The sequence below is a fragment of the Nocardia transvalensis genome (assembly GCF_015477765.1).
GTDB classification, from domain to species: Bacteria; Actinomycetota; Actinomycetes; order Mycobacteriales; family Mycobacteriaceae; genus Nocardia; species Nocardia transvalensis_A.
Window position 1 is genome coordinate 57,214 of sequence record NZ_JADLQQ010000019.1, and the last position, 49,904, is coordinate 107,117.

The 49,904-nt window shown below is 68.6% G+C and carries 48 protein-coding genes (1 of these 48 running past the window's edge); 26 read left to right on the forward strand and 22 right to left on the reverse strand.

Annotation, left to right across the window (positions count from 1 at the left end; translation table 11 throughout):
- The 6 genes from IU452_RS37280 to IU452_RS37305 form a co-directional block, all read left to right on the forward strand.
- Positions 1–129 carry the end of a phosphoribosyltransferase gene (locus IU452_RS37280; RefSeq protein ID WP_195113977.1) on the forward strand. It extends 588 nt beyond the left edge of the window, so 129 of the gene's 717 nt are visible here — the last part of the coding sequence; its start codon lies off the left edge, out of view; its stop codon occupies positions 127–129.
- Positions 130–185: 56 nt separating this feature from the next.
- Positions 186–1,406 carry a cytochrome P450 gene (locus IU452_RS37285; protein ID WP_195113978.1) on the forward strand — a complete coding sequence of 407 codons (1,221 nt, stop codon included), beginning with the start codon at positions 186–188 and terminating at the stop codon, positions 1,404–1,406.
- Positions 1,403–1,963 carry a TetR/AcrR family transcriptional regulator gene (locus IU452_RS37290; RefSeq protein ID WP_195113979.1) on the forward strand — a complete coding sequence of 187 codons (561 nt, stop codon included), beginning with the start codon at positions 1,403–1,405 and terminating at the stop codon, positions 1,961–1,963. The genes IU452_RS37285 and IU452_RS37290 overlap by 4 nt, the downstream gene beginning before the upstream one ends.
- 49 nt (positions 1,964–2,012) lie before the next feature.
- Entirely contained in the window at positions 2,013–3,812 is a 1,800-nt protein-coding gene (locus IU452_RS37295) for an acyl-CoA dehydrogenase (RefSeq protein ID WP_195113980.1), read from the forward strand.
- Positions 3,813–4,295: 483 nt separating this feature from the next.
- Positions 4,296–5,648: a WS/DGAT/MGAT family O-acyltransferase gene (locus IU452_RS37300; RefSeq protein ID WP_195113981.1), complete on the forward strand. Its 1,353-nt coding sequence runs from the start codon at positions 4,296–4,298 to the stop codon at positions 5,646–5,648.
- Between the two features lie 34 nt (positions 5,649–5,682).
- The gene (locus IU452_RS37305) at positions 5,683–6,486 is read left to right on the forward strand and encodes an RluA family pseudouridine synthase (protein ID WP_195113982.1); all 804 of its coding nucleotides are present in this window, start codon (positions 5,683–5,685) and stop codon (positions 6,484–6,486) included.
- Here IU452_RS37305 and IU452_RS37310 read toward each other — a convergent pair.
- Complete coding sequence (locus tag IU452_RS37310; RefSeq protein ID WP_195113983.1) at positions 6,465–6,914, reverse strand: hypothetical protein; 450 nt, start codon at positions 6,912–6,914, stop codon at positions 6,465–6,467. The genes IU452_RS37305 and IU452_RS37310 overlap by 22 nt on opposite strands.
- 49 nt (positions 6,915–6,963) lie before the next feature.
- On the opposite strand from IU452_RS37310, the gene IU452_RS37315 reads away from it, so the two are divergent.
- Entirely contained in the window at positions 6,964–7,683 is a 720-nt protein-coding gene (locus tag IU452_RS37315; RefSeq protein WP_195113984.1) for a LysR substrate-binding domain-containing protein, read from the forward strand.
- 82 nt (positions 7,684–7,765) lie between these two features.
- On the forward strand, positions 7,766–8,545 hold the full coding sequence (locus IU452_RS37320) for a metallophosphoesterase (protein ID WP_195113985.1): 780 nt from the start codon (positions 7,766–7,768) through the stop codon (positions 8,543–8,545).
- A gap of 1 nt (position 8,546) precedes the next feature.
- Here the strand turns inward: IU452_RS37320 and IU452_RS37325 are convergent, their stop codons facing one another.
- Positions 8,547–9,623 carry an AraC family transcriptional regulator gene (locus tag IU452_RS37325; protein ID WP_195113986.1) on the reverse strand — a complete coding sequence of 359 codons (1,077 nt, stop codon included), beginning with the start codon at positions 9,621–9,623 and terminating at the stop codon, positions 8,547–8,549.
- 84 nt (positions 9,624–9,707) lie between these two features.
- Here IU452_RS37325 and IU452_RS37330 point away from each other — a divergent pair, with 84 nt between their 5' ends.
- Positions 9,708–11,171, forward strand: a complete 1,464-nt coding sequence (locus tag IU452_RS37330) for a flavin-containing monooxygenase (protein ID WP_195113987.1) — start codon at positions 9,708–9,710, stop codon at positions 11,169–11,171.
- Positions 11,172–11,181: 10 nt separating this feature from the next.
- Here the strand turns inward: IU452_RS37330 and IU452_RS37335 are convergent, their stop codons facing one another.
- A complete protein-coding gene (locus tag IU452_RS37335) occupies positions 11,182–12,096 on the reverse strand; it encodes a cation diffusion facilitator family transporter (RefSeq protein ID WP_195113988.1) in 915 nt (304 codons plus the stop codon).
- A gap of 99 nt (positions 12,097–12,195) precedes the next feature.
- On the opposite strand from IU452_RS37335, the gene IU452_RS37340 reads away from it, so the two are divergent.
- From IU452_RS37340 to IU452_RS37350, 3 genes are all read left to right on the forward strand, one after another.
- A complete protein-coding gene (locus IU452_RS37340) occupies positions 12,196–14,274 on the forward strand; it encodes an ATP-binding cassette domain-containing protein (protein ID WP_195113989.1) in 2,079 nt (692 codons plus the stop codon).
- Positions 14,271–15,008: an energy-coupling factor transporter transmembrane component T family protein gene (locus tag IU452_RS37345; protein ID WP_195113990.1), complete on the forward strand. Its 738-nt coding sequence runs from the start codon at positions 14,271–14,273 to the stop codon at positions 15,006–15,008. Before IU452_RS37340 ends, IU452_RS37345 begins: the two co-directional genes overlap by 4 nt.
- A 220-nt stretch (positions 15,009–15,228) precedes the next feature.
- On the forward strand, positions 15,229–15,876 hold the full coding sequence (locus tag IU452_RS37350; RefSeq protein WP_195113991.1) for an ammonium transporter: 648 nt from the start codon (positions 15,229–15,231) through the stop codon (positions 15,874–15,876).
- A 276-nt stretch (positions 15,877–16,152) separates the two neighbouring features.
- On the opposite strand, the gene IU452_RS38770 is transcribed toward IU452_RS37350, so the two are convergent.
- A complete protein-coding gene (locus IU452_RS38770) occupies positions 16,153–17,373 on the reverse strand; it encodes a lipase family protein (protein ID WP_195113992.1) in 1,221 nt (406 codons plus the stop codon).
- Positions 17,374–17,752: 379 nt separating this feature from the next.
- Here IU452_RS38770 and IU452_RS37360 point away from each other — a divergent pair, with 379 nt between their 5' ends.
- Complete coding sequence (locus IU452_RS37360) at positions 17,753–18,547, forward strand: SAM-dependent methyltransferase (RefSeq protein ID WP_195113993.1); 795 nt, start codon at positions 17,753–17,755, stop codon at positions 18,545–18,547.
- Positions 18,548–18,557: 10 nt separating this feature from the next.
- Here the strand turns inward: IU452_RS37360 and IU452_RS37365 are convergent, their stop codons facing one another.
- The 4 genes from IU452_RS37365 to IU452_RS37380 form a co-directional block, all read right to left on the reverse strand.
- A complete protein-coding gene (locus IU452_RS37365) occupies positions 18,558–20,819 on the reverse strand; it encodes an ATP-dependent DNA ligase (RefSeq protein WP_195113994.1) in 2,262 nt (753 codons plus the stop codon).
- A 94-nt stretch (positions 20,820–20,913) separates the two neighbouring features.
- Complete coding sequence (locus IU452_RS37370) at positions 20,914–21,198, reverse strand: antitoxin (protein WP_195113995.1); 285 nt, start codon at positions 21,196–21,198, stop codon at positions 20,914–20,916.
- 15 nt (positions 21,199–21,213) lie between these two features.
- Positions 21,214–22,401, reverse strand: coding sequence for an MBL fold metallo-hydrolase (locus IU452_RS37375; protein WP_228819399.1), 1,188 nt, complete (start codon positions 22,399–22,401; stop codon positions 21,214–21,216).
- Entirely contained in the window at positions 22,398–23,123 is a 726-nt protein-coding gene (locus tag IU452_RS37380) for an enoyl-CoA hydratase (protein WP_195113996.1), read from the reverse strand. Before IU452_RS37380 ends, IU452_RS37375 begins: the two co-directional genes overlap by 4 nt.
- A gap of 86 nt (positions 23,124–23,209) precedes the next feature.
- Here IU452_RS37380 and IU452_RS37385 point away from each other — a divergent pair, with 86 nt between their 5' ends.
- Entirely contained in the window at positions 23,210–24,391 is a 1,182-nt protein-coding gene (locus IU452_RS37385) for an NAD(P)-binding domain-containing protein (protein ID WP_195113997.1), read from the forward strand.
- On the opposite strand, the gene IU452_RS37390 is transcribed toward IU452_RS37385, so the two are convergent.
- The gene (locus IU452_RS37390) at positions 24,372–25,226 is read right to left on the reverse strand and encodes an aldo/keto reductase (protein ID WP_324193039.1); all 855 of its coding nucleotides are present in this window, start codon (positions 25,224–25,226) and stop codon (positions 24,372–24,374) included. The two genes, IU452_RS37385 and IU452_RS37390, sit on opposite strands and share 20 nt — an antisense overlap.
- 99 nt (positions 25,227–25,325) lie before the next feature.
- On the opposite strand from IU452_RS37390, the gene IU452_RS37395 reads away from it, so the two are divergent.
- On the forward strand, positions 25,326–25,631 hold the full coding sequence (locus IU452_RS37395) for a helix-turn-helix transcriptional regulator (protein WP_195113999.1): 306 nt from the start codon (positions 25,326–25,328) through the stop codon (positions 25,629–25,631).
- Positions 25,628–26,170, forward strand: a complete 543-nt coding sequence (locus IU452_RS37400; RefSeq protein ID WP_195114000.1) for a hypothetical protein — start codon at positions 25,628–25,630, stop codon at positions 26,168–26,170. Before IU452_RS37395 ends, IU452_RS37400 begins: the two co-directional genes overlap by 4 nt.
- A 35-nt stretch (positions 26,171–26,205) precedes the next feature.
- Here IU452_RS37400 and IU452_RS37405 read toward each other — a convergent pair whose 3' ends face one another.
- The 7 genes from IU452_RS37405 to IU452_RS37435 all read right to left on the reverse strand — a co-directional run bounded on the left by IU452_RS37405 (position 26,206) and on the right by IU452_RS37435 (position 34,054).
- A complete protein-coding gene (locus tag IU452_RS37405; RefSeq protein ID WP_195114001.1) occupies positions 26,206–27,714 on the reverse strand; it encodes a carboxyl transferase domain-containing protein in 1,509 nt (502 codons plus the stop codon).
- 28 nt (positions 27,715–27,742) lie between these two features.
- The gene (locus tag IU452_RS37410; RefSeq protein ID WP_195114002.1) at positions 27,743–28,093 is read right to left on the reverse strand and encodes a DoxX family protein; all 351 of its coding nucleotides are present in this window, start codon (positions 28,091–28,093) and stop codon (positions 27,743–27,745) included.
- The gene (locus tag IU452_RS37415; RefSeq protein WP_195114003.1) at positions 28,093–28,443 is read right to left on the reverse strand and encodes a DoxX family protein; all 351 of its coding nucleotides are present in this window, start codon (positions 28,441–28,443) and stop codon (positions 28,093–28,095) included. The genes IU452_RS37410 and IU452_RS37415 overlap by 1 nt, the downstream gene beginning before the upstream one ends.
- 225 nt (positions 28,444–28,668) lie before the next feature.
- Positions 28,669–29,271: a GTP-binding protein gene (locus tag IU452_RS37420; RefSeq protein WP_171982855.1), complete on the reverse strand. Its 603-nt coding sequence runs from the start codon at positions 29,269–29,271 to the stop codon at positions 28,669–28,671.
- On the reverse strand, positions 29,252–29,623 hold the full coding sequence (locus IU452_RS37425) for a DUF742 domain-containing protein (protein ID WP_195114004.1): 372 nt from the start codon (positions 29,621–29,623) through the stop codon (positions 29,252–29,254). Before IU452_RS37425 ends, IU452_RS37420 begins: the two co-directional genes overlap by 20 nt.
- 7 nt (positions 29,624–29,630) lie before the next feature.
- Positions 29,631–30,044: a roadblock/LC7 domain-containing protein gene (locus IU452_RS37430; RefSeq protein ID WP_011207200.1), complete on the reverse strand. Its 414-nt coding sequence runs from the start codon at positions 30,042–30,044 to the stop codon at positions 29,631–29,633.
- Entirely contained in the window at positions 30,041–34,054 is a 4,014-nt protein-coding gene (locus IU452_RS37435) for an ATP-binding protein (RefSeq protein ID WP_195114005.1), read from the reverse strand. The genes IU452_RS37430 and IU452_RS37435 overlap by 4 nt, the downstream gene beginning before the upstream one ends.
- Before the next feature lie 318 nt (positions 34,055–34,372).
- Between IU452_RS37435 and IU452_RS37440 the strand changes: the two genes are divergently transcribed.
- From IU452_RS37440 to IU452_RS37465, 6 genes are all read left to right on the forward strand, one after another.
- Positions 34,373–36,394, forward strand: a complete 2,022-nt coding sequence (locus tag IU452_RS37440; RefSeq protein ID WP_195114006.1) for an AMP-binding protein — start codon at positions 34,373–34,375, stop codon at positions 36,392–36,394.
- 138 nt (positions 36,395–36,532) lie between these two features.
- Complete coding sequence (locus IU452_RS37445; protein WP_195114007.1) at positions 36,533–36,934, forward strand: hemophore-related protein; 402 nt, start codon at positions 36,533–36,535, stop codon at positions 36,932–36,934.
- 161 nt (positions 36,935–37,095) lie between these two features.
- Positions 37,096–37,470, forward strand: a complete 375-nt coding sequence (locus IU452_RS37450) for a hemophore-related protein (RefSeq protein ID WP_195114008.1) — start codon at positions 37,096–37,098, stop codon at positions 37,468–37,470.
- A gap of 77 nt (positions 37,471–37,547) precedes the next feature.
- Positions 37,548–38,255: a response regulator transcription factor gene (locus IU452_RS37455; RefSeq protein WP_416382410.1), complete on the forward strand. Its 708-nt coding sequence runs from the start codon at positions 37,548–37,550 to the stop codon at positions 38,253–38,255.
- Positions 38,252–39,643, forward strand: coding sequence for a sensor histidine kinase (locus IU452_RS37460; RefSeq protein ID WP_195114010.1), 1,392 nt, complete (start codon positions 38,252–38,254; stop codon positions 39,641–39,643). The genes IU452_RS37455 and IU452_RS37460 overlap by 4 nt, the downstream gene beginning before the upstream one ends.
- 28 nt (positions 39,644–39,671) lie before the next feature.
- Entirely contained in the window at positions 39,672–40,841 is a 1,170-nt protein-coding gene (locus tag IU452_RS37465) for a YhgE/Pip domain-containing protein (RefSeq protein WP_195114011.1), read from the forward strand.
- 15 nt (positions 40,842–40,856) lie between these two features.
- Here the strand turns inward: IU452_RS37465 and IU452_RS37470 are convergent, their stop codons facing one another.
- Entirely contained in the window at positions 40,857–41,219 is a 363-nt protein-coding gene (locus tag IU452_RS37470; RefSeq protein WP_195114012.1) for an FKBP-type peptidyl-prolyl cis-trans isomerase, read from the reverse strand.
- 118 nt (positions 41,220–41,337) lie between these two features.
- Between IU452_RS37470 and IU452_RS37475 the strand changes: the two genes are divergently transcribed.
- Both IU452_RS37475 and IU452_RS37480 read left to right on the forward strand, forming a co-directional pair.
- Positions 41,338–42,141 carry a TrmH family RNA methyltransferase gene (locus tag IU452_RS37475; RefSeq protein WP_195114013.1) on the forward strand — a complete coding sequence of 268 codons (804 nt, stop codon included), beginning with the start codon at positions 41,338–41,340 and terminating at the stop codon, positions 42,139–42,141.
- A complete protein-coding gene (locus tag IU452_RS37480; protein ID WP_195114014.1) occupies positions 42,141–42,428 on the forward strand; it encodes a DUF2537 domain-containing protein in 288 nt (95 codons plus the stop codon). The genes IU452_RS37475 and IU452_RS37480 overlap by 1 nt, the downstream gene beginning before the upstream one ends.
- A gap of 35 nt (positions 42,429–42,463) precedes the next feature.
- Here IU452_RS37480 and IU452_RS37485 read toward each other — a convergent pair whose 3' ends face one another.
- The 3 genes from IU452_RS37485 to serC all read right to left on the reverse strand — a co-directional run bounded on the left by IU452_RS37485 (position 42,464) and on the right by serC (position 45,720).
- Positions 42,464–43,198, reverse strand: a complete 735-nt coding sequence (locus IU452_RS37485) for a DUF6928 family protein (RefSeq protein ID WP_195114015.1) — start codon at positions 43,196–43,198, stop codon at positions 42,464–42,466.
- Between the two features lie 172 nt (positions 43,199–43,370).
- A complete protein-coding gene (gene sepH, locus IU452_RS37490) occupies positions 43,371–44,441 on the reverse strand; it encodes a septation protein SepH (protein WP_195114016.1) in 1,071 nt (356 codons plus the stop codon).
- A 154-nt stretch (positions 44,442–44,595) separates the two neighbouring features.
- A complete protein-coding gene (gene serC / locus IU452_RS37495; RefSeq protein WP_195114017.1) occupies positions 44,596–45,720 on the reverse strand; it encodes a phosphoserine transaminase in 1,125 nt (374 codons plus the stop codon).
- 196 nt (positions 45,721–45,916) lie between these two features.
- Here serC and IU452_RS37500 point away from each other — a divergent pair, with 196 nt between their 5' ends.
- A complete protein-coding gene (locus IU452_RS37500) occupies positions 45,917–46,624 on the forward strand; it encodes a hypothetical protein (RefSeq protein ID WP_228819426.1) in 708 nt (235 codons plus the stop codon).
- On the opposite strand, the gene IU452_RS37505 is transcribed toward IU452_RS37500, so the two are convergent.
- A complete protein-coding gene (locus IU452_RS37505; RefSeq protein ID WP_324193040.1) occupies positions 46,621–47,496 on the reverse strand; it encodes a polysaccharide deacetylase family protein in 876 nt (291 codons plus the stop codon). The genes IU452_RS37500 and IU452_RS37505 overlap by 4 nt on opposite strands.
- 141 nt (positions 47,497–47,637) lie before the next feature.
- Positions 47,638–48,783: a citrate synthase 2 gene (locus IU452_RS37510; protein ID WP_195114018.1), complete on the reverse strand. Its 1,146-nt coding sequence runs from the start codon at positions 48,781–48,783 to the stop codon at positions 47,638–47,640.
- 160 nt (positions 48,784–48,943) lie between these two features.
- On the opposite strand from IU452_RS37510, the gene pdxH reads away from it, so the two are divergent.
- Complete coding sequence (gene pdxH / locus IU452_RS37515) at positions 48,944–49,696, forward strand: pyridoxamine 5'-phosphate oxidase (protein WP_195114019.1); 753 nt, start codon at positions 48,944–48,946, stop codon at positions 49,694–49,696.
- Positions 49,697–49,904: the final 208 nt, after the last annotated feature.

Below are 49,904 nucleotides of genomic sequence, written 5' to 3' on the forward strand. Positions count from 1 at the left end.
GTCACCGAGGCGACCGTCTCCCAACTGCTGGAACGCGCGGCCGAACAGCTGCACACGCCCCCGACCCAGCCGATGCGAGTGCATCGCGAACCACCGGGCACCGAACCGACGACGCTGTCCACGCGCTGACCGCATCGGCGGAACATGTTCTAGACACCCGACCGACCGTGTCTTATCGTCGAGACATGGTGGGCGATGTGTCTCACGCGGTTCGGTTCGAACTGCGGTCCGGTGCGAGCTGGCGCGATCCCTGGACCATGTATTCGCAACTGCGCGACCATGATCCGGTACATCGCGTGGTTCCCGAGGGGCGCGAGCACGAGGACTACTACGTGCTGTCCCGATACGCCGATGTGTACGCTGCCGTGCGTGACCCCGAAACCTTCTCCTCGGCACAGGGTTTGACCGTCGACTACACCGACCTCGGCGCGATCGGGCTCGGCGAGAATCGGCCCTTCGTCCTGACCGACCCGCCCGACCACACCGCCTTCCGCCGCCGCGTCGCGAAGGGCTTCACGCCGCGGCAGGTGCAGGAGATCCGGCCCGCCGTCACCGCTTTCATCGCGGACCGTCTCGAGCGGATGCGCGCCGAGGGCGGCGGTGACATCTCCGTCGAGCTGTTCAAACCGCTGCCCACGATGGTCGTCGCGCATTACCTCGGAGTGCCCGAGGCGGATCGGCCGAAGTTCGACGAATGGAGCGAGGCCATCGTCGCCGCCTCCGCCACCGGGGGCATCCAGCACGCCCAGGATGCCGTCGGTGAACTGTCGCAGTACTTCACCACCATGATCGAGCGCCGCCGGCTCGAGCCCACCGACGACACCATCTCGCATCTGGTGGCCTCGGGCCTCGGCGCGGACGGCGACGTCGGCGGCCTCCTGCGGATCCTCGGCTTCGCCTTCACCATGATCACCGGCGGGAACGACACCACCACCGGAAACCTCGGCGGCGCAGTGCAATTGCTGACGCTGTATCCGGGCCAGCGGCGGCGGCTGCTCGACGATCCGAGCCTGATCCCCGGCGCGGTCGACGAATTCCTGCGACTCACCTCCCCGGTGCAGGGCCTGGCCCGGACCACCACCCGCGATGTGGAGATCGAGGGCGTCACCGTTCCCGCCGGGCGACGGGTGCTGCTGCTGTACGCATCGGCCAACCGGGACGAACGCGAATACGGCCCGGACGCGGCCGAACTCGATGTCACGCGCACTCCGCGCAACATCCTCACCTTCGGCAACGGCAACCACCACTGCCTCGGCGCCGCCGCGGCGCGCATGCAGGCCACCATCGCCCTGCAGGAGCTGCTGTCCCGCTGCCCCGATTTCACCGTCGACATCGACGGGGTCCGCTACGCCGAGGGCAATTATGTGCGGTGGCCGGTGAATGTGCCGTTCCGGGTGGCAGCGTGAGCTGGGCCGAATCTCGTTCGCTGCGGGCGGGGGAACGCATTCTCGATGCGGCGGCCGCGCTGTTCGCCGAACGCGGGGTCGCCGCCACCCAGATGGCCGATATCGCCAAGGCCGCGGGCTGCTCGCGGGCGACGCTGTACCGCTACTTCGACAGCAGGCAGGCGGTGCAGGCGGCCTTCGTCCATCGCGAGGCCCGCCGGGTCGCCGCCGCCGTGGCGGGCGAGATCGCCGCCCTCACCGATCCGGGCGAGCGGGTCGTCGCCGGTGTGCTGGCGAGCCTGCGGGCGGTGCGCGCGGACCCGCTGCTCATCGCGTGGTTCCGGCCCGGCGATGCCGGTATCGCCCTCGGAATCGCGCAGACCTCCGAGGTGATCGAGGCCATCGCGGGGTCGGTGTTCGGGCCGGGCACCGCAGGATCCGACGATGCGAGACAGCTGGCGCGGTGGCTGACCCGCATCATCGTGTCCCTGCTGACGGTTCCGGGGGTGGACGGCGACGAGGAGCGGGCCATGCTCGAACGGTTCGTCGCACCACTGATCAGCCCGGCCCGCGCCTGAGTTCGCGATCGGGCTTGCGCCGCCGCCGATCGGCCTGGAGGGTGAGAGCATGGATTCGCTCATCATGTCCGCCCGTGATATCGAGTTCCTGCTCTACGAGTGGCTGGACGTGACCCGCTTCACCGAACGCGACCGCTATCGGGAGCACTCCCGCGAAACCTTCGACCAGGTGCTCGAGCTCAGCCGCGACCTGGCCGAGAAGTATTTCGCGCCGCACAACCGCGACGGCGATCTGCACGAGCCCACCTTCGACGGCGAGAAGGTGCACATCCTGCCCGCGGTGAAGCAGGCCCTCGACGCCTTCGGTGGCGCGGGGCTGGTGGGCGCGGCCATGGACGAGCGGGTGGGCGGCATGCAGCTGCCGCATACCGTCTTCACCGCCTGTATGGCGTGGTTCTATGCGGCCAATGTAGCCACCACGAGCTATCCGATGCTGACGATGGGCAATGCGAATCTGCTTGCCTCCCATGCCACTCCGGAGCAGATCGAGCTGTTCGTGCGGCCGATGGTGGAGGGCCGGTGGTTCGGCACCATGGCACTGTCGGAACCGCAGGCGGGCTCGAGTTTGGCCGATATCACGACGAAGGCGGTGCCGCAGGACGACGGCACCTACCGGGTGTTCGGGCGCAAGATGTGGATCTCCGGTGCCGATCACGAGATGTCGGACAATATCGTCCATCTCGTGCTTGCCCGCATACCGGGCGCGCCGCTGGGCACCCGCGGGATTTCGCTGTTCATCGTGCCGAAGTACCTGCCCGGCGCGGACGGCTCGGTGGGGGAGCGCAACGACATCGTGCTCGCCGGGATCAATCACAAGATGGGCTGGCGTGGAACCGTCAATACCGCACCGGTTTTCGGCGACGGTGCCTTCACACCGGGCGGGGCGCCGGGTGCGGTCGGCTATCTCGTCGGCGAGCCCCACCGCGGGCTGAGCTACATGTTCCACATGATGAACGAGGCCCGGCTGGGGGTGGGCCTGGCGGCGACCGCGCTCGGGTACACCGGGTATCTGAAGTCGCTCGACTATGCGCGCAGCCGTCCGCAGGGGCGGCCGGTCACGGCGAAAGGTCAAGACACACCCCAGGTTCCGATCGTGCGCCATCCGGATGTGCGGCGGATGCTGCTCGCGCAGAAGTCGTACGTCGAGGGTGCTCTCGCGCTGCAGCTGTACTGCGGCACCTTGATCGACGAACAGCGCAGTGCGGCAAGCGAATCCGAATACGCCAGGGCAGGTCTGCTGCTGCGGATACTCACGCCGATCGCCAAGAGCTGGCCGAGCCAGTGGTGCCTGGCCGCCAACGACCTCGCGATCCAGGTGCACGGCGGCGCCGGTTACACCCGCGACTACGACGTGGAACAGCACTACCGCGACAACCGGCTCAATCCGATCCACGAAGGCACGCACGGCATTCAGAGCCTGGATCTGCTCGGCCGCGCGGTAGTCGCCGACGACGGCGCGGCCCCGGCCCTGTTGATGGAGACGATCGGCGCCACGGTCGGCGCGGCCCGCGCCACCGCCGACGCCGAGCTGGGCGACTTCGCCGACGCCCTCGCGAGAGCGACCGGCCGCATCGCAACCACCACCGCCACCCTCTGGAAGGGTGGCGACCCGAATCTGGCGCTGGCGAACTCCGCCGCCTATCTGGAAGCCTTCGGCCACGTAGTACTCGCCTGGATCTGGCTGTCCCAAGCGGTCGCCGCCCACGGCCACACGGGCTCGTTCTATGAGGGTAAACGAGCCGCAGCCCGCTACTTCTACAACTGGGAACTCCCCCGAACCACGGCCCAGTTCGACCTCCTGGACTCCCTCGACCGCACCACCCTCGACCTCGACGACACCTCTCTGTAACCCTGCTGCCCGGCCTGGCGGCCGGACAGCAGGGAAGCGTGAGGCCCTCTAGCCGGGCCAAGAGCTACCGGGCCTCGCTCTCCCGCCACCGGGCCTCGCTCTCCCGCCGCCGGGCCTCACTCTCCCATTGGCGGGCCCCGCTCTCTCACCGCCGGGCCGCACTCTCCCATTGCGGAGGTCTTTTGGTTCCCTGTCGTCCGGCCGCCAGGCCGGACGACAGGGTCGGCGTTTCCGGTGAAAGTATTTGGGAAATCACAGGGTTAGAGAGTCGCAGGGGTACCGGTCTACTCCCGCTGACGCCTCGTCCCGAAGCCGAATCCCGCGAAGGTGCTGGAACCCCAGGGGTCGGGGGTGGGAGGGGTCGCGGGGCGGGACAAATCGAAATACATTAAGTGTTAAGGTGATTCGACGTTCACCGACGCGGGGGCAACGACGCCAAACCGTACGCACAGTTGGCTTGAAGTTCACCCGTAGGCGGAACCCATGGATCTTCTCAATCCGATAGACGCTATCTTCCTTGCGGCCGAATCCCGCGAACATCCTATGCATGTCGGCGGTTTGCAGCTGTTCGAACCGCCCGCGGATGCGGACCCCGACTTCCTTCGGTCGATGTATGCCGAGGTGATGGCGACGACCGAGGTGCGTCCGCGTTTCCGCAGGCAGCAGCGCCGGATTCTCGGCAACTTCTCCAGTGTCGTCTGGTCTCATGCCGACCGGATGGATCTCGGCTATCACGTGCGCCGCTGCGCATTGCCCGCACCCGGCGGGGATGCCGAACTGCTGGATCTGGTGGGGCGCCTGCATTCGGCGCTGCTCGACCGGCACCGCCCGCTGTGGGAGGGACGGCTCATCGAGGGGCTGGCCGGGGGTCGGTTCGCGATCTACATCAAGGTCCATCACGCCCTCATGGACGGCGTGTCCGCGCTGCGGCTGCTGCAACGCACTCTCACCGAGGATCCGCTCGACACCCGACTCCGCGTGCCGTGGACGCTCGGCCCGGCGGAGCGCGAGCCCGAGGAGGGTGAAAGCGTGTGGGAGCAGCTGCGCAAGGCGGCGCCGCGCCTGCTCACCGGGGTCGGGGCGACCGCGACGGCGTTGCGAGCGGTGACCGAGGGGCGGCTGGAGCTGCCGCTGTCGGCACCGTCGACGATGTTCAACGTGCCCATCGGCGGGGCGCGCAGCGTGGCGGTCGGGTCGTGGCCGCTGGATCGCATCCATGCCGTGCGCAGTGCGACCGGCACGACCGTCAACGATGTCGTGCTCGCCCTGTCCGCGGCCGCGTTGCGCGCCTATCTCCTGGAGCGAAATGCGTTGCCGGACAAGCCGTTGACCGCGATGGTGCCGGTGAATCTGCGCAGCAACGCCGAACCCGATTCCGACGGCAATCAGGTCGCCGCGCTGCTGTGCAACCTGGGTACCGATATCGCCGATCCGCTGCAGCGGCTGCAGACCATCAGCGCATCCATGCGCCGGTCCAAGGAGGTGTTCACGCAGCTGCCTCGACTGGAGGCGATAGCGCTGTCGGCCCTGCTGATGTCGCCGCTGCCGCTGGTGTTCGTGCCGGGTTTCCAAGCGCTGCCGCGAGTTCCGTTCAATCTGGTGATCTCCAATGTGCCGGGCCCGCGCAAGCCGGTGTACGTGCAGGGGGCACGGCTGGAACGCAACTACCCGCTGTCCATCCCGTTCGACGGCCAGGCCATGAACATCACCGTGACCAGCACCGCCGACAACCTCGACTTCGGCATCGTCGGGTGCCGCCGCTCGGTGCCGCAGCTGTCGAATTTCATCGGCCATATCGATACGGCACTGCGGGACCTCGAACGCGCCACGGCCTGACGGAGAGGCGTGAGCTGCCCTTTAGGGTGGTTCGGTGGATATTCAGTGGCCGCAGCTGCGGGAACGGTGCCGGATCGAGGAGGACGAGGCGATCCTCGCGCTGAACAAGCCCGCCGGAATCTCGGTGACCGGCGAGCGGCACGACACCGATCTGGTGGAGCTGGCCGCCGCACACGGGGAGACGCTGTACCCGGTGCATCGCATCGACAAGGTGACCTCCGGTCTGGTGCTGCTGGCCAAGGACCTCGCCGCTCACGGGCAGCTCACCCGGCAATTCAACAAACGCACCGCGGACAAGACCTACGTGGCGATCACCGCCTCCACAGGTCTGCCCGACCACGGCGTCATCGACCTGCCGCTGAGCGTCGGCCGTAAGAACCGGGTCCGCATCGCGGCACCCCGCGACAAGATCACCCGCACCGGCGACACCTGGACGGTCGCCGCCGACGACCTGCTGGCCGGAAAGAACTACCCGTCCCGCAGCGAATTCACCACGCTGCTGCGCACCGACACCCATACGGTCCTGGCCGTCCGCCCGATCACCGGCCGCCGCCACCAGATCCGCGTCCACCTGGCCTGGATCGGCCACCCCATCACCGGCGACCCCTTGTTCGACAAATCCACCACCCACCCCCGCACCTACCTGCACTCCTGGCAACTACACCTGCAGGCTCCCTGGCGAAGCGGCGAGCCCGACCTCCGACTCGAGGCCCCACCCGGCCCCGACTTCTGGACCCTCGCAGGCACCCCCCTCACCCCCGACCCCACCGCCCTCCTCGCCACCTTCCACGACCGACACACACTGCCGGAACAGCATCAGTCACCTGCGGACACGTAACCGATAGCCGCCGCACAGGCGAGAATCACCGCGCCGCACACCGCAAGCGCGATCCACGACGGCGAGACGATCCGATGAGCGGCATCGGATACGGCACCGGCGTAGGCGACGCCGATGCTCATGCCGAGCTGGCGACTGGTCGAGACCACACCACTCGCGGCGCCGGCATCCTTACCCATTCCGACGACCGCCGTGGCGGTGATCGGCGCGTTGACCAACCCGAATCCGGCTCCGAACAGTGATGCGACCACCACGACCGACGCAAGGCCGCCGGCCCCGAAGATCAGCAACGTCGCTGCCGACAGGCCGACCGCCACACCACCCGAGGCCAAGGGGGCAACAACCCCGAACCGCGCGACGGCTCGACCACTGAGCGAGGAGAAAACGAACGTGCCGACCGCGATCGGAACCAGGTGCAGCCCAGCCACACTGGGACTTCGGTCCAAGCCCAGCTGCAGATAGATCCTGGGCTGGCTGGTGACGATCGTCCAGCAAATCGAGCGAATTCCCGCGGTACTGCAGGCGGCCGCCGAGGCCGAACAATTGATTCGCCTCGGTATTCCGCCCGGCCTGCCGCACCGCTGGTTCAAGGCCTTCCGTGCGGCGCTGGACCAATCCGCCCCGCACCTCGAGCTCTCACTCCACGAAGCGACGAGCGAGCAACAGCGCCGACGGCTACAGCAAGGAACAATCGATATCGGCCTGATCCATCTACAGCCGCCGGAATTGCACTCGCAACTGGTGCTCACCCAACAGTTCGGTTGTGCCGCACCCCCGACGTCGCCGCTGGCAAACCGGCAGCGGATCACCTGGCACGACCTGGACGGACTGCGCGTGATGGCCCACTCCCGACAGGAAAACCCCAGAGAGGAAGTGCAACTACAGGCGGCGGCCGACGCCGCAGGAGTACAGATAACCTGGATTCTCCGCAGTTTCTCCGAACACAGCGCCCTCATCGCCGACAGCGTCGACGCACAGGCGGTCATGATGAGCGAGGCGTCCGCCCGACGGCACTTCCCCACCTGGCGGTGGCTACCGATGGACCGAGCTCACGACATCGATGCCGCGGTGAACACCTGGGCCGTCTGGCTGGATCCGGACCTGCACGGCCTGCCCGAGGTACGAGGCGCCATGGCGGCCGCCACGACCCATACCCGCCGGTTCTACCCGGTGGCGGGTGTCATGCAGACGTGGTAGCCGGTGGGGATCTAACCTGGATTGTGCCGCTTATGGGCAGGTATGGGCGCAATGGCGCGGTTCCCACGAGAAAGCGAAGGCCATGATTCTGTTGGCACAGCTCAGCGACACCCACTTCGACCTGCGTGCGCACAACACGGAGCGGGTGGAGCGGGTCATGGGCTATCTGGCCGAGCTGCCTCGCAAGCCGGACGCGATCCTGGTCACCGGGGATATCACCGATTCCGGCAAGGTCGAGGAATACGAGGAGGCCAGGGCCGCGCTGGTGGCCGACGTGCCGCTCTGGGTGCTGCCCGGAAATCACGATGACCGGGGCAATCTGCGCGAGGTGCTGTTGGGCGAATCGCCCTCCTATGCGCCCATCAACCGGGCATTGCGGCTGGACGGGCTGACCGTCGCGCTGCTGGATTCGACGATTCCGGGCGAGGGCGGCGGCGAACTGTCCGACGACACCTACGCCTGGCTGACGGACCTGCTGCGGGACACGCCCGCCGACACCGTGGTCCTGGTCGCCATGCATCATCCGCCGTTGCCGATGTACAGCACCGTCGTCGATCCGATCCGGCTGGCCAACCCCCAGCGGCTGGAGCAGATCGTCGCCGACGACGACCGCATCATCGGCGTGCTCACCGGGCATATGCATGCCATGGGTGCCACCCAGTTCGGCGGGCGACAGCTGGTGGTCGCGCCCAGCGTGGCCTCGCTGATCGGCGGCGAATGGGAGGTCGGCGCCCCCGGCCAGGTGCCGATCGACTACGCCCCCGACCCGTCGCTGATCCTGCACACCATCGACGGGCGTCGGCTCACCTCGATCCTCCGCTCGGTGCCGATGGGCGGCTGGATCGGCGTGCAGCCCAAGTGATTCACGCGCGCACCGCCGGGCCGGGTGCACGTTCGCGTCGGTAGGCCGACGGTGTGGTCCCGGTCCAGCGCTTGAACGCGTAGATGAATGTCGACGCCTCGGCATATCCGAGCCGGATCGCCACATCGCTCACCGAAAGCGGTGTGGCGGTGAGCATTTCCTCCGCCAGCGCCCGGCGCACCTCGTCGAGCAAGGCGCGGTAGCTGGTACCCGCGGCGTCCAGATGGCGGCGCAGCGTCCGGGTGCTCATATTGAGATCGCGTGCGACGGCGTCGATTCCGGGCGGTGCCGCGAATCCGTCGACTCCCCCGCGCGGCACCAGTCGCTCACGGACCTCGGCCGCGATGCCGGTGCGGGCGCGGCGCCGGTGCACCAGATCCTGGCACTGTGCCAGGCACATGGCCCAGGTATGCCCATTGGCCTGCGGGAGCGGCTGTTCCAACACGGCCGGATCGAGTACGAACAGGTTCTGCGGCCGCCCGTAGCGTGGTCGCACCCCGATGATGTTCGCTATGTCCTCGGCGTATTCCGGTTCCGGGTAATCGAATTCGGCTCGCACCAGCTCCGGTCGATGCCCGAGCAGATCGGTCAGTACCTGATGCATGGCCAGCACATCGCGTTCGACCAGGAACCGCCGCACATCCGGCGGCACCAGCTCGTCGTGGATGTGAGCGACGAATTCCCCTGGCTCCGAACGGATCACCGGAATACAGAAGGTGAAACTCAACTCCAAGTAGCGCAGCGCGAACGAGATCGCCTCGCCGAGCGTGGGGCTCGAGACGCAGGCGAAGCCGAAGATGCCGAAGGTGGTGATGCGGTAGCGGCGGCCCACCTCCACACCCAGCGCAGGACGTTCGGCCCCCAGCGCACGCACCAGATTGCGGATCACCGCCAGCTCGGTGTGCGCATCGATCTGGGCGTCCGGGTCGGCCAGGGCGCGCTCGGTCAGACCGGTGCCGCGCAGCATGCGGGTCGTCGGCACGCCGCGGTCACCGGCATAACCCACCATCAGGGCCACGCTCGCCACCCCACGCGGGAAATCCCAGTTCCGGACCCCCGGCTGCTGCACCGTTGCCATCCCCCGATTATGGCCGAAAATGTCGATCACGTCCGGCGGCTCTCCGTACAGTGGAGTACAGGGGACGAATGTGAGGAGCACCACATGTCCACGACAACGCCGTCGGTCATCATCATCGGCGCCGGATTCGGCGGCCTCGGCATGGCGATGGAGCTGCAGCGCCACGGCGTCGACGATTTCACGATCCTCGAGCGGGCCGCCGACCTGGGCGGGGTGTGGCGGGAGAACACCTACCCCGGTGCCGCCTGCGATGTGCCCTCACCGCTGTATTCGTTCTCCTACGAGCCCAAGCCGGACTGGCCGCACCGGTACTCCGGGCAGTCCGATATCCACCGCTACCTGCGCGAGCTCGCCGTCAAGCACCGGTTGCTCGATCGCATCCGGTTCGAGTGCGAGGTCACCGAGGCCGCCTTCGACGAGACCACGGGCCGCTGGACCGTCCGCACCACCGGCGGCACGGAGTTCACCGCGGACGTGCTGGTGCCCGCGGTGGGCCAGCTGTCGCGCCCACGGCTGCCGGATATCCCGGGGCGCGAACGATTTCGCGGCCCGTCGTTCCATTCGGCGCAGTGGGATCATTCCGTCGAGCTGTCCGGCAAACGGGTGGCGGTGATCGGAACCGGGGCCAGCACAATACAAATAGTCCCGGCCATTCAACCGCGGGTCGCCCACCTGACCGTGTTCCAACGCACGGCCGCCTGGGTGGTGCGCCGCACGGACCGGGAGTACCGGCCCATCCATCACGCCCTGTTGCGGCACGTGCCGGTGCTGCGCCTGGCCCAGCGGCTGTGGGTGTGGCTGTTCGCGGAGTTCTTCTCGCTCGGACTGGCCTCGGTGCCGCCCATTCGGCGAATCGTGACCTGGCTGGGCCACCGCAGCCTGCGCCGCGATGTGCCCGATCCCGTGTTGCGGGCCAAGCTGACTCCCGACTATCCGGTGCTGTGCAAACGGGTGCTGTTCTCCAATGAGTACTATCCGGCGCTCACCCAGCCGAATGTGGAGGTCGAGACCGCGCGCATCGCCGAGATCGTGCCCGAGGGTGTGCGCACCGCCGACGGCGTGGTGCACCCGGCGGATGTCCTCATCTTCGCCACCGGCTTCCAAACCACCGAATTCCTCTGGCCTATCCGGGTATTCGGGCGAGACGGGCTAGAGCTGGCGAAGGTGTGGGCCCAGGGCGCCCACGCCTATCTGGGCATCACGGTTCCCGGCTTTCCCAATATGTTTCTGCTCTACGGCCCCAACACCAACCTGGGCGTCGGCTCCATCATCTACATGATCGAATGCCAGGCCCGCTACACCCGCAAGGCCCTGACCTACCTGTCCACCCACCCCGGCCACGCGATTGATGTAAAACCCACTACCGCAAACGATTTCGATAAGCACATCCAGCGCCGGCTGCGCCGCACCCCTTGGACGGCCTGCTCGAGCTGGTACCGCACCGCGTCCGGCCGCATCACCAACAACTGGCCGGGCACCGTGACCGCCTACCGCCTGCGCACCCGCAAGCTCGACCCGAACGACTACGACCTCCTCCCCGTAGCCTGAACGGCCCTGCCTACCAGGACAATTCGCCGCAATGGCGGGCCGAGTCGGGGGACTCTATCTGGAGGGTGGCGTGTTCGATGCGGAAGCCGTCGCGCAGGATCCGCTGGGCCGAACGGAGTACGTCGTCGCCGTCGCCGCCGGCTTCGGTGGCCAGATGGGCCGAGGCGACCTCCATTCCGGAGGTGAGCGTCCACACGTGCAGATCGTGGACATCGGACACGCCCGGCACGGCCTGCAGGGCGGCGGCGATCTGTTCGACGTCGAGGTCTTCGGGGCTGTGCTGAAACAGGATTCGCAGCGAGCGCCGCGCCAGCACCCAGGTGCGCGGCAGCACCCACAGCCCGATCGCCACACCCACGATCGGATCGGCGTAGGGCCAGTGCGCGAGCAGCGTGATCACCGCCGAGACCAGCACGCCCAGCGAGCCGACCAGATCCGACAGCACCTCCAGGTACGCACCGCGCAGATTCAGGCTCTCCCGCGCTCCCGACCGCAGCAGCAGGAAGGCGGTGGTGTTGGCGACCAACCCGATCGCGCCGACGATCAACACGGGCAGCCCGGGCACGACGGGCGGCTCGCCCAGCCGCCGAATCGCTTCGTAGAGGACATAAGCCGCCACGGCGAACAGCAGCAGCGCATTCGCCAGCGCCGCCAGCACCTCGGCCCGGTAGTAGCCGAAGGTGCGCGCATAGGTGGGCCGGGTCCGCTTGGCCAGCAGGACCGCCGACAGCGCCATCGACAGCCCGACCACATCGGTGAGCATGTGGGCGGCATCCGACAGCAGCGCCAGCGATCCGGTCGCCGCCGCGACACCCACCTCGGTCAGCAGATACGCCACACCGATGCACAGCGCGAGCACCAGCCGGTTCAGATACCGGCCCGAGGCGCTCTCCGGCGCGGCGGCATGTCCGTGATCATGACCCACACCGTCAAGTTATGCACAAGATCTATGAACTGCCGCGCAGACACGGCCGATGCGCCCGGGTCGGGACCGCGACCGGTTGCGGCCTGGCAGACTTGATCCGTGACCGCTCCACCCGACGCCGGCGCCGCGCCGTCGATCGTCCACGGCCCGCTGCGTCCCGTCGAACTCGCCACCGGAGCGGTCCTCGGCGGCGTGACCGTCGGACTGGTCACCCTCGGTCACGTGATTCCGCTGGCCGCCGCACTGAATCTCGTCGCGGCCGTACCGCTCGGCCTGCTCGCGCAGCGCTACCGGCTGCGCGCCACCCTCACCGCCACCGTTGCCACGTCCCTGGTCACCTTCGTCGCGGCCGGGCTGCTGCCCGCGGTGGCCGTGGCCGGTGCGGCGACGATCGGCGGCATCATCGGCACGGTGAAACGCCGCGGCGGCGGCCTGCCCGTGGTCCTGGGGCTGTCGACCGTCGCGGGCGTGGTGTGGGCGGCGCTGCCGCTCGGCTTCCTGCTGCTGTTCGCCGCGACGCGGGAGTTGGTCTTCGACAACGTGCGCAACACCGCGCACGGCATCCAGGAGCTGGCCGCCCGGCAACAGCAGCTCGAACCGCTCGGGCGGGCGGTGAACGACGCCGCCGACCTGATCCTGCGCTGGTGGTGGGCGTTCATCGGCGGTGGCGCATTCCTCGGAGTCGTTGTCACCGCGCTGTTTTCGTGGTTCGTGCTCGGCTCGGTCCTGGACCGGCTCACCTGGCTGCCCGGGCGCGACCTGCTGGCCGCGCCGCCCGATGACAGGCCCGTCGGCCCGCTGCCGGTGACCTTGCGCGAGGTGTCGTTCCGCTATCCCGGGGCGCGCACGGCCGCACTGGCCGGAATCGATCTCACCGTGCGGGTGGGGGAATTCGTGGCCGTGGTGGGTCACAACGGTTCCGGCAAGTCGACGCTGACCCGGGTGCTGGCCGGACGCCCGCCGACCGATGGCACCGTGGAACGGCCGGGTTCGGCCGGACTCGGTCTGCTCGGCGGCACGGCGTTGGTGCTGCAGCGGCCGGAGAGCCAGACCCTCGGTGTGCTCGTCGCCGACGATGTGGTCTGGGGCCTGCCCCCGGAGCTGGCCGCGCAGGTCGATATCGAGGCCCTGCTGCGCGAGGTGGGCCTGGACGGGCTGGGTGGCGCCGAGACCGCGTCCCTGTCCGGCGGCCAGCAGCAACGCTTGGCCGTGGCCGCCGCTCTCGCGCGCCGGCCCGCGCTGCTCATCGCCGACGAGGCCACCTCGATGATCGATCCGCAGGGCCGCCGCGAACTGGTGGCGCTGCTGGCCGAGTTGCCCCGGCGCCACCCGATGGCCGTGCTCCTGGTCACCCATCACGAGGCCGATGCCGAGGCCGCCGATCGCGTGGTACACCTGGCCGGTGGGCGACAGGTGGATCGGCTGCCGGCCTGGCCGCGGCCGGTGCGCGATCCGCGGCGGCGCCCGATGGGCGAGCCGCTGCTGGAGCTGCGCGACGTGCGCCACACCTACAACCGTGGGACACCGTGGGCGGCACCGGCCCTGCACGGTGTCGATCTGGCGGTGCGGCGCGGCGAGGCGCTGCTGATCGTGGGCGGCAACGGTTCGGGTAAGTCGACGCTGGCCTGGATCATGGCAGGGTTGATCACACCCACCGCAGGCCGGTGCGAGCTGCGCGACTTCGCGGGCGCGCGCCCGGTGCACAAGCGAATCGGCGCGGTGGAATTGGCTTTTCAGCATTCCCGCCTGCAATTGCAGCGCCAGACGGTCGGTGCCGAGATCGAGGATTGGGGCGGGCACGGCACCGGGTCGGGTGCGGTCGGCCGGGCCTTGGACGCGGTCGGCCTGGATCGGGCCATGGCGTCGCGGTCCATCGAGGAACTGTCCGGCGGCGAGGCCAAGCGCGTGGTGCTGGCGGCGATCGTCGCCAGTCGGCCGCAGGTGGTGGTGCTCGACGAGCCACTGGCCGGACTCGATCCCCAGGGCCGGGCCGAGGTGGTGGAACTGCTTGCGCGGCTGCGGGATTCGGGCCTCACCCTGATCGTCATCTCCCACGATGTGGAGGATATGGCGGGCGTGTGCGACCGCGCGGTCCACCTGCGCTCGGGGCGGATCGTGGAGAGCCTGCCCGAATCCGCACCGGCGCAGACCGAGGACGCGACGGGAGGCGGACGATGAGCGTGGTGTTGCTGCGCGAGGTTCCGGTCGACAGTCCGGTGCATCGGCTGTGGGCCGGGACGAAGATGATTGCGGCGTTTGCGATCAGCGTGCTGATGATGATTCAGCCCACGTGGCCGGTGCTGGCCGTGTCGGTGGCGTTTCTGGTGGTGATCGGGCTGGCGGCGCGGCTACCGCTCGGGACGCTGCCGCGGCTGCCGTGGTGGTTCTGGGCGCTGATCGGCGTGGGGGCCCTGCTCAATATCCCGGGCGGCAGTGCGGCCGTGATCCGATACGCACAGATGACCCTGCTCGGCCTGATCCTGCTGACCACCTCGTTCCTCATCGCCTGGACCACGCCGCTCGGCGAGATCGCTCCGGCCCTGGCGAAACTCGGTGCGCCGCTGCGCAAGCTGCGGGTGCCGGTGGACGAGTGGGCGGTCGTGGTGGCGCTGACCCTGCGTGGGCTGCCGCTGTTGATGGAGGAGATGCGGGTGCTGCGCGCGGCACGCCGATTGCGACCCAGGGACTCCGCGCTGCAGTTGGCCACCGACAATCCGCTCGTCGACATTCTCACCGCGGCCATGGCGGTGTCCACCCGTCGCGCCGGGGAGTTGGGCGAGGCGATCACCGCGCGCGGCGGCACCGGACAGCTCACCGCACACCCCAGTGCGCCCGGGCGGCGGGATGCGATCGCGTTGGCGATGGTGTTCGCCGTCTACGCTGGCGCTGTCGCGATCGACATCCTGCTGTAGAGCAAACCCACCGGTCGGCCGAAATATCTTGTGATACCCGCGATTTCGGGGTCTCGGCGGCGCCGGTGAAGGTACGGTTACGTTCGAGAGTTGGCCGGATTGCCACTCGAGCGCGCGACCTGGGGTGAGGACAGGAGGGGGTGAGTAGCGTTCTTCGCGCGCACCTGGGCGTACGATTTGCCCGATTTGGGTGACCTGATGAAGATGGGAATACCGGAAAATGAATCTGCACAAGTTCACTGCCGCCGTGGTTCCGGCGGTTGTGGCCGTGGCCCTCGGGGCGGGCACGGTCCATGCAGATCCCGGCGCGCCTGAGGTGCGCTATGAGACCAAGCTGATCGGCAAGGTCGTCGAAACCACATTGGACGGCGGCTTCTTCGAGGTGGCCGACGACCGGCAGACCGTGGCGATCAAGGCCGCCGACGGCGCCACGCTGGTCACCCTCCCGCTGTCGTTCCGTCAGGACGGGCTGGAGTATCCCCTCCCGTATCAGGTGCGTGACGAGGGCCGGGTGCTGGACCTGACCGCGGTCAAGAATGTCGCGGCCGCCCGTCCCGCACCGGCCGTACCGGTGGCCTCCCTGGCCGAAAACCAGCGCGCCATGGACGCTTTCGCGAGCCAGTTCGGCATCGCCACCGCCATCGGCGGCTTCATCGGCACCGCGATCGGCGCGGTGGTCGGCGGCATCATCGGCCTGGCGGGCGGCCCGCTGGACCTGGCCGCCATCGTGGTCGGCGCCGCGATCGGCGGCATCATCGGCACCCTGGTAGTCGGCGGCCCCACCCTCATCATCGCCGGCATCGATCTCATCAACACCCTGGCCGCCCCACCCGGCACCACCAAGTGGATGGACCCCACCGGCCGCTGACCCCACGTCCCAACACGCCGCTGATCCACATGCCCGGGCACGCTCGCCAACCCACGTGCCCGGGCACGGCCGCCGTCTTCATGCCCGGTGCAGCCGCTGACTTCATGCCCGGCGCTGCCGCCAACCCACATGTCCCGGCTGCCGCTCATCCCCATGTCCCGGCTGCCGCCAACCCACATGTCCCGGCTGCCGCCAACCCACATGTCCCGGCTGCCGCCAACCCACATGTCCCGGCTGCCGCTAATCCACATGTCCCGGCGTGCTTTTGGCCGGGACTCAGCGGATGATGCAGCCCGGGGCGGGTGAGATGCCTGCGAAGCGGTCGGAGAGGAAGTTCATGCCGCCCAGGGCTTCTCCGATGGCGGCGCCGTTGTGGGAGGGGAAGGGGGAATGTATTGCCGTCAAAGCGGCGCCCTGGGCGCAGTAGCGGTTGATCAGGGTGGTGAAACCTCCGACGGGGATCACGTCGTCGGTGGTGCTGTGGTACAGGTACAGCGGGGTATCCGGGGCGGTGCCGCCGAGTTCGTTCACGCCTGCCGCGGTTCGAAAAGCGGGGCTGCCCAGGATATTCGGCACCGTCGCGAAGTCGTCGGTGCGGGCGCCCACGTATTTCGGGACCAGGTCCGAACCGCAGGCGGTGGCGTTCTCGGCCAAGGCCGCACGGCCGCGGTCGTTCAACAGATCGATCAGCCCGGACTCGGGTTCGTTGCGGGCCAAGGCCAGCAGGATCAGCATCGCCAGACCCGCCTGCGGCCCACCGTCGACGCGCTGGGCGATGGCGGGGATATCCGCCGGTATGCCACCCGAACTGATGCCCGCGAACACCACATCCGGCGCATACTCCGGACGCAGCTGCGCGGCCCACAGCGTCGCGAAGGCACCACCCGAATATCCCCATCCCCCAACGGGACTCGCCGCGGTGACACCCGCGGGCGGGAAACCGCGCACGGCACGGATTCCGTCGAGCATCGCGTGTGCGGCGGTCGTACCATCGAAGAATCGCGACTGCGGCCCTTCGTAATCGCTGACCACGATCGCCCAGCCGCGCCGCAGCCCCTCCACCATGAACGGAACGTCCAGAACCGTATTCACCACGCTGAGATCGCGTCCACCGCGCAGCGCATACGACGGCGCACAGCGGGTGCCCAGACTGTCGTAGGCCACCTGGTACGACAGCAGCGGCCGCGGCCCCGCCCACGGCACCGGCGACACCATCACCGTCGTCACCGCCAATATCGGCTGCTTCCTGGAATCGGTTGTGCGGTAACGCAACTGCCACGCGGCCACCGGAATCGGCAGATCGAACAGCGCGATCGGGCGCGATCCCAGCACCGCCCCGTTCGGCGCCGCGGCGAGATCGGCGGGCGCCCGGTAGAACGGATCGTTATCGGGGAACGGGATATCGGCCCGCGCAAGGGGAGTCGCCGCGGCCATCACCGCGACGACCACGCCGACCAGCAGCACCCACCACGCCCGCATCACACCCGCAACCCACACACCACGGCCCCGTCCATCCCATCGGTAATCGAGAACTACTGCCCGGCAACGGCTTTGCTGATACGTCAACCAAGGATGCTCGGATCCCATCGCGTGCCTCCCGCGTCCAACCACACCGACGCGCAGGCACTCCATGCGTGGGTCCGCACCGACCGCACCCCACCATCGGGCACCCACCGTAACCCTGCGAAACTCGCAGGTCAACGACCTGGGACTGATTTTGCATCGATGCGAAGATTCGCGCCCCTTCCGTAACTTCCCGTTCCATTCCCGTCATGACGGCGTGTCCACCCCGTCATGCCGAAGTGTCCGATCCCGGCCGCGCGAGGGGAGTAATCTTCCCCGTGCGATTCCTCGGTGGAAGGGGGGTGCAGACGACATGTCTGCCGTTGACAGGACCGTGCCGAGTTCGGCGCGCATGTACGACTACTTTCTCGGCGGTAGGGACAACTACGAGTGCGATCGCCTGGCGGCGAAGCAGGTCGAAAAGGTGGTCCCCTCGCGCATCCAGGCTCGGACGAACCGGGCCTTCATGCACCGCGTCGTCGGATACCTGGCCGGGGAAATCGGCGTGCGGCAGTTCCTCGACATCGGCACCGGTATCCCTACCGAGCCCAACCTTCACCAGATCGCCCAGCGGAGTATCCCCGACGCTCGCGTCGTCTACGTCGACAACGACCCGCTGGTGCTGACACACGCGCGAGCATTGATGACCGGAACGGCCGAGGGCCGTACGGTGTTCGTCCAAGCCGATGTCCGCGAACCCGAGTCGATCCTGGAGGCTCCCAAGCTCCGGGACGTGCTCGACCTGTCCCGGCCGGTCGCCCTGACAATGCTCGCCGTGATGCACTTCGTACCCGACAGCGAGGGTGCGCACCGGATCGTGTCCACTCTCGTCGATGCGCTCGCGCCGGGCTCCTGGCTCGTCATGTCGCACTCGACTGCCGACTTCGACCGGGAGCGGATGACGCGGGCCCTGCAGCTCTACCAACTCAGCGGCACAAAAGCGCAGCTTCGAGGCAGAGAGGAGTTCACCTCCTTCTTCCGAGGCCTGGATCTGATCGAGCCCGGGGTGGTCGGGCCACATCGCTGGCGTCCGGACTCCCTGCCGTCGGAGCCCGACGTGACAGATGCGACGGTTTCCGGCTATGTCGGGGTTGCCCGGAAACCCTGAGGGCGAATGCTCAGTCGGAGGCGGGGATCCAGGCCGGATGCCACATGCGGCCGGATTCGGTCCAGTTCATGTAGCGCACGGTGCCGGTGAGCTTCGGGGTTACCCAGACCGCGTCCTTGCGCTCGTCGGGTTGTAGCTCGTTGTCGAAGGGGCTGGTCTTGCGTTCCAGTCGGTGCAAGTGGGTGGCCAGCTCGGTCATCTCCTGGTCGCTGAATCCGGTGCCGACTCGGCCCACGTAATACAGCCTGCCCTCGTGCGGGACGCCGACCAACAACGAGGCGAACTGCCGGGCGCCGCTGCGCCGGTAGCCACCGACCACCACCTGCTGGGTGCGCCAATTGCGGGTCTTGATCCAGGACTGGCCGCGCTTGCCCGGCAAATACACCGAATCCTTACGCTTGGCGACCACACCCTCCATGCCGTGCTCCTGGCTGTAGCGCAGGGCGTCCACACCGGACCCGTCCAACCGCGGCGGCACCACCAGCGACGGCGCCCGCCCGGCCAGCGCCTCGAGCACCCGTCGGCGGTCGGAATAGCGTTTGCGCAGCAGCGATGTCCCGTCCAGATACAGCACGTCGAAGGCGACGAATACCGCGCTGGCGGCGCCCGCCTGCAGCAGGCCCAGATTCGCCACACCATGGTCGTCGAAGACCACCGCCTCGCCGTCGAGAACCGCACTGTGCCCGGCCAATTCGCGCCCCAGCGCGGCCAGCCGGGGGTAGCGGCCGGTGACGACGAGTCCCTTGCGGCTGCGCAAAGTGACCGCACCGTCCTCGATCTCGGCGATCAGCCGGAATCCGTCCCATTTCGTCTCGAAGGCCCATTCGTCGGCATCGAGAATGGAGACGTCTCCGGGTGTCGCGAGCATCGGTGTCAGTCCACGGGGCAGCTCGGTCGGCTCGGCCCGTTTGCCGTTGGCGGCGGGCTGTTTCTGCTCGTCGCCGTCCGGCTTCATCAGGTGCATCAGCCACTGATTGCCGTTGGTCTGGATCAGCGCGTACCGGCCGTCGATCCGGTCGCCGTGCAGGCGCACGATCACCTCGTCGTCGCGCCACTTCTCGGTCTCGTAGGTGCCCGAATCCCAGATCGTCATCTCCCCGGCGCCGTACTGGCCCTTGGGAATCTTGCCGTGGAAGGTGAGATATTCCAGCGGATGGTCCTCGGTGTGCACCGCCAGGCGGTTCTCATCGCTGGAGGTCGGCGGGCCCTTGGGCACGGCCCACGACACCAGCACCCCGCCGCGTTCCAACCGCAGATCCCAATGCAGGCGCCGCGCATGATGTTCCTGAATGACGAAACGATTTCCGGCAGTGTCCGACGGCGGCTCCGACGGCACCGGCTCCGGTGTCCGCGCGGGGTCTCGCATGGACCTGTAGGTGCGCAAGGGATCGGAAATCTGTTCCGGCAGTGGCGGATCCAGCGCCGCTATCACGTCTCCCCGGTCGCGCCAGCGCTGCAGAACCTCGTCGAAGGTCAAGTGCCGCAGCCGTTTTCCGTCCTCTATTTCCTCCCAGGTGCGCGGCGCGGCCACGGTGGGATAGGTGCGCCCGCGCAGCGAATACGGGGCGATGGTGGTCTTGGCCGGGTTGTTCTGGCTCCAATCGAGGAAGATCTTGCCCGGGCGCGCCGCCTTGGCCATCGTGGCCGTCACCAGATTCGGATGCAGTTTCTCGAGACCTGTCGCCACCTGTTTGGCCACCGTGGAGGCGCCGCCGGGGCTGAGCTCCCGGTCCAGCGGGACATAGACGTGAATGCCCTTGCTGCCGCTGGTCACCGGATAGGCATCCAGACCCACATCGCGCACGGTGTCGCGGATCCACAGCGCCACCTGGGCACATTCGGCCAGCCCGATGCCGGGTCCCGGATCCAGGTCGAAGACGAGCCGGGTGGCCGGTCCCCGCTCCCCGTCCACGAATCGCCATTGCGGCACATGGATTTCCAGCGACGCCTGCTGCCCGAGCCAGGCCAGACCGGCCAGGGAGTCGATGACAGGGTAGGTCACATGCCGGTCGGAGTGTGCGACGGTATGTCGTCCGATCCACTTCGGCGCGTGCGAGGCGAGATTCTTCTCGAAGAACGACGGCTCGTCGACGCCGTTGGGCCAGCGCTTGCGGGTGACCGGGCGGCCGGCGATATGCGGCAGCAGCGCCGGGGCGATGGCGGTGAAATAGTCGATGACCTCGCCCTTTGTGGTGCCGGTCGCCGGATACAGCACCTTGTCGAGGTTGTTCAGCTCAACCTCGACACCCCCGAAATCCCGGCGGGACACCATATTCGAAGTCTAGAGGGCGATACCGACAAAGATGGTTCCGGCCGAGAGCATGCCGTCCCACTCGGTGGTTCCGGCTTGCTCTCGGCCGCAATCCCTACGGCTGGCCCGGGGTGGCCGGAGGTTCCTTGGGCGGCGCGGGTGCGGGCGGAGGCGGAGGCGGCGGGGCAGGCTGGCCCTGGGCGCCGGGGCTCTGCTGCTCCGGGACCGCCTTCTTGATCGCGCCGGTGCCCTTCTCGATCTTGTCGGAGTACTTGCCGCCGGTCTTCTGATCGATATATCCCCCGGCCTTGTCCACCGCGCCGTGGATCTTCTCCGCATTCTCCGAGGCCGCGTCTCGGCCCTTGCCGACCAAGCCCTTGAGCGTGTCCAGCAGACTCATCAGCCCCACTCCTTATTACTCGTCGGTCTTCGTCACTGTCCTGTGCACATCTTCCCACCAGGAGACCTGCGGTGATACCGCATTGACATCGATCCGCTGACCGGGTAGCGGCACGGCCACCGGCGTCCCGGTCGCCCGGGCCGCCGCGACCAGCCGCTGCACCGGCTCCGACCAGCCATGGAAGGCCAGGTTGAACGTCGCCCAGTGGATCGGCACCAGCAGGCCGCGCCCGGGCTCGCCGACACAGACGTCGGCGTGGGCGCGCACCGCCTCCTCCGGATTCATGTGGACATCGGGCCAGTGCACGTCGTAGGCGCCGATCGGGAGCAGGGTCAGGTCGAACGGCCCCGAGGTCGCACCGATCTCGGCGAACGCCTTGGTGTAGCCGGTGTCGCCGCCGAAATACGCCCGCCGCGTCGGCCCGGAGATCACCCACGACGCCCACAGCGTCGTATTGCGCACCAGCCCGCGCCCGGAGAAGTGCCGCGCCTCGGTGCAGGTGATGACCAGATCACCCACCCCCGGCGCGGTGGCGGGCAGACAATACGAGGCGCCCCAATCCAATTCGACGATGCGCCGCTCGGGCACCCGCCACTTGCGCAGGTGCGCGCCGATGCCGATCGGCACCACGAACGGCGCGTCCTGGCTCTCAACCAGCGCGCAGACGGTGTGCCGATCCAGATGGTCGTAGTGGTCGTGGGAAATCACCACCGCGTCCACCGGCGGCAAGTCGGTCAGGGGCACCGGGACCGGATGCATGCGAGTCGGGCCGACCAGCGGCGACGGCGAAACTCGTTCGCTCCATACGGGATCGGTGAGAATCCGGTAGCCGTCCACCTCCAGCAGGGTCGACGCATGGCCGTACCAGGTGACCGCCAGCTCACCCGCCCGCTCCGGCACCACCGGTGCGGCGAGCGGGATTTGGCCCGGCGGCCGTCCCACGCCATGCCGGGTCAATGCCGAAAACAGCAGCGACAGAGCGGATCCGGGAACGATCTCGGTACTGGGTTCGGTGTTGTGGAACTGCCGGTTGCGGTAGCTCGCCGAACCCGCCGCCAGGGGCGCGATCGTCGGCGCCGATGCGCCCAGGGCCGAGGGAAGTCCCCACGCGGCCCGCACGATCCAGGCCAGACCCACAGCACCCGCGGCCCCCAGCGCCAACCTGCGCGCGATACCGAACAGCCTGCTCGTACCCACCATCATCGGCCCTCGAACTTGGCCGCCCGCTTCTCCTGCCGGGCCTGACGGGCCTCCTGCGCATCGGCGCTGAGCCAGGCCGCCGCCAGCGCCGCCTTCTGCTCCGGCGTGTCCTGGCGCCGACTGCCGTCGTCGTTGAACACCAACTTCAGATGCCGCAGCGACAAGGGTGCCAGCGCGGCAATCGATTTCGCCCACGCCTGCGCGTCGGCCAGTGTGCCGATCCGGTTCGCGAAGCCGAAAGTGTAAGCGTCGGAAGCGGTTACCGGCTCCGCCCCCATGAGGACGGTGCGCGCCGGGCCGCCGCCGATCAGCGAGATCAACCGACGGACGGTCCAGCCGTCGACCGAGAGACCGAGCTTCGCGGCCGGGATCGCGATATAGGAGTCGGGGCTCATCACCCGCAGATCCGAGGCCAGCGCCAGTTGCACACCGGCACCCAGCGCACCGCCGTTGATCGCGGCGATGACCGGCACCGGCACGGTCTCGATGGTCTGCAACATCTGCTGCAAACCGTCGAGGAAGGTCTGCGAGTACACCCCGTCCAGGTCGGCACCCGCGCTGAAGATCGGGCCCTGGCCGGTGAGCACGATCACCCTGGCCTCGGCCGCGGCGGCCGTCACGGTGTCGCGCAGCTGCGCCACCAACTCGTCGTTGAGGGCGTTCCGGCGCTCCGGGCGCTGCAGTTCGATGGTGATCACGTCCCCATCGCGGCTGACTCCCAGCATCTGGCCTCCCCAGTGGTGCGGTGTTGGTTACCTTCACTGTATGCGGCGTAAGGTTGCTTCTCCGCACCCGACGCACCCCGCGTAGGGTGACGACGGTGACCGACCCCGATTTCGAGATCCTGGTGATCGGCGCCGGCCAGGCCGGATTGTCGGTCGGCTACCATCTGCGGCGGCTCGGATTGCGGCCCGAACAGGACTTTCTCATTGTCGATCACGCACCGGGGCCGGGCGGCGCCTGGCAGTTCCGCTGGCCCTCGCTGACGCTGACCACCGTGAATCGGGTGCACGATCTGCCCGGAATGTCGTTTGCGGAAACTTTGCCGCCCGGTTCGGAGAGCGCACCCGCCGCCACCGCGGTACCGCACTACTTCGCCCTCTACGAAAAACGCTTCGACCTGCGGGTGCGCCGGCCCGTCTCGGTGCGCGTGGTCTGCGATCGCGCCACACCCTCGAGTTGCCCGCACGAGCAGGTGGACGGTCTGCTGCACGCGGAGACCGTGCCCGGTAATGAAAGCTCCGGCGGCACAACATCTTTCGATGGTACGGTAAGATCGGAGACGCTGCGCGTGCGCGGCCTGGTCAATGCCACGGGAACCTGGGAGAAGCCCTTCATCCCCTACTATCCGGGCGCCGAAATCTTCGCGGGACGGCAGCTACACGCCCACGATTACCGCACCGCAACGGAATTCGCGGGCAAGCACGTGGTCGTCGTCGGAGCGGGCGTGTCGGCGGTGCAGCTGCTGGACGAGATCTCACAGGTGACCACCACCACCTGGGTGTCGCGAACCGAACCGCGGTGGCGGGACGGGCCTTTCACCCCCGAGGAGGGCCGCCGCGCCGTCGCGATGGTCGAGGACCGGGTGCGCCGCGGGCTGCCGCCGCGCTCGGTGGTGTCGGTGACCGGACTGGCGGTCGACGACCGGGTGCGCGCCGCCCGCGCCCGCGGCGCCCTGCGGTGGCATCCGATGTTCCAGCGGATCGAGCCGGACGGGGTGCGCTGGGCCGACGGCACCTTCCAACCCGCCCAGGTGATCCTGTGGGCCACGGGCTTTCGCAGCGCCCTCGATCACCTGGCGCCGCTGCGGCTGCGCGGACCCGGCGGCGGCATCACCATGACCGGCCGGCTGGCCACCCAGGTCGCCGCCGACCCGCGCATCCACCTGATCGGCTACGGCCCCTCGGCCAGCACCATCGGCGCCAATCGGGCCGGGCGCGCCGCCGCCGTCGAACTCGCGGACTACCTGGGGATCACTCCAGGCCGTAGGTGAACTCGGCGGGGTCGGGTCCGACGCGGGTGCCGTTGTCCAGAGCGGTGATGCGCTGCATCTGCTCGGCGGACAGCTCGAAGGAGAACACGTCGAAGTTCTCCCGAATGCGCGACGGGGTCACCGACTTCGGGATGACGACATTGCCCAGCTGCAAATGCCAGCGGATGACCACCTGCGCGGGGGTGCGGCCGGTCTCCTTCGCGACCTCGACGACCGTCGGGTCCTTCAGCTCCGCCCCCTGACCGAGCGGGCTCCACGCCTCGGTCGCGATGCCGTGCTCGGCATGGAAGGCGCGCAGTTCGGACTGTGCCAGGGTCGGGTGCAGTTCGATCTGGTTCACCGCTGGGGTCTCCCCCGTCTCGGAGATCACGCGTTCCAGATGATCGCGATTGAAGTTCGAGACGCCGATCGACCCGATGCGCCCCTGCGCCTTCAACGCCTGGAAGGCGCGGAAGGTGTCGACGTACCGGTCGGCCTGGGCCACCGGCCAGTGGATGAGGTACAGGTCCAGGTAATCCAGGTCCAGGCGCTGCATGCTGGCGTCGAAGGCGCGCAGCGTCGAGTCGTAGCCCTGATCGGAATTCCACAGCTTGGTGGTGACGTAGACCTCGTCGCGCGGCAACCCGGATTCCCGGATGGCACGCCCTACCTCCGCCTCGTTGCCGTAGATCATCGCGGTGTCGATGCTGCGGTAGCCGACTTCCAGCGCGGCGGTTACCGCGTCGAACGCATCGTTCTCCGGCACTTGGAAAACGCCGAAGCCGAGCTTCGGAATCACGTTTCCGTCGTTCAGCACGACCGAGGGGGCTGCGGTGCTCTCGCTTTTGAAGGTCACGTTCCGACGGTAGAAGCGGTTCGGCGACCGGTCAACGAGGGGTCGGCGTGTGTTAGCCCCAACTTGACAGGATATTGGGTTTTTACAACACTTTGTTGTGTGAGTCCGGTTAAAAGGGGAGAAACCCCACCGATCTACAACCGCATCGCCGTCCTGCGTGCCGAACATCGCATGACCCGGGCTGCGCTGGCCGAGGCGGTGAACGTCAATCCGCAGACCATCGGCGCCCTGGAACGCGGCGACCACTACCCGAGCCTCGACCTGGCCATGCGGATCTGCGAGGTCTTCGAGCTACCGATCGAGGCGGTGTTCTCCCGCGCCGAATTCACGCCCTTGTCGGCCGAGGTCTATTCGCGAGCGCGAGCGGCCGATGCAGGGGATGCGACAAGGAAAGGACGGCCATGACTCACGCAGCGACCGGTCTGCTCGACCGATATCAGGAGTACCGGACCCGACGCTGGCAGGCGAACGAGGAGCGCATGGCGGGCATATTGCCGGGCTGGCGCACCCGGCGTCGGCGGCGAGCCCTCGTCGTCACGGTGGCGGCGGCCAATGCCACCATGTTCGTCACCGGACTGCTGTGCGCCTTCGGCCTCCGGTCGGCGCCCTTGATTCTGCTGCCCGCCATGATCGTGTTCCTGCCCGCGTGGACCATCCTGCGCATCGCCTCCTCGCGCCACGACAGCGCGCCGGTGCAGGTGCTGGACGAGTTGGAAATCGCGCAGCGCAACGCCGCCCGCTCGATCGGATTGGCCATCACCCAGGGATTGACCATGCTCCCGGTGGCGTACCTGATGATCGCCGGAACGGTGGCACCGGAGGCCGACGCCTTCCGCACCGCCTACGCGGGCTCACTCATGACCCTGGCCACACTTCTGGCCGGAGGCTGCGCCCCGGCAATGATCCTCGGCTGGACCCGCCCGGACCCCGACCCCGAACCCTGAGGTTCCGGCAAAGAGCACGCCGGCAGCACGGGGAGTCAGCTGTCGCTCGGCAAGCCGAGGCGGCGGTAGCGGGCCTGGCGGTTGGCGCGGAGTTCGGGGATGGTGCGGCTGCGCAGATCGGAGAGTTCGGCGGCGATGGCGGAGATCATGCGGCGGGCGAACTCGAGGGGTTCGTCCGCCGCATCGGGGAATTCACCGACGATGCGGTCGACCACACCGTCGGTGAGCAGGTCGGGGGCGGAGATTCGTTGTCGGGCAGCGAGTTCGGGGGCATGGGCGGTGTCGCGGTGGACGATGGCGCTGGCGCCCTCCGGTGGAAGCGGGGCGAGCCAACTGTGGGTCGCGGCCAGTACCCGGTCGGCCGGAAGCAGGGCCAGCGCACCGCCACCGCTGCCCTGCCCCAGCAGGACCGACACCGTCGGGGTGTCCAGGGTGACGAGATCGGCCAGGCAGCGGGCGATTTCGGGAGCCAGGCCGCGTTCCTCGGCCTCCCGCGACAGCGCCGCACCGGCGGTGTCGATCACCAGTACCAGCGGCAGCCGCAGTTCGGCGGCCAGGTGCATGCTGCGCCGGGCTTCCCGCAAAGCTGCCGGGCCCATGGTGTTCTCGACGCTCTGTCCGGCGCGGTCGTGGCCGAAGATCACGCACGGCTGACCGTTCAAACGGGCCAGGGCGTGCACCACGGTACGGTCGGACTCCCCCTGGCCGGTGCCGCTGAGCGGAACTCGATCGGTGGCCCGACGCAGCAATGCGCGAATACCGGGCCGATCGGGTCGGCGGGACATCAGCACCGATTGCCAGGTGTCGGCCGCTTCGGTCGCCGCGGCCTCGACCTCGCCTCCTGCGCCGAGGTCTCGGTGCGGCACCGGGCCACCGACGCCATCCACCACATTCAGAACGCGATGGACGATGCGCCGGAACACCCGCACCGGCACGACCCCGTCGATCACTCCGCTGTGATACAGATTCTCGGCCGTCTGCACACCGTCCGGGAACGGATGTCCGTACAGCGCCTCGTACACCCGCGGCCCGAGAAATCCGATCCGCGCGCCGGGTTCGGCAAAGGTCATGTGTCCCAACGAACCCCAGGAGGCGAAGACGCCGCCCATGGTCGGATTGCGCAGATAGACCAGATAGGGGTTCCCGGCCGCCTTGTGCGCCGCGACCGCGCCCGCCACCTTCACCATCTGCACGAAGGCCACCGTGCCCTCCTGCATCCGGGTACCGCCCGACGCGGGCGAGGCCAGCAGCGGCAGTCCCAATTCGGTCGCCCGCTCCACCGCCGACACGATGCGCTCGGCCGCCGCCACCCCGATCGACCCCGCGAGAAACCCGAATTCACACGCGACGACGACCACCCGCCGCCCGCGCAATCGCCCCTCTCCGGTCAGGACGGCCTCGTCGGTCCCGGCCTTGGCGGCGGCGGTCCGCAGGTCGGCCGCATAGCCTGCGGTGGCGGCGACGATCGACGGCGGCCGATCCCAGCTGAGAAACGAGCCGGGATCGAGCAATCCGTCGAGCAGCTCCCGCGCCGAGATCTTCACGACGCAGAGCCTAACCAGCCCCTCGAATTCACACCGTCGCGAGGCCGAGCGCCAGCGACGTCGCGGCCAGCAGCAACGGTACGGACGGGAAAGCCAGATGCCGATAACACCGGGCGCGCACCACCGTGCCGACGGCCCCGACGAAATACAGCACCAGATATGCCGCCGAGACGACCGCGATCACGGGAAACGCCAAGCCCACGACAAGTCCGACCGCACCCACCGCCTTGGCCACACCCAGCGGAACCATCCACGAGCGCGGTACCCCGTACCTGCCCATGTTCTCGAGAACGAAGGGGCTGCGGAGGAAATCCATCACGGCCGCAACGACATTGCCCAGGGCCGTGACAACGACGACCACAACGAATGCGGTCTCCATCACTGCACCACCGCCAGTGCGAGCGACCCGACAGCCAGCGCGAAGTACACACCCGGAAACGCGATGTTGTAGAACACCCGAGCCCGCACATGCGCGATCAGCGCCCCGAGAAAGAACAGCACCAAACCGGCCGCCGCCGCGATGCCGATCGGGCGCGCCCCGAGCAGTCCCAGCAGCAGCCCGACCGCCCCCGCGCTCTTCAGCACGGCCAGCGGCGGAATCCAGGACGGCGGCACGCCCACTTCACCCGAATTGGCGATCACGAAATCGGCCCGAGCGAAGTCGGCAGCGGCGATCGCGACATTGGCCACGATGGCCGCAACCGTGACAAAGACATAAGCGGAGTACATGACTACGCCTTCCAGCCGAACGAAGTGACACCTTCACCTTCGTTCGCCCCGCAGCCCTCGTCCAATACCTGCACCCATAACCGAACGGCATGACCTCGCGCGCAGGGTGATGCGCAGCCGCACCCCGTTCATGGATCCGCACCCGCCGTAGGGGGTGTGGATCCATGTAAGGGGTGCGGCCGGCGATATACCGCAGCGCCGGAACTCGCTGCGGTATGGGTACGGTCAGTAGCCCTGGACGACCTTGCGTAGGGCGTACTCGGTGACCGAGACCAGCGCCTGCTTGACCGGCTCCCGGCGGCGGGCGTCGATCGATAGGATCGGCACGTCCGCGGGAACCGCCAGCGCTTGGCGGATGTCCTCGATCGGATACCTGGGCGCATCGTCGAATTCGTTGATGGCCACCAGGAATGGCAGGCTGCGCGCCTCGAAGTAGTCGACCGCGGCGAAACTGTCCTCCAGCCGGCGGGTGTCGACCAGCACCACGGCGCCGATGGCGCCGCGGATCAGGTCGTCCCACATGAACCAGAAGCGGTACTGGCCGGGCGTGCCGAACAGATACAGCACCAGGTCGTCGGCAAGGCTGATCCTGCCGAAGTCCATGGCCACCGTCGTGGTGGCCTTCGTCGGCACGGCTGCCAGGCTGTCGACACCGACGCTGGCATTGGTCACCAATGCCTCGGTGCGCAGCGGAACGATTTCCGAGACAGCACCGACCAGAGTCGTCTTACCCACACCGAAGCCACCGGCGACCACGATCTTCGCCGAGGTGGGCTTGCTGGTGCGGGTATCGACCTGGGCCGTCGAATCAAATACGCCGGAGTCCACTGAGAACCCTTTCGATCAGCTCGCGACGTTCATCGTCGCTCGAATCGTCTTTCAAAGTCGCCGAAACTCGTACATGCCCGGCCTCTATGAGGTCGGCCACGAGCACTCGCGCCACCCCGATTGGAATACCCAGCCGGGCCGCCAGTTCCGCGACAGACGGCGATTCTCTGCACAACTCCACGATTGACGTCTCGATGTTGGTCAGTTCGAACTGCCGCTCGAGGGCGACCGGATGCGATGCGACGAGGGCCTCCAACGCCAGATCCACCTTCGGCCGCGTGCGACCGGAGGTCAGTGAATACGGGCGGACGAGGCTTGGCTCGCTCCCCACGCGCTGGTTGTCTATGTCCATCCCACCATCAGGAACCCATCGTGACGCGTGGTGTGGCCTGAACTGTCTGGCCCACCCGCTCGACCAACAACGCCATCTCGTATCCCACCTGTCCGATATCGCAGGACGTATTCGTCAGGACCGCCAGATAGGAGCCGTCGCCGACCGCCATCAGCAGTAGGTAGCCGTGTTCCATCTCGACTACCGACTGCAGCACCGTGCCGCCTTCGAACAGATTCGACACGCCAACCGAAAGGCTGGCGAGGCCTGCGGTCACAGCCGACAGCTGTTCGGCACGGTCGACGGGCAACTGAGCGCTCGCGGCCATCAACAGACCGTCCGCCGAAACCAGCACGGCATGAGCGACGCCCGGAACCTCGTTGGCGAAGTTCGAAACCAGCCAATCCAGCTGACGGTTCGTACCACCTAGATCGGGGTTCATCGGTCTCCTTTATCTCCGGTTAGGTTCATTGCTCTCATTGCGCGGCCATCCCGGACGCCCTGCTGGTGACGACTCAGACTTGACCTGATGGATTCGGGGTCACGGCGCGGCGCTCGGTCCGCGTTTCCGGCGACGCCGCCGGGAACGAGCCGATTGCCCGGATCGCGCTGTGGCAATCCGGCCGCCGTCCGCTTCTCCGGCTGGGCCTCCACGGCCCGCCGGGCCGCCTGCCATCCTTCATCACCGGGTGATTCGAAGGAGGCGGCTACTTGGGACCGGTCGGGGTTCGGATCGGACAGCCACGCCGACATCATCTCAGCGAAGATCGGGCTGTCCATCGACGACCCGGAGTCGACCGTGGGCTGCAGCCGGGTCTGGAAGAACGCGGCCGTCTTCTGCGGGTTGGACCGGAAGCTGTGCCGACCGCGTTCGCGGCCCTCGCCGGGGTCCGCCGCGGGCTTGTCGCCGGTCGTGCGCTCGCCCTTGGGCAGGCTCAGGCCGGGCGTGGGCGCCGGGCGCGGCGGTAGGTCGGCGCCCGGGCGACGCTGCGGTAGGCCGCCGGAACCGGACTGGCGCTGCGGCAGGCCATTGCTGTCCTCACGCCGGCGGCGGCCACCGGTCGTACCGGGCTCGCGCTGCGGGAGACCGGTCGCGGAGGCCGCCTCGCGCTGAGGCAGACCACTCGCCCCGGAATCCCGCTGCGGTAGGCCGGTCGATCCGGAATCACGCTGATGCAGACCCGACGCACCCGAATCACGCTGCGGCAAGCCCGTCGAACCGGAATCACGCTGATGCAGACCCGACGCACCCGAATCACGCTGCGGCAAGCCCGTCGAACCGGAACCACGCTGATGCAGACCCGACGCACCCGAATCACGCTGCGGCAGACCGGTCGAACCGGGATCACGCTGCGGCAGCCCGGACGGGCCGGAGTCACGCTGCGGTAGGCCGGTCGATCCGGAATCACGCTGATGCAGACCCGACGCACCCGAATCACGCTGCGGCAGGCCGGTCGAACCGGGATCACGTTGCGGCAGCCCGGTCGAACCGGAGTCACGCTGCGGCAGGCCCGTCGGACCGGAATCACGGGAGAGTCCCGTGGCACCCGCATCGCCGCGCTGCGGCAGGCCGGTGGCACCGGAATCCCGCTGCGGCAACCCGACGCTGCCCGACTCCCGTTGCGGGAGGCCGTTGCGGCCCGCGCCGCGCTGCGGCAGACCCGTGGTGCCGGGCTCACGCTGCGGGAGGCCGTTGCTGCCGGGCTGGCGCTGCGGGAGGCCATTGCTGCCGGAATCCCGTGGTGGCAGGCCATTCGCGCCCGGTTCGCGGGATGGTAGCCCCGTGCCGCCCGATTCCCGCGGCGGCAATCCGGTCGAACCCGGTTCGCGCGGCGGCAGATTCGCCGCGGGCCGCTCCGGCAACCCGCCGGCACCCGGCTGTGGTGTCGAGGAGGGTGAACGCGGTGGGAGCCCGCCACCGCCGGAACCCCGCTGCGGCAGACCGCCACCGGCGCCCGGCTCGCGCGGCGGTATGCCGCCCGCACCCGATTCGCGCTGCGGCAACCCGTTTCCGCCGGGCTGACGCTGCGGCAGGCCGCCCGGGCCCGACGGACGCGGCGGCTGCCCGCCCGCGCCGGGCTGTCGCTTGAGCATATTGGCGGCCAGGCCCGGTTGCGGCTGGGCCGTACCGCTGCCGCGCTGCGGCAGACTCGAACCGGGCTGTGCCGCGGGTGCCTGCGGGCCGTGCGCCCCCGGCTCCCGTTGCGGCAGGCCGGTCTTACCGCCATCCGCGGGCGCACCGGCGATGCCGTGACGCACCGTCGGGCCGTTGGTGCCCGGCTGCCGCTGCGGCAGCCCGCCGGGGATGGCCGTGCCGGGCTGGCGTTGCGGTAGCCCGCCGGACGCGGCGGTGCCGTTGACCTCGGTGCCGTTGGCCGCCGGGGCCCGCTCGCCGCGCTCGCCGGCCGGAATCGGCCCGCTCACACCCGGGTCCACGGTGACCATCACGTTGCCGCTCGGGGTGCGGGTGACCGCCCGCATCTGCATCGACGCCGGCGCACCGGGCCGCTGCGGGCTCGGCATCTGCTGGGTCGGCTGCTGCGGCGGCACGGTGATCGAACCACCGGCCGGGGCGACGATGAGCGCCTTGGGCACGTGCGCGGTCACGGTCACGCCGGGATCGCGCGCGGTGTCGAAGGTCGGCCGCAGGCGCACGGTCAGCCCGTGCCGCTCGGCCAGCCGGCCGACGACGAACAGACCCATGTGCCGCGCGGTATCGGGACCGACCTCGGCGGTGCTCTCCAGGCGCCGGTTGATCTCGGCCATCTCGGCCGGCGGCATACCGATACCCCGGTCGGCGACCTCGATGAGCAGACCCTGATCGTGGGCCTGGGCGAAGGTGAACTTGACGTCGGTCTCCGGCGGCGAGGCGCGTAGAGCGTTGTCGAGCAGCTCGGCGAACAGGTGCGCCAGGTCGGAGGCCGCCGGTTCGGTGATGGCGCCGCGCGGGGTGGCGCCCAGCTTCACCCGCTCGTAGTCCTCGACCTCGGAGATGGCCGCGCGCAGCACGTCGGCGATCTCGACCGGCGCGGACTTGGTGCGCCGCTGCCGGGTACCGGCCAGAATGAGCAGGTTGTCGCCGTTTCGGCGCATGCGGGCGGCGAGATGGTCCAGCCGGAACAGGTTTTCCAGCAGGCGCGGATCCTTCTCGTCGTACTCCATCGCCTCGATGAGCGACAGCTGGTGGTCGACCAGCGATTTCGAGCGCCGGGCCAGAGTCTCGAACATGTCGTTGACCTGCGTACGCATGGCGGCCTGGTCGGCGGCCAGGCGCAGCGCCTGCCCGTGGATGTCGTCCACGGCGCGGGCCAGCTGACCGATCTCCTCCTCGGTGTGCACCGGCATCGGTTCCAGCGGTACATCTTCCGGGCTCGCGCCGTCCCGCAGTCGGGCGACCTCATGGCCGAGGTCGTGCTCGGCGACGCGCAGGGCGGCCAGGCGCAGCCGGCGCAGGGGCACGATCATCGACCGCGCCATGATCACCGCGAGAATGAGCGCGGCGAGGATGGTGAGCACCACGACCACCGCGTAACGGATGGCGCCGAAACGGGCGTCATCGGCCATCACCTTGACTCGCGAGATGATGTCGGAGCTGGACTGATCGACGATCTTCTGGTACTGGGCCAGACTGTCCACGGCCGACTGGCGTAGATCCTGCAGAGGTAGCTGTCCGGCCGCCACCTGCGGACCGTTGACCAGCTGAATTCGGTTGTTCACCAACTGAGTCAGATCGGCGATGGTCGGATCCCCGTCGGGGAAGCGATGTGCCGTGATGCCGAGCATCTGGCGCTCGGTGTTGGCGGCGACCTGGAAGTCGCGGATGGCGTCCTTCACATTGCTGGGATTGCGCAGCGCCTCGGCCATGGCGGCACTCTCCTGGACCAGCACCGCGCGAGTGTTGAGCGCGTCGACCAGGCGCAGCTTGGCGGCCTCCACGGCGGGGTCGGAGACCGTCTGGGTGATCGCCTCCGCCGTGCGAACGCTGTTCTGGCGGATCGACTCTTCCTGATTGATGGCATCCGGGATGGACTCCGACGGCTTGGCCCCCTGCTGCAGGATCGCCTTGGACCCCGCGATCATCCGGTCGATCGCGGCCCGTCCACCCGGCACGCTGTCCAGTCGCGACGCGGCCTTCTCCGCGGAGGCGATCGCGTTCTGCAGCTGGGTGAGGTCCGCGTCCTGCACCAGCGACTGGTTCGGCCCGAGCATGATCATCTGCTCGGTGGCGACGACACCCTGCGCACCACTCAGCTGGGTGACGGCCGGAATCGCCTCGACGTGCTTGACGGCCTCGTCGAGCTCACTCGAATCGCTGAACTGTGCCGCAATTCTGGATGCTCCGAGCACCACCGCAACGAGGAGGGGCACGGCCAGCACCGCCGTAACCTTCCAGCGCAGGTCCCAGTTGCTAAGCGCCCAACGCTTGTTGCCGGACCTTGCGGCGTCACGCATCTCCCACTCACTTTCCAAACTGGCCCCGCCCGCGCGCCGTCAGCGAGCCCCCGCGATCGCACGCGCGGCTCGGCAGGCAGTGCAGGCCGAGAACTGCGGCTGGCCGAGAAATTGCGTCCATGACGGCCGAAATATGTGACATGCGATTCTAACGGATCAATAACTTCTTGTGTGACCTCTTGGCAACCACCGGCCGTTGACCTGCCTGTTTCAGACAAAATCGAAGGTCGCGGCGTCCGCCCGGACGTCGCGTGAAGTCTGCCACAATCAGGCAGATCTATCGAGGCGGGCATCGAGGCGAGGCAGGGAGTCACACGGTTGAACGCGAAGCAGGAGTACCGGCCTACCTACCAGACGAGCCTGGTCGATCCCGCCGACTTCTGGCGTACCGCTGCCGAGGCCATCAGCTGGGATGTTCCGCCTGAAATGATCGTCGACGGGGGTGCCCGTCCGACGGCTCGGTGGTTTCCGGATGCTCGCCTCAACACCTCCTACAACGCACTGGACCGTCATGTGCGCGATATCACACCGGAAGAGGGCTCGACGGGGGGTGAGTCGAGCAGTGCTCTCGGTCCGACCGGCGGACGCGCCAACCAACCCGCCCTAATATACGACTCCGCTATGACGGGCGCCACACTTGTCTACACCTACGCCGAATTGCTCGACGAGGTCTCGACATTCGCGGGTGCCATGCTGCGGCTGGGCGTGCGGACCGGCGACCGGGTCGTCATCTACATGCCGATGATCCCCGAGGCCGTCATCGCCATGCTGGCCTGCGCCCGAATCGGCGCGGTGCACTCGGTGGTGTTCGGCGGATTCGCCGCCCATGAGCTGGCCGCGCGCATCGACGATGCCGAGCCGGTGCTGATCATCACCGCCTCGGGCGGCCTGGAGCCGGGCAAGCGGCTGGAGTACCCCCCGATCGTGTTGCAGGCATTGGACCAGGTGAGCACCACCGCACCCCGGCACGTGGTGGTCAAGCAGCGGTCCGGATTCCCCATCATCCGCTTCACCGTGCCGACCGACCATCTGCCCGGTTCGTCGGAAACCGTTGCCGCGCAGTGGCTGGACTGGGAGGACATGGTCCGCGACGCGGAACCGGCCGAACCGGTATCGGTCGCGGCGACCGATCCGCTGTACATCCTCTACACCTCGGGGACCACCGGGAAGCCGAAGGGCGTGGTCCGCGACAACGGCGGCCACGCGGTCGCGCTGGCCTGGTCGATGCGCAACATCTACGACGTGGGCCCCGGCCAGGTAATGCTGACGACCTCCGATATCGGCTGGGTGGTCGGGCACTCCTACATCGTCTACGCGCCGCTGCTGGTCGGCGCGACAACCGTGCTGTACGAGGGCAAACCGATCGGCACCCCGGACGCCGGCGCCTACTGGCGCATGGTCGACCAGCACCGCGTGCACGTCATGTTCACCGCGCCGACCGCGTTGCGCGCCATCCGCCGGGCCGACCCGGAGGCGGCCGCCGCCAAGCGCCACGACCTGTCGACCCTGCGCGCCCTGTTCTGCGCCGGTGAACGCCTGGACCCCGCGACCTACGAGTGGGCCCGCGACACCCTGCTGGCCGATCGCCCCGAATGCCCGGTGGTGGACCACTGGTGGCAGACCGAGACCGGCTGGCCGATCTGCGCGGATCCGCTGGGGCTGCAGGAACTTCCGATCAAGCCCGGCTCGGCCTCGGTGCCGGTGCCCGGCTATCGGCTGCGCGTGCTGGACTACGAGGGCGATGCCGTTCCGAACGGCACCGAGGGCAATATCGTGATCGGGCTCCCCCTGCCCCCGGGCACCCTGACCGGACTGTGGGGCGACGACGAGAGATTCACCCGGTCCTATCTGTCCGCCTATCCCGGCCACTATCTGACCGGGGACTCCGGCTACTTCGACGAGGACGGCTACCTGTATGTCCTCGGGCGCAGCGACGACGTGATCAACATGGCCGGGCATCGGCTGTCGGCGGGCGGTATCGAGGCCGCGGTCGCCGGGCACGCCGCGGTGGCCGAATGCGCGGTCATCGGTATCCCCGACGAGCTCAAGGGGCAGCGTCCGATCGCCTATGTGGTGCTCAAGACCGGCGCCGAGGTGGACCATGCGCAGCTGCGCGACGAGCTGATCACCCGCGTTCGCGAGCAGATCGGAGCCATCGCGACCCTGCACGACGTGGTGGTGGTGCAGGCCCTGCCCAAGACCCGGTCGGGAAAGATCTTGCGCCGCACCATCCGTCAGATCGCGGCCGGGGAGAGCTGGGAGATGCCCGCCACCATCGAGGATCCCGGCGTGCTGGTCGCGCTCGAGGATCAGATCCTCGCCGCCCGGGCCGACGGGTGAGATCCCTCATAGTTTTCTCAGTGTCTTTCTCAGTGTTGCTTCCCGCACGAATCACCGTGTGGCCGTAGTGTCTGGTCGCGCCGAGCCCCGGCAAGCAGTTCGTACACCGAAGACGTTTCGAACAGAGAGGGACCATTGATGATCTCGTTGCGTGCTCGATTCACCGGTGCCACCCTGACCGTCGGCGGACTGGCCGCCGCGGCGGCCCTGCTCGTCTCCGGAACCGCCTCGGCCGGCGTCGCCGACTATCTGGAGCCCCTGGCCACCACGACCTGTTCGTCCGCACAGTTCAAGGACACGCTGAACGCCAAGTATCCGGACCTGGCCAGGGCGCTGCCCGAAGAGAAGATGAACCAGCTGACCACGATCCTCGACGTGCCGGTCGACCAGCGACAGCAGCGGATCAACGAGCGCCGCGCCGAGATCGAGCAGCGCATCCACGACAACCCCGAGACCGCCCAGCTCCTACAGGACAACCCGCAGACCGGCGAGGTGGTGCGGCAGATCTTCCAGGACGTCGCCAACAGCTGCCAGGGCTGACTATCCGGGCAGCCCATGAGGTACGTCACGTGACGGCCCTCACAGTTTTCTCACGATTGGTTCAGATCGAAATCAGACGGGGAGCCTAACGTCGAATCGCCCGTTGCGGCGGCAGCCCGCCGCCGCAACGGGGACGCTCACGAACCGAAAGGCTCTCGTCCATGACTCTGCGTGCCCGATTCGCCGCTGCCACCGGTGCCACCGCCCTGGCCCTCCTGATCCCCGGCACCGCCTCGGCCGACCCCACCGAACAGCTTGCGCCGCTGTTGGATTCGACCTGCACCTTCAGCCAGGTGGATGCCGCCCTGCACGACCAGGCTCCGCAGCTGGCCGCGATCCTGGACGCCAACCCCGACGAGAAGGCCCAGTTGCAGCAGCTGTTCGACCAGCCCGTCGAACAGCGCCGCGCCCAGGTCCAGCAGTACCTGCAGCAGCACCCGGACCAGGTCCAGCAGGCCGAGAACGACCCGCGCGCCGCCCAGGCCCGTCAGATCATCCGGTCCGTCGCCGACACGTGCCACAACTACCCGGCATGATCCCGGCGGGATGACGAGACGGCGAGGTGAGGCCAGCCTCTCTCGTCATCCCGGCGAAGCCGGGAACAATGAACCTCGTGACGAGCGAGCGGGAGACTCCGATTGTGCTGCTGGTCGACGACGACGAGGATTTGCTGGCGTCGGTCGAGCGGGGGCTGCGGCTGTCCGGGTTCCAGGTGCTGATCGCCCGCGACGGGGCCGAGGCGCTGCGCTGCGTGAGCGAGCAGTCGCCCGATGCCATCGTGCTCGATATGAATATGCCGGTGCTCGACGGCGCGGGCGTGGTGACGGCGCTGCGGGCGATGGGTAACGAGGTGCCGATCTGCGTGCTGTCGGCCCGCAGCTCGGTCGACGACCGGATCGCCGGGCTGGAATCGGGGGCCGACGACTATCTGGTCAAGCCGTTCGTCCTGGCCGAGCTGGTCGCCCGCATCAAGGCGCTGCTGCGCCGCCGCACCGACACCGCCACCCCGGCCGCGCCGGGCACGATCACGGTGGGCCCGCTCGACATCGACGTGGCGGGCTATCGGGCGCTGCTGCACGGCCGCGAAATCGAGCTCACCAAGCGGGAATTCGAGCTGCTGTCCACGCTGGCCCGCAACGCCGGTGTGGTGCTGAGCCGGGAACGCCTGCTGGAGCTGGTCTGGGGCTACGACTTCGCCGCCGACACCAATGTGGTCGACGTGTTCGTCGGCTACCTGCGCCGCAAGCTGGAGTCCGACGGGACGCCGCGGCTGCTGCACACCATCCGGGGAGTCGGGTTCGTGCTGCGGGCACCGAAATGACCTCCGGCACCGGCAGGCGGCGACGCCGGTCGTATTCGCTGCGCACCCGCGTGGCGGCCGCGGCGGCCCTCGGCGCGCTCATCATCGCCGCCGTGCTGAGCTGGGTGTCGGTGCGCGCGTTGGAACGCAACAACCTGTCGCAGGCCGATCAGGAGCTGACCCTCGTCTCGCGCGTAGTGATGATCCAGCCCGAATGGGCGGTGGTGCTGCTGGCGTTCCTTCCGGCCAAGAAGGACATCGCGGTCACTATCCACGACAACGGCGCCGTCCGGGCCACCACGACCGTGCGGCTGCCGGTTCTCGATCCGGGCCCGCACACCCTGACCATCGACGGCACCCCCTGGCGGGTGCTGACCACCACCGAGAACCAGCCGGACGGCCGCCAGGTCTCGATGGGCATACCCCTGACACAGGCCTATCGCACCACGGCCGAACAGCGCCGCTGGGTGCTGGTCGCGGCCGGGCTGGCGGTGGCCGCGGCGGCCGGGCTGGGCTGGGTGTTCGGCGGGCGCGCGGTGCGCCCGATCGCCGATCTGACCCGGCAGGTCGGCGCCCACAGCGGCACCGGCGAGCCGCGCGCACCGGTGGACGGTTCCGGCGTCCGCGAGGCCGAACAGCTCGCCGAGGCGGTGAACTCGCTGCTGGACCGGGTGAACAAGGCACAGGCCACGACCGCGGCGGCGCTGGAGACCGCCCGCGACTTCGCGGCCGTCTCGGCCCACGAACTGCGCACCCCGCTCACCGCGATGCGCACCGATCTCGAGGTGCTGGGCACGCTGAACCTGGACGAGAATCAGCGCAACGAGATCCTCACCGATCTGCAGCGCAGTCAGGGCCGGGTGGAGGCGACGCTGGCCGCCCTGGAACGACTGGCCGCGGGCGATCTCACCAACGAACGCGACCATGTCGAAACCGATGTCGCGGAGCTGGTCGACCAGGCCGCGCACGACGCCATGCGGCACTTCCCCCAGCTGACCGTGCGCATCGAGACCGATCCGGAACTGATCACCCGCGGCCTGCCCACCGGCCTGCGACTGGCCGTGGACAACGCCCTGGCCAATTCGGCACGGCACGGCAAGGCGACCCAGGCGCTGGTGTCGGCGCACCGCACGCCCGACGGATACATCGTGATCTCGGTCGACGACAACGGCCACGGCATCCCGCCCGAGGAACGCGATGCCGTATTCGAACGCTTCTTCCGCGGCAGCCAGGCCAGTAAGGGTGGTTCGGGACTGGGATTGGCGCTGGTCGCACAGCAGGCGCAGTTGCACGGCGGCCGCGCCTATTTCGACGACGGCACGCTGGGCGGCGTGCGGCTGGTGCTGGCGTTGCCGGACCGACCGGCCCCCGCGACCCTTACCGAACCCTCAGACGGACGCCAAATGTAGTGCAAGGACGGCCCCTACAGTCGGTGGGGTGACCGGAAAACGTGCTCGCTGGATCCTTCTCGTGGTAGCCGTCGTCGCCCTCGGCGCGATCGGTGGCGGCCTGGTCTGGTGGTTGCGACCAGAATCGGCGCCTACCGGGATCGCACTGGTGAACAACGACACCGGACCGACCGGCGCCAAGGTCGTGAAGGCATTGCAGGCCGGCGGCGGCCACGACTGGCAGGCGGTGCAGGCGAGCGACGCCGATACCTCCGAGTACGCGGCGGTGATCACCCTGCCCGCCGACCTGTCCTCCTCGGTCGGCTCGCTGGCCACCGCACAGCCGCACCGGGCGCAGGTCACCGTGGCCACCAACAAGCACGCCGATGCGAATCTGGTCAACGATGCGGTGAACCAGGTGACCCAGCGGATCAGCGCGGCGGGCGTCGACGAGACGCTGGCCGCCATCACGACCGCGCGTGGGTCGGTTCAGCAGGTGGCGTTCACGACCCAGATGTTGGGTGCGGGTGTGCAGATGGCCGGCCAGGCGTCGGATCGGTTCGGTGGCGGCGCCGGTCAGATGCTCGGCTTCCTGAACACCGCCAAGAACGGCGCGAGCCAGTTGACCTCGGGGATAGGTCAGCTCAACGACGCGCTCACCGCGGCGACGAGCCAGGCCAACAGCCTGGCGAGCGCCCTGGATGCGACCGGCGTGACCATCGGCCAGGTGAATCAGTCGGCCACCGCCGTGACCACCGGCCTGGACCAGGTGCTGCCGCTGCTGCGGTCGCTGCCGTTCGCGGGCGATCCGCGGCTGGCCGACGTCATCGGCAAACTCGATGCGCTGCGCGGCATTTCCGGCCAGGCCAGTTCTCAGCTGTCCGGATTCGCCCAGCTCACCGGCAGCAGCACCGATCCGAATACCCCGGTGGGCACGCTGCTGCGCGATGCGGCCAACCGCTTGACCGCCGCGGGCGCGCAACTGAATCAGGGCGCGGAGCTTGCCAAGCAGGTGCCGCAGATCGCCGATCAGGGTGCGAGCCAGCTGACCGCCGCCATGCAGGCGCTCACCGGCGGCGTCGCGCAACTCCAGCAGATCGTGTCGAACCTGACAACGCAGACGGGCAAGGCATTGAATGCCCTGCCCGCCCGCAGCAGCAATCAGCAGTCAGCGATCGCGACGAACCTGAGCAACCCGGTCGACGTGGTGCGCAGATAACCCGCGATCACACCATCAGTTGCCGACGTTGAGCAGGTCGATGATGAAGACCAGGGTCTTGCCGGACAGCTGGTGTCCCGCACCGGCGGGGCCGTAGGCCAGTTCCGGCGGGATGGTGAGCTGACGGCGGCCGCCGACCTTCATGCCGGGGATGCCCTCCTGCCAGCCCTGGATGAGGTTACGCAGGGGGAAGGTGAGGGACTCGCCGCGGTTCCAGGAGGAGTCGAATTCCTCACCGGTGTCGTACTCCACGCCGACGTAGTGCACCTCGACGGTGCCGCCGGGCACCGCTTCGGCACCGTCGCCCTCGATAAGGTCCTTGATCTGCAGGGTGGTGGGCGCGGGGCCGTCCTGGAACTCGACTTCCGGCTTGGTCATGCGTCCTCTTCCGTTCGATGGATAAAGCCGACGTAGGGTTCACCATATCGCCGTGTTTCAAACCAGGGACCGTACCCGGCCCGCAATCGCCGGGCACTCGCAGGCAGGATGGGTGCCCGTGGCCGACGTGATCGATATCGCCGACCCCGCCGATCCGCGGGTCGCCGACTTTCGGGACCTGAACTCCGCCGACCGCCGTCCGGATCTGCCGGGCCGCAAGGGTCTGGTGATCGCCGAGGGCGTGGTCGTGGTGCAGCGCATGCTGGCCTCGCGGTTCACGCCGTTCGCACTGTTCGGAACCGGCCGCCGCCATGAGCAATTGGCCGCGGACCTGGCCGATGTCGACGTGCCCTACTACCGCACCACGGCGACGGTGATGGCCGAGGTGGTCGGATTCCACCTCAATCGCGGGGTGCTGGCCGCGGCCCGCCGACCGCCCGAGCTCACCGTGGACGACGTGCTGGCGTCGGCACGAACGGTCGCGGTGCTCGAGGGGGTGAACGATCACGAGAACATCGGGTCGATCTTCCGCAATGCGGCCGGGCTCGGCGCCGATGCGGTGCTGTTCGGCGACCGCTGCGCCGACCCGCTGTACCGGCGCGCGGTGCGGGTGTCGATGGGACATGTGCTGCGCGTTCCGTTCGCCCGGCTGCCACGCTGGCCGGACGATCTGGAGTTGCTGCGGGACAAAGGATTTCAGATCATTGCCCTGACCCCGAATCCGGCCGCCGCCACCCTGGCGAAGGCCATGACCGGTGATCGGGTGGCACTGCTGCTCGGCGCCGAGGGACCGGGCCTGACCGAGGAGGCGATGTGCGCCACCGATGTTCGGGCCCGGATCCCGATGACACCGGGTACCGACTCGCTGAATGTGGCCACCGCCGCCGCGATGGCCTTCTACGAAAGGGTGCGCACATCGTGATGCCGACCCCCTACCGGCACGCTCCGGAACCCACGCCGTGGGCACCGGGGGTAGCGGTCGCGATCTTCGTCGCGGCACTCACCGCGGCGGGGGTGTTCTCCTTCGGCGCCGCACTGGCACAGGTGCATTGGCTGCTCGCGGTGGCGGTGAATCTGATCGCCGTCGGCGGCGCCGCCCCCACGGCCTGGCGCTGGCGCGACACACCGGTGACGCGCTGGGTGCTTGCGGGGATGGCCGCGGGAATTCTGCTGGGCTGGGTAGCCCTGCTGGTGGCGGCGCTGGCGTAGCTTCTTCCGTCCTTCCGGCGTGCTTTCGGCCGCAATCACGACACCCGGTCGCGCCCGCGCAGCCAGCCGAACCAGCGGCGGCCGTTGTGGGTGGGGGCCGGGGGCTTTTGCGGAGTGACCGGGGGCGGGGCCTCACCCTTGGGGTAGAGGCTGAATCCGCATACCGCGATATCGGTCGGCTTCAGCGCGTCCTCGGACCTTGCTCCGCGGTAACGGAATCCGAGCCATTCGAAGTTGGCCTCGTCCGCGAAATCCGGCGGATCGAAGGGCAGGATCTGCGGATCGGGCAGTTCCCCGGGCTGCAGTTGCACCGGATGCTCGCCCGCCCAGAAGGGCCGTTCCCAGATCAGCGGCAGTCCTTCGTCCTCGAGGATGTTGACGCGGGTGGCGCTGAACGCACGCCGGAATTCGCCGCGCTCCCAATGCGCGAACGCGCCCCAGCCGCGCGGAATGTCGTAGGAGATCAGATAGGTCTGTTCGGAGGCCAGCGGGCGCACCAGCAGTTCCGGCAGTGTCGTCGGGCGGCCCAGCGCGGCCTGGGTCGTGCACACCACCGTCACCCCCGGATAGCAGCCGATGTACACCGACCCCGGATCCGGTCCCGCCCACACCTTCAGCGTGCCCGAGGCGGCCGGGACCACATCGCGATCCGGATTGAGCTGCTTGGCCAGGGCCAGGGCGGCCTCCGGATCGGGATCCGGGTGCGCGCGCAACACCGCCACCGGGTCGGGATCGTCGACGTACCAGAGGGACGAGGCTGTAGACGGCACTTCCGCTCCTCCCGGTCCTCGTGCTGCCCTCCGCCGCGGGAAGTGCAGCTACTATCGAGCAAACCTCGGATACCGAGCGCCGCATCGGCGGCATATCAAAAATCTACCCCTCCAAGGCGCGAAACCGTTGCCCTTCGCATCCTGGACGGGCGTGTCAAGAACGGTGGCGAACCTAGTGGCCCGAGCTGCGCACGCCGAGGAGCACGTCCTCCCAGGACGGCATGGGTGCCTTGCCACGCTTGGCGCGGTTGGACTTCTGCGCGGGTTTGCCGGTGCCCGACTGCGCGGGCGCGGAGGTTTTGCTCGCCGCGGGCGCGGCAGGGGCCGATTCCGCGGCAGGGGCCGGGGCGGGCGTCGAATGCGCCGGGGCGGCAGGCGGGTTGGCGGCGGGCGGCGGCGTGGCCGGAGCCGACGGCGCGGGGCTCTTGGACGCGGGAGCCTTGGCTGCGGGCGCGGTGCCCTTGGCGGCCACGGGCACCGCGCTGCCACCGACCGCGGCACGTGGCTCGTAGTACTCGTCGAAGCTCGCGCCGCTCTCCCCCGCGGTGGTGGTCGCCGCGGCCGGGGCGGCCTCCTCGCGCGGTGCGGGCGCGGCGGGTTCGACCGGCGCGGGCTCGGCGGCCGGCTCGGGCAGGATGGTGGCCAGACCGCGCAGGGCCCGGCCGAAATCGGGATCGATCAGATCCGTCGCCGGATCGTCCAGGGGCACCACCGAACCGCCGTGGGCGTCGGGCTGGTAGCGCCAGTGCGCGGCGATCACCGAACGGCCCGCCTGCCACTGCAATTGCGCGACCCAGTAGTTCTTCTCGTCCTTCCAGGCATCCCATTCGGCGATGTCGATATTGTGCCCGCGCTCGGCGAAGGCGGCCGAGACGATATCGATGAGGGTCTCGACGGCCGGACCGTCCTTGCGTACCGGGTGGGCCTTCTGCGCGAGTTCGGCGGCGCGGGCCCGCTCCAGCAGCACCGGGTAGGCAAACCGCTCGACCCGGCTGGCGGGCATACCGGATTCCTCGGTCACCTGTTCCACGGAGGCACCCGCACGGATACGGGCCTGGATATCGCGAGGACGCATCGTAGCTTCCATTTCGATCTCTATCTGGCCGAATCGGGCAAGGTCTCCGCGGGCGGCGGCGCGCAGTTTCTCGTCGGCGGGCAGCCGGTACTTCTGGCCGGTTTCGGTATCGATGCACACGATGTGCGCGGAATCGGGCGTCAATCCGATCACTCGAAGTTCACGCACCGTTACCTCCTTATCGCTGCGTCGATCACAGCCAGGCTCGCGACACCGCCCACGTTATGGAACAGTAGTGCACTTCTGAGATTCGTGTGGCAAGACACGCGCGCCGAAATCTCTCACGAGACCCCGGCGCGCGCTAATCTGCTCTGTTCTGATCTCAGCCCAGGCGTTCGACGACCCAGTCGACGCAGCGGGTCAGCTGGGAGACGTCCTCGGGGTCGATGGCCGGGAACATGCCGATGCGCAGCTGGTTGCGGCCCAGTTTGCGGTACGGCTCGGTGTCGACGATTCCGTTGGCGCGCAGCACCTTCGCCACCTGAGCGGCGTCCACCGACTCGGCGAAATCGACGGTGCCGACGACCTGCGAGCGGTGCGCCGGATCGACGACGAACGGGGTGGCGTATTCGCTCGATTCGGCCCACGAATACAGCCGCGAGGAGGAATCGAGGGTGCGCTTGACCGCCCAGTCCAGGCCGCCGTTGCCGTTGAGCCATTCGATCTGATCGGCGAACAGCAGCAGGGTGGCCAGTGCCGGGGTGTTGTAGGTCTGATCCTTGGTGCTGTTGTCGAGCGCGATCGGCAGCGACAGGAACTCGGGGGTGTAGCGACCCGAATCCTTGATTTCGGCAACCCGTTCCAGGGCCTTGGGGCTCATCAGCGCGACCCACAGACCACCGTCGGAGGCGAAGCACTTCTGCGGCGCGAAGTAGTACACATCGGCGTCGGCGACATTGACCGGCAAACCGCCCGCGCCCGAGGTGGCGTCGATGGCGACGAGCGCATTCTCCGAACCCGCCGGGCGCTGCACCGGAACCGCGACGCCGGTGGAGGTTTCGTTGTGCGCCCACGCGATCACGTCGGCGGCCGGATCGGCGACCGGTTCGGGCGCGGTGCCCGGATCGCTGGAGATCACGATGGGATCGCCGATGAACGGATTCTTCTTGGCCACCGAGGCGAACTTCGAGCTGAATTCGCCGTAGGTCAGGTGCAGCGAACGCTCCCGGATCAGGCCGAAGGCCGCCGCATCCCAGAACGCGGTGGTGCCGCCGTTACCGAGCACGACCTCGTAACCGTCGGGCAGCGAGAACAATTCGCGCAGGCCCGAGCGCACCCGCGCCACCACGTCCTTGACGGGCTTCTGGCGGTGGCTGGTGCCCATGACGGACGCGCCCACCTCGACGAGGGAACGCAGTTGCTCGGGGCGGACTTTCGACGGGCCGCAGCCGAACCGTCCGTCGGCGGGCTTCAGATCGTCGGGGATGGTCGGGAACGCAGCGGTCATGGCACCAGACTAGAGGCTGGCCGGGCGGTCGAATGCGGTGGGTCACCCGCAACTTTGTGATTCGTATGACCGTATTACCGTGACGTCGGTCACCATCCGGCTACCGTGGGGCTGTGAGCGAGCTTGCGAGCGAACCATCGACACAGCGCGCCTTGCGCACGGCGGCGCCGAGCGCCAGCGAGGTGACGTCGTGAGCATGGCCGCGTACGACGAGTCGGGCGTCGCACCCTTCGGGTCGGCGGCCGCGACGGCCTCGGGTTGGGGCGCATATGCCGGTCTGCTGAGCAGGCTGTCGACCCAGCTCGAATCGCACGGATTCGCGCTGCGGCACGGCGCGCTCTCACCGACCGCACGCCGCGAGCTACTGCTGCGCGGCCTCGCGGGCACGGCCACCATCCTCGGCGTGCGGCCTCGCCGCACCGAGCCCGGGCACCGCTTCTGGGTGCGCCTGCAGATCGAGGGGCAGCTCCCGTACGAGACCAGGGTGCGGCAGCGCGTGAGCGAGGCCGACCTCGACCTGATGCAACCCGGCGATATCGTCGGCTGCCGGGTCGACCCGGGCGACCGCGACCGGGTGGTGCTGTATGTGCCGAGCCCGGAGGAGGCGACCCGGGTCAGCATGTCGAAGATCCTCGCCGACGGCCGCCGCGCCGATGCCACGGTTTTGGCCGCCACCCCGATCGCCGCCGACTACTCCGGCCGCGACGATCCGGTGCTGCGCCTGGATCTGGAGCTGCGGGCCTGGGACGAGCCGCAGCCCTGGCGGGTACGCGTCGTCCAGCCCGTACCGCTGACCGCGATCGAATTGGTCGACCTGGGACGGCATCTGGAGGTCGCGTTCTTCACCGTCGACCGCGGCGAATCGGTGGCCGTGGATTGGGCCGCCTCGCTGGCGGATCCCTAGGGCAGCTTGACGAATTCGAAGCCCTGGGCGCGCAGTTTCGGCAGGGCGATCAGCATGCCGGGGGCCGTGCCGGAGCGCGGGCGATGCATGTGGGCGATCGAGATCGCGCCGGGCTGCGCCTGCGCCATGGCCCGCTGCACCTGGGCCGCGGAGTAGGTGGCGCCCGCGTCGGCGTTGATGCTGAAACCCACGGGCTGTTCGCCCAGGTCGCGCACGATCGAGACCGCGACATCGTCGTAATGGGCGGTGCCGGTGCGGAAGAACCGCGGCGGGTGTCCCAGCAGTTTCGTCAGCGTCTCGTGGTTGCCCCACACCTCGTCGACCGCCTGTTGCGGCGAGGCGGTGCCGGGGATCTCGTAGGCGGCGCGCCCGTTCACCGACAGCGGGCAGTGCCGGGTGCCGTGATTGGCCAGCTCGAACAGCGGATTCGCCGCCAGCCGCGCGGCGCGCGCGGGATCGGCGTCGATCCAGCGCTTGTTCAGGAACAGCGTCGCCGGAATCTGCTGCTCGATGAGGAAATTCACCAGCACGTCGTTGATTTCGTCGTTGTGCGGGCCGCCGCAGGCATCGAAGGTCAGCGCCATCTGCTTGCCGTCGGCCGGGACGCCGGTGATGATGCCCGGCAGGTCCATGCCCCACCGACTGGGTTGGTGCCCAGCGTATTTCGCGGCCACCGCCTGCGGTGCGGCGGTGTGACCGACCGGCGCCCGCACGGGCACCGGACCGGCCGAGGTCGCCTGCGGTGCGGCGGTGGTGGTCGCCGGTTCCGGCGAATTACCCTGTGCCGTACTGCATCCGGTGGTCGCGAAGCCCGCGGCCAGTGCCGCGCCCGCGACCAGCAATCCACGCCTCGACAGTCCGCCATCCGCCACGGACCGGATGTTACGCGATGCCGACCGGTCGGTCGACGTTCACGCCGCGCCCGCGCGCCGCGGCCTGGGCAGGACCGAAATCTCCAGCGCTACACGACGAATCGCCCCGCCGGATCGGCAGGGCGATTCGATCGGTGAGACCTACTTGCGAACCACGTTGTCCCACCCGGCGACGCTCGCGGCGGGACGGGGCTGCGGGCCGGTGTAGATGGCGGCGGGGCGGACCAGCTTGCCCAGCTGCTTCTGCTCCAGGATGTGCGCACACCAGCCCGCGGTGCGCCCACAGGTGAACATGGCGGGCATCATGTGCGCCGGCACCTCGGCGAAGTCCAGGATCACCGCCGCCCAGAATTCGACGTTGGTCTCGATAGCACGGTCGGGACGGCGCTCGCGCAGCTCGGCGAGGGCGGCCCGTTCCAGTTCGGCGGCCACCTCGAAACGGGGTGCACCCAGGCGCTCGGCGGTGTCACGCAGCACCCGGGCGCGCGGGTCCTCGGCCCGGTACACCCGGTGGCCGAAGCCCATCAGCTTCTCCTTGCGGTCGAGGATGCCCTTGACCAACGCGCGGGCGTCGCCGGTCTGCTCGACCTCCTCGATCATCGGCAGCACGCGGGCCGGGGCGCCGCCGTGCAGCGGACCGGACATGGCGCCGATCGCGCCGGACAGGCAGGCCGCCACGTCGGCGCCGGTGGAGGCGATCACGCGGGCGGTGAAGGTGGAGGCGTTCATGCCGTGTTCGGCGGCCGAGACCCAGTAGGCGTCGATGGCCTCGATGTGGCGCGGATCCGGATCACCCTTCCAGCGGGTCATGAACCGCTCCGTGATGGTGTCGCACTCGTCGATCTTCTTCTGCGGCACGGCGGGCTGATAGATGCCGCGCGCGGACTGCGCCACATAGGACAGAGCCATCACCGACGCGCGGGCCAGATTCTCCCGGGCGGTGTCGTCGTCGATGTCCAGCAGCGGCTGGTAACCCCAGATCGGGGCGAGCATGGCGAGGCCCGCCTGCACGTCGACCCGCACGTCGCCGGTGTGCACGGGCAGCGGGAACGGTTCGGCGGGCGGCAGGCCGCGTCCGAACTCGCCGTCGACCAGCAGAGCCCACACATCGCCGAAGGTCACCTTGTTGGCGACCAGGTCCTCGATGTCGACGCCCCGGTAGCGCAGCGCACCACCGTCCTTATCGGGTTCGGCGATGTCGGTGGTGAAAGCCACCACACCTTCCAGACCACTGACGAAGTCGGGGGGTACGGCAGGACCGGTGGGGGCCGCAGCGCTGGTAGTCATGTTGTGACTCTCCTTGCAAATCGGGCCGCACGATCTGTGGGCGGCCACGCGGTATTCGATGGGCGCCCGTCGCGGGCGTGCTCGTCGTTTCCGCTCCAGGGACGCGCGCCGATCACCTAGAACCTTAGTCGGTCGCCTACTGCGGAGTAACGTCTGGTCCATGCGCGACGAGCAGAATTCACCTGGCTCACCCGAGAGCGAAACGCGGGGCGAAACAGCCGAGGTCGATCCCGCGCTGCAGGCGCACATGGATATCGCCGCCATGCGCGCCGAATACGGCGGCGACCCGGATCTGGACGAATCGTGGCTGGCCGACGGTTGGGAACCGTTGCTGCGCAGCTGGATCGAGCAGGCCACCCGCGCCGGTATCGCCGAACCGAATGCGATGGTGCTGGCCACCGTGGAGCTCACCGACACCGGACCGCGCCCCGCCTCGCGCACCGTACTGTGCAAAGGACTTTCCTCCGAGGGTGTGACCTTTTACACGAATTACGGATCCGACAAGGGGCGGCAATTGGCCGCGGTTCCCTTTGCGTCGATCACCTTCGCCTGGCCCGCACTCGGGCGGCAGGTGAATCTGCGCGGCCCGGTCCGGCAGGTCGCTCCCGAGGTGACCGCGGTCTATTGGCGTTCACGCCCCCGCAATTCCCAGTTGGGAGCCTGGGCGTCGGATCAATCGCAACCGATCGCCTCCCGCACCGACCTCGACCGCGTCCTGACCGAGGCCACCGCCCGCTTCGAGGGCGTCGACCAGATCCCCGTCCCCGCGAACTGGGGCGGCTACCTCCTCCGCCCCGACCAGGTCGAATTCTGGCAGGGCCGCCGCAGCCGCCTCCACAACCGCATCCGCGTCACCCTCGACCCCGGCACCACCGACCCCGCCGCCATGAAACTCCAGCGCCTCCAGCCCTGACCCCGGCCTCCAGCCCTGACCCCGGCCTCCAGCCGGGGAATAAACAAGGCCGCCGCCAGGAATGAATGGGGCCACTCACCTCACATCCCTTGGCTCCGGCGGCCCCACATCCCTTGGCTCCGGCGGCCCCACATCCCTTGGCTCCGGCGGCCCCACATCCCTTGGCTCCGGCGGCCCCACATCCCTTGGCTCCGGCGGCCCCACATCC

What these genes read in the sequence shown, in the direction of transcription:
- IU452_RS37285 (WP_195113978.1), top strand. Translation starts at nt 186, where the DNA reads ATGGTGGGCGATGTGTCTCACGCGGTTCGGTTCGAACTGCGGTCCGGT.
- IU452_RS37295 (WP_195113980.1), top strand. Translation starts at nt 2,013, where the DNA reads ATGGATTCGCTCATCATGTCCGCCCGTGATATCGAGTTCCTGCTCTAC.
- IU452_RS37300 (WP_195113981.1), top strand. Translation starts at nt 4,296, where the DNA reads ATGGATCTTCTCAATCCGATAGACGCTATCTTCCTTGCGGCCGAATCC.
- IU452_RS37320 (WP_195113985.1), top strand. Translation starts at nt 7,766, where the DNA reads ATGATTCTGTTGGCACAGCTCAGCGACACCCACTTCGACCTGCGTGCG.
- IU452_RS37325 (WP_195113986.1), bottom strand. Translation starts at nt 9,623, where the DNA reads ATGGCAACGGTGCAGCAGCCGGGGGTCCGGAACTGGGATTTCCCGCGT.
- IU452_RS37330 (WP_195113987.1), top strand. Translation starts at nt 9,708, where the DNA reads ATGTCCACGACAACGCCGTCGGTCATCATCATCGGCGCCGGATTCGGC.
- IU452_RS37345 (WP_195113990.1), top strand. Translation starts at nt 14,271, where the DNA reads ATGAGCGTGGTGTTGCTGCGCGAGGTTCCGGTCGACAGTCCGGTGCAT.
- IU452_RS37350 (WP_195113991.1), top strand. Translation starts at nt 15,229, where the DNA reads ATGAATCTGCACAAGTTCACTGCCGCCGTGGTTCCGGCGGTTGTGGCC.
- IU452_RS37360 (WP_195113993.1), top strand. Translation starts at nt 17,753, where the DNA reads ATGTCTGCCGTTGACAGGACCGTGCCGAGTTCGGCGCGCATGTACGAC.
- IU452_RS37365 (WP_195113994.1), bottom strand. Translation starts at nt 20,819, where the DNA reads ATGGTGTCCCGCCGGGATTTCGGGGGTGTCGAGGTTGAGCTGAACAAC.
- IU452_RS37370 (WP_195113995.1), bottom strand. Translation starts at nt 21,198, where the DNA reads ATGAGTCTGCTGGACACGCTCAAGGGCTTGGTCGGCAAGGGCCGAGAC.
- IU452_RS37375 (WP_228819399.1), bottom strand. Translation starts at nt 22,401, where the DNA reads ATGATGGTGGGTACGAGCAGGCTGTTCGGTATCGCGCGCAGGTTGGCG.
- IU452_RS37380 (WP_195113996.1), bottom strand. Translation starts at nt 23,123, where the DNA reads ATGCTGGGAGTCAGCCGCGATGGGGACGTGATCACCATCGAACTGCAG.
- IU452_RS37400 (WP_195114000.1), top strand. Translation starts at nt 25,628, where the DNA reads ATGACTCACGCAGCGACCGGTCTGCTCGACCGATATCAGGAGTACCGG.
- IU452_RS37410 (WP_195114002.1), bottom strand. Translation starts at nt 28,093, where the DNA reads ATGGAGACCGCATTCGTTGTGGTCGTCGTTGTCACGGCCCTGGGCAAT.
- IU452_RS37415 (WP_195114003.1), bottom strand. Translation starts at nt 28,443, where the DNA reads ATGTACTCCGCTTATGTCTTTGTCACGGTTGCGGCCATCGTGGCCAAT.
- IU452_RS37425 (WP_195114004.1), bottom strand. Translation starts at nt 29,623, where the DNA reads ATGGACATAGACAACCAGCGCGTGGGGAGCGAGCCAAGCCTCGTCCGC.
- IU452_RS37430 (WP_011207200.1), bottom strand. Translation starts at nt 30,044, where the DNA reads ATGAACCCCGATCTAGGTGGTACGAACCGTCAGCTGGATTGGCTGGTT.
- IU452_RS37435 (WP_195114005.1), bottom strand. Translation starts at nt 34,054, where the DNA reads ATGCGTGACGCCGCAAGGTCCGGCAACAAGCGTTGGGCGCTTAGCAAC.
- IU452_RS37445 (WP_195114007.1), top strand. Translation starts at nt 36,533, where the DNA reads ATGATCTCGTTGCGTGCTCGATTCACCGGTGCCACCCTGACCGTCGGC.
- IU452_RS37450 (WP_195114008.1), top strand. Translation starts at nt 37,096, where the DNA reads ATGACTCTGCGTGCCCGATTCGCCGCTGCCACCGGTGCCACCGCCCTG.
- IU452_RS37460 (WP_195114010.1), top strand. Translation starts at nt 38,252, where the DNA reads ATGACCTCCGGCACCGGCAGGCGGCGACGCCGGTCGTATTCGCTGCGC.
- IU452_RS37470 (WP_195114012.1), bottom strand. Translation starts at nt 41,219, where the DNA reads ATGACCAAGCCGGAAGTCGAGTTCCAGGACGGCCCCGCGCCCACCACC.
- IU452_RS37480 (WP_195114014.1), top strand. Translation starts at nt 42,141, where the DNA reads ATGCCGACCCCCTACCGGCACGCTCCGGAACCCACGCCGTGGGCACCG.
- serC (WP_195114017.1), bottom strand. Translation starts at nt 45,720, where the DNA reads ATGACCGCTGCGTTCCCGACCATCCCCGACGATCTGAAGCCCGCCGAC.
- IU452_RS37500 (WP_228819426.1), top strand. Translation starts at nt 45,917, where the DNA reads ATGGCCGCGTACGACGAGTCGGGCGTCGCACCCTTCGGGTCGGCGGCC.
- IU452_RS37510 (WP_195114018.1), bottom strand. Translation starts at nt 48,783, where the DNA reads ATGACTACCAGCGCTGCGGCCCCCACCGGTCCTGCCGTACCCCCCGAC.
- pdxH (WP_195114019.1), top strand. Translation starts at nt 48,944, where the DNA reads ATGCGCGACGAGCAGAATTCACCTGGCTCACCCGAGAGCGAAACGCGG.